At 50.5% G+C, this 42460-nt stretch carries 43 protein-coding genes and 1 tRNA gene; 15 read left to right on the top strand and 29 right to left on the bottom strand.

Annotation, left to right across the window (positions count from 1 at the left end; genetic code table 11):
- Positions 1-149 precede the first annotated feature (149 nt).
- From ACFVYJ_RS13240 to ACFVYJ_RS13230, 3 genes are all read right to left on the bottom strand, one after another.
- Positions 150-815: a cold shock domain-containing protein gene (locus ACFVYJ_RS13240; protein WP_419415924.1), complete on the bottom strand. Its 666-nt coding sequence runs from the start codon at positions 813-815 to the stop codon at positions 150-152.
- A gap of 115 nt (positions 816-930) precedes the next feature.
- Positions 931-1275, bottom strand: a complete 345-nt coding sequence (locus ACFVYJ_RS13235; protein ID WP_419415923.1) for a hypothetical protein — start codon at positions 1273-1275, stop codon at positions 931-933.
- Between the two features lie 97 nt (positions 1276-1372).
- On the bottom strand, positions 1373-1870 hold the full coding sequence (locus ACFVYJ_RS13230; RefSeq protein WP_419415922.1) for a DUF3291 domain-containing protein: 498 nt from the start codon (positions 1868-1870) through the stop codon (positions 1373-1375).
- A gap of 345 nt (positions 1871-2215) precedes the next feature.
- Between ACFVYJ_RS13230 and ACFVYJ_RS13225 the strand changes: the two genes are divergently transcribed.
- Positions 2216-3181 (top strand): integron integrase, encoded by a 966-nt coding sequence (locus tag ACFVYJ_RS13225; protein WP_419415921.1) that lies wholly within the window; start codon positions 2216-2218, stop codon positions 3179-3181.
- Between the two features lie 280 nt (positions 3182-3461).
- On the opposite strand, the gene ACFVYJ_RS13220 is transcribed toward ACFVYJ_RS13225, so the two are convergent.
- Entirely contained in the window at positions 3462-4550 is a 1089-nt protein-coding gene (locus ACFVYJ_RS13220; protein WP_419415920.1) for a DNA alkylation repair protein, read from the bottom strand.
- Between the two features lie 7 nt (positions 4551-4557).
- Positions 4558-5544, bottom strand: a complete 987-nt coding sequence (locus ACFVYJ_RS13215; protein ID WP_419415919.1) for a serine/threonine protein kinase — start codon at positions 5542-5544, stop codon at positions 4558-4560.
- Between the two features lie 120 nt (positions 5545-5664).
- Between ACFVYJ_RS13215 and ACFVYJ_RS13210 the strand changes: the two genes are divergently transcribed.
- From ACFVYJ_RS13210 to ACFVYJ_RS13200, 3 genes are all read left to right on the top strand, one after another.
- On the top strand, positions 5665-6222 hold the full coding sequence (locus tag ACFVYJ_RS13210) for a DUF2058 domain-containing protein (protein WP_419415918.1): 558 nt from the start codon (positions 5665-5667) through the stop codon (positions 6220-6222).
- A 28-nt stretch (positions 6223-6250) separates the two neighbouring features.
- A complete protein-coding gene (locus ACFVYJ_RS13205) occupies positions 6251-8230 on the top strand; it encodes a monovalent cation:proton antiporter family protein (protein ID WP_419415917.1) in 1980 nt (659 codons plus the stop codon).
- Between the two features lie 194 nt (positions 8231-8424).
- Complete coding sequence (locus tag ACFVYJ_RS13200) at positions 8425-9549, top strand: DUF5610 domain-containing protein (protein WP_419415916.1); 1125 nt, start codon at positions 8425-8427, stop codon at positions 9547-9549.
- Positions 9550-9608: 59 nt separating this feature from the next.
- Here the strand turns inward: ACFVYJ_RS13200 and ACFVYJ_RS13195 are convergent, their stop codons facing one another.
- Together ACFVYJ_RS13195 and ACFVYJ_RS13190 are read right to left on the bottom strand one after the other, a co-directional pair.
- Positions 9609-10355, bottom strand: coding sequence for a ferredoxin--NADP reductase (locus ACFVYJ_RS13195; protein ID WP_419415915.1), 747 nt, complete (start codon positions 10353-10355; stop codon positions 9609-9611).
- A gap of 90 nt (positions 10356-10445) precedes the next feature.
- Complete coding sequence (locus ACFVYJ_RS13190) at positions 10446-10748, bottom strand: hypothetical protein (RefSeq protein WP_419415914.1); 303 nt, start codon at positions 10746-10748, stop codon at positions 10446-10448.
- Positions 10749-10860: 112 nt separating this feature from the next.
- Here ACFVYJ_RS13190 and hrpB point away from each other — a divergent pair, with 112 nt between their 5' ends.
- Positions 10861-13377, top strand: coding sequence for an ATP-dependent helicase HrpB (gene hrpB / locus ACFVYJ_RS13185; RefSeq protein WP_419415913.1), 2517 nt, complete (start codon positions 10861-10863; stop codon positions 13375-13377).
- On the opposite strand, the gene ACFVYJ_RS13180 is transcribed toward hrpB, so the two are convergent.
- Entirely contained in the window at positions 13355-14215 is an 861-nt protein-coding gene (locus tag ACFVYJ_RS13180; protein ID WP_419415912.1) for a LysR family transcriptional regulator, read from the bottom strand. The two genes, hrpB and ACFVYJ_RS13180, sit on opposite strands and share 23 nt — an antisense overlap.
- Positions 14216-14410: 195 nt before the next feature.
- Between ACFVYJ_RS13180 and ACFVYJ_RS13175 the strand changes: the two genes are divergently transcribed.
- The gene (locus tag ACFVYJ_RS13175) at positions 14411-14776 is read left to right on the top strand and encodes a MaoP family protein (RefSeq protein WP_419415911.1); all 366 of its coding nucleotides are present in this window, start codon (positions 14411-14413) and stop codon (positions 14774-14776) included.
- Between the two features lie 60 nt (positions 14777-14836).
- On the opposite strand, the gene ACFVYJ_RS13170 is transcribed toward ACFVYJ_RS13175, so the two are convergent.
- Positions 14837-15076 carry a hypothetical protein gene (locus ACFVYJ_RS13170; protein ID WP_419415910.1) on the bottom strand — a complete coding sequence of 80 codons (240 nt, stop codon included), beginning with the start codon at positions 15074-15076 and terminating at the stop codon, positions 14837-14839.
- A 266-nt stretch (positions 15077-15342) separates the two neighbouring features.
- Between ACFVYJ_RS13170 and ACFVYJ_RS13165 the strand changes: the two genes are divergently transcribed.
- Positions 15343-16143, top strand: a complete 801-nt coding sequence (locus ACFVYJ_RS13165) for a response regulator (protein ID WP_419415909.1) — start codon at positions 15343-15345, stop codon at positions 16141-16143.
- Between the two features lie 2 nt (positions 16144-16145).
- Here ACFVYJ_RS13165 and ACFVYJ_RS13160 read toward each other — a convergent pair whose 3' ends face one another.
- Positions 16146-16829, bottom strand: a complete 684-nt coding sequence (locus tag ACFVYJ_RS13160; protein ID WP_419415908.1) for a M48 family metallopeptidase — start codon at positions 16827-16829, stop codon at positions 16146-16148.
- Positions 16830-16894: 65 nt separating this feature from the next.
- Here ACFVYJ_RS13160 and ACFVYJ_RS13155 point away from each other — a divergent pair, with 65 nt between their 5' ends.
- On the top strand, positions 16895-17479 hold the full coding sequence (locus ACFVYJ_RS13155) for a uracil-DNA glycosylase family protein (RefSeq protein ID WP_419415907.1): 585 nt from the start codon (positions 16895-16897) through the stop codon (positions 17477-17479).
- Here ACFVYJ_RS13155 and ACFVYJ_RS13150 read toward each other — a convergent pair.
- The 5 genes from ACFVYJ_RS13150 to ACFVYJ_RS13130 form a co-directional block, all read right to left on the bottom strand.
- Entirely contained in the window at positions 17472-19433 is a 1962-nt protein-coding gene (locus ACFVYJ_RS13150) for a transglutaminase TgpA family protein (RefSeq protein ID WP_419415906.1), read from the bottom strand. The genes ACFVYJ_RS13155 and ACFVYJ_RS13150 overlap by 8 nt on opposite strands.
- Positions 19430-20401 carry a DUF58 domain-containing protein gene (locus ACFVYJ_RS13145; RefSeq protein ID WP_463255385.1) on the bottom strand — a complete coding sequence of 324 codons (972 nt, stop codon included), beginning with the start codon at positions 20399-20401 and terminating at the stop codon, positions 19430-19432. The genes ACFVYJ_RS13150 and ACFVYJ_RS13145 overlap by 4 nt, the downstream gene beginning before the upstream one ends.
- Positions 20394-21314 (bottom strand): AAA family ATPase, encoded by a 921-nt coding sequence (locus tag ACFVYJ_RS13140; protein WP_419415925.1) that lies wholly within the window; start codon positions 21312-21314, stop codon positions 20394-20396. Before ACFVYJ_RS13140 ends, ACFVYJ_RS13145 begins: the two co-directional genes overlap by 8 nt.
- Positions 21315-21404: 90 nt before the next feature.
- A complete protein-coding gene (locus tag ACFVYJ_RS13135) occupies positions 21405-21713 on the bottom strand; it encodes a hypothetical protein (RefSeq protein WP_419415905.1) in 309 nt (102 codons plus the stop codon).
- 238 nt (positions 21714-21951) lie between these two features.
- The gene (locus tag ACFVYJ_RS13130) at positions 21952-22431 is read right to left on the bottom strand and encodes an FKBP-type peptidyl-prolyl cis-trans isomerase (RefSeq protein WP_419415904.1); all 480 of its coding nucleotides are present in this window, start codon (positions 22429-22431) and stop codon (positions 21952-21954) included.
- A 322-nt stretch (positions 22432-22753) separates the two neighbouring features.
- Between ACFVYJ_RS13130 and ACFVYJ_RS13125 the strand changes: the two genes are divergently transcribed.
- Positions 22754-22969 carry a hypothetical protein gene (locus ACFVYJ_RS13125; protein WP_419415903.1) on the top strand — a complete coding sequence of 72 codons (216 nt, stop codon included), beginning with the start codon at positions 22754-22756 and terminating at the stop codon, positions 22967-22969.
- A 45-nt stretch (positions 22970-23014) separates the two neighbouring features.
- Here the strand turns inward: ACFVYJ_RS13125 and ACFVYJ_RS13120 are convergent, their stop codons facing one another.
- Entirely contained in the window at positions 23015-23908 is an 894-nt protein-coding gene (locus tag ACFVYJ_RS13120) for a GGDEF domain-containing protein (RefSeq protein WP_419415902.1), read from the bottom strand.
- A gap of 112 nt (positions 23909-24020) precedes the next feature.
- Complete coding sequence (locus tag ACFVYJ_RS13115; RefSeq protein WP_419415901.1) at positions 24021-25178, bottom strand: type III PLP-dependent enzyme; 1158 nt, start codon at positions 25176-25178, stop codon at positions 24021-24023.
- 417 nt (positions 25179-25595) lie between these two features.
- Here ACFVYJ_RS13115 and ACFVYJ_RS13110 point away from each other — a divergent pair, with 417 nt between their 5' ends.
- From ACFVYJ_RS13110 to alr, 3 genes are all read left to right on the top strand, one after another.
- Entirely contained in the window at positions 25596-25826 is a 231-nt protein-coding gene (locus tag ACFVYJ_RS13110; RefSeq protein ID WP_419415900.1) for a hypothetical protein, read from the top strand.
- A 93-nt stretch (positions 25827-25919) separates the two neighbouring features.
- Complete coding sequence (locus tag ACFVYJ_RS13105) at positions 25920-27023, top strand: phosphoribosylaminoimidazolesuccinocarboxamide synthase (RefSeq protein WP_419415899.1); 1104 nt, start codon at positions 25920-25922, stop codon at positions 27021-27023.
- Positions 27024-27129: 106 nt separating this feature from the next.
- Positions 27130-28209, top strand: coding sequence for an alanine racemase (gene alr / locus ACFVYJ_RS13100; protein ID WP_419415898.1), 1080 nt, complete (start codon positions 27130-27132; stop codon positions 28207-28209).
- On the opposite strand, the gene ACFVYJ_RS13095 is transcribed toward alr, so the two are convergent.
- The 7 genes from ACFVYJ_RS13095 to ACFVYJ_RS13065 all read right to left on the bottom strand — a co-directional run bounded on the left by ACFVYJ_RS13095 (position 28206) and on the right by ACFVYJ_RS13065 (position 35590).
- Positions 28206-28418, bottom strand: a complete 213-nt coding sequence (locus ACFVYJ_RS13095; RefSeq protein ID WP_419415897.1) for a DUF1289 domain-containing protein — start codon at positions 28416-28418, stop codon at positions 28206-28208. The two genes, alr and ACFVYJ_RS13095, sit on opposite strands and share 4 nt — an antisense overlap.
- Positions 28415-29548, bottom strand: a complete 1134-nt coding sequence (locus tag ACFVYJ_RS13090; protein WP_419415896.1) for a hypothetical protein — start codon at positions 29546-29548, stop codon at positions 28415-28417. The genes ACFVYJ_RS13095 and ACFVYJ_RS13090 overlap by 4 nt, the downstream gene beginning before the upstream one ends.
- A 271-nt stretch (positions 29549-29819) precedes the next feature.
- Positions 29820-30758, bottom strand: coding sequence for an oxygen-dependent tRNA uridine(34) hydroxylase TrhO (trhO, locus tag ACFVYJ_RS13085; protein ID WP_419415895.1), 939 nt, complete (start codon positions 30756-30758; stop codon positions 29820-29822).
- Between the two features lie 180 nt (positions 30759-30938).
- The gene (locus ACFVYJ_RS13080) at positions 30939-32372 is read right to left on the bottom strand and encodes an aspartate kinase (protein WP_419415894.1); all 1434 of its coding nucleotides are present in this window, start codon (positions 32370-32372) and stop codon (positions 30939-30941) included.
- A gap of 166 nt (positions 32373-32538) precedes the next feature.
- Positions 32539-33804: an inorganic phosphate transporter gene (locus ACFVYJ_RS13075; RefSeq protein ID WP_419415893.1), complete on the bottom strand. Its 1266-nt coding sequence runs from the start codon at positions 33802-33804 to the stop codon at positions 32539-32541.
- A gap of 18 nt (positions 33805-33822) precedes the next feature.
- Positions 33823-34506: a TIGR00153 family protein gene (locus ACFVYJ_RS13070; RefSeq protein ID WP_419415892.1), complete on the bottom strand. Its 684-nt coding sequence runs from the start codon at positions 34504-34506 to the stop codon at positions 33823-33825.
- Positions 34507-34723: 217 nt separating this feature from the next.
- Complete coding sequence (locus tag ACFVYJ_RS13065) at positions 34724-35590, bottom strand: alpha/beta hydrolase (protein WP_419415891.1); 867 nt, start codon at positions 35588-35590, stop codon at positions 34724-34726.
- A gap of 299 nt (positions 35591-35889) precedes the next feature.
- On the opposite strand from ACFVYJ_RS13065, the gene hisC reads away from it, so the two are divergent.
- Complete coding sequence (gene hisC / locus ACFVYJ_RS13060; RefSeq protein ID WP_419415890.1) at positions 35890-36957, top strand: histidinol-phosphate transaminase; 1068 nt, start codon at positions 35890-35892, stop codon at positions 36955-36957.
- Positions 36958-37008: 51 nt separating this feature from the next.
- Here hisC and ACFVYJ_RS13055 read toward each other — a convergent pair whose 3' ends face one another.
- Together ACFVYJ_RS13055 and ACFVYJ_RS13050 are read right to left on the bottom strand one after the other, a co-directional pair.
- On the bottom strand, positions 37009-37209 hold the full coding sequence (locus ACFVYJ_RS13055) for a hypothetical protein (RefSeq protein WP_419415889.1): 201 nt from the start codon (positions 37207-37209) through the stop codon (positions 37009-37011).
- A 201-nt stretch (positions 37210-37410) separates the two neighbouring features.
- Entirely contained in the window at positions 37411-38559 is a 1149-nt protein-coding gene (locus tag ACFVYJ_RS13050) for a GGDEF domain-containing protein (protein ID WP_419415888.1), read from the bottom strand.
- 300 nt (positions 38560-38859) lie between these two features.
- On the opposite strand from ACFVYJ_RS13050, the gene ACFVYJ_RS13045 reads away from it, so the two are divergent.
- The gene (locus tag ACFVYJ_RS13045; RefSeq protein WP_419415887.1) at positions 38860-39276 is read left to right on the top strand and encodes a S24 family peptidase; all 417 of its coding nucleotides are present in this window, start codon (positions 38860-38862) and stop codon (positions 39274-39276) included.
- Positions 39276-40538, top strand: a complete 1263-nt coding sequence (locus tag ACFVYJ_RS13040; protein WP_419415886.1) for a Y-family DNA polymerase — start codon at positions 39276-39278, stop codon at positions 40536-40538. Before ACFVYJ_RS13045 ends, ACFVYJ_RS13040 begins: the two co-directional genes overlap by 1 nt.
- Positions 40539-40663: 125 nt before the next feature.
- Here the strand turns inward: ACFVYJ_RS13040 and ACFVYJ_RS13035 are convergent.
- From ACFVYJ_RS13035 to ACFVYJ_RS13025, 3 genes are all read right to left on the bottom strand, one after another.
- A tRNA-Ser gene (locus ACFVYJ_RS13035) sits at positions 40664-40751 on the bottom strand.
- Between the two features lie 239 nt (positions 40752-40990).
- Positions 40991-42202: a cell division protein FtsZ gene (gene ftsZ, locus ACFVYJ_RS13030; RefSeq protein WP_419415885.1), complete on the bottom strand. Its 1212-nt coding sequence runs from the start codon at positions 42200-42202 to the stop codon at positions 40991-40993.
- A 69-nt stretch (positions 42203-42271) separates the two neighbouring features.
- On the bottom strand, positions 42272-42460 hold a 189-nt coding region (locus ACFVYJ_RS13025), incomplete at its 5' end, for a hypothetical protein (protein ID WP_463255377.1).

The following is a 42460-nucleotide window of genomic DNA, read 5'->3' as shown; positions in this document are numbered from 1 at the left end:
CCTACGGATAGTGAACTTGCAAGTAATAATGAAAAGATAAGTATTTTTTTCATGTTATGTCCTTATTTACATATAACGCTTGCAGCAGCGGACGCGTAGCGAGCTTGCGAGCGAAGCGTTCCTGCTGACTGCGATTGTTAAGTGGCTGTTCAAACCAACCACTGATATAAGCCTACGCTGCCTAAAATAGGTATTATGACCATTAGCGCTAATACCCCAAGGCAACCATTTCCCTGCCTTTGCATCGGGGTATGCTCTTCCCGTGGATTATCCTTTAACCACTGAAGGTGGCAAGCTCTACAGTAAAGTTTAGTGAACCCATTATTCCAAGCTTGGATAGTCCGTGAGTCATGCTCAGCTACCGTCCTGCAACGTGAGCAATGAAACGATTTTTCTTTTGGCTTTTTCTGCCGGTTTAAAATGAGAAACGCTATTACCGCAGGAACACCAAAAGGCCATGAACTTTCTATTGCGTTCGTTCGATAAAACTCAAACCCTCCGGCAGCAAGCGATACTAAAACCACCAGAACTAAAATGTAGTCAACGGCATTTTTTCTTGGTGGTTCAGTCCGTACGGTGCGTTTTTTTGAGGATGAGTGGAAGCCTTTGGAAACACCTTCGATTACTACACCTTTAGCTTTGAGCCTTTGTTGAGAGTCACGCATTGGCTCGTAAATCACGCTATCGCCGATTTGAGGTCTGCGGGCGTTAGTCTTGACGCTAGACACATGGAAAAACAATTTTTCAGAACCGTCATCGGGCTGTATGAATCCAAAGCCCTTATCATCTTTCCACTGGGTAATTTTGCCTTTCATAACTATCTAGCTACTCCTTGCTAGGGTCTAAGCCATTTAACGCCGAGTTAACGGGCCGGAAAACTGCGCAGCAGTTTGGAGGTCCGAGCCCGCAGGGCTGAAGTTGAACGCTTTGTTAGCCTTTTGCACTTGGCAGTACTACTGGAACCGAAAACTTAATGCGTGAATGGCTTGATGTTTCACCATGTGACGCTCCCTGAGAACCAAGGCCGACCGCACCTAAGTAAACGCCAATGCCACCCTTTGTGTCTGTACCTGCCGTTTCTGCCAGAGCGATATCAAAATCGATCATGGCTACAGGCATGTCATTTTCGTTGGTTACTACTTTATTTTCTTTGACGTGGCCATATAACCGCATTGTGCCAACACTACCGCCAAGCTCTGAAGCAGCTTCGCTCGCTTCTGCCACTCCACTAACTATTTCCGTCAATGCAGTTTTTATAAATTCTTGAAGTTCCATGCGATATTTCCTTTGTAAGGCTAACGCCGAAAATAAGCGGCGGCCCGACAGGGACGTCCGGTGGAGGCCGCAGGCCGGAACGAACTTAATTGATTTGTTAAGTGGCTGGACATTCACCGCCCCATGTATCAGTCGGCACACTGGCTAGTTCGCTGGGAGCCGGGAATGCTTTCTTGAATGAGAAAGCCTCCGCGGTTGGGCCTTGCTCTCGCAGAATGTTCAGCTTTTGCGCTGCTTCTTCGACTGACGGATTGTGACCGGCAGGCACCCACCAAAGAACCATGTATGCCTCACCCATTTTGTGGAACCACTCTTTCTTGCGGCGCATGATCTCGATGTGAGCGGACCGATAAACAAAGTTGTGCAGAGCCTCGACCGATTCCCAGACAGAGAGATTCACGATCTTATCGGAGCCAAAATAATCAATACCGGTAGCATCACCCTCTTCGGTTTGTAGCCGCCAAACAAAACCTGGCGAGTGATCTGCTAAAGCATTGATCCTATCGAGGTTCGCGACGAAATCCGAAAGCTGGGGCGAATCGATTGGAGCCAACAGCGTAGCTATGTTGAGTTGCGCAATCTGATACTTACTCACAGTTTCCTCCCTGAAAACACTTAACATTTTAATAACGAGCCAGCGCGTTTTTCTGCCGCCGAAGAAAACAAAAAAAGCTGTAACAATCTGAATCTAAATAGTTTTTAGACAACACTGCCATTTTCTTCCGCTAAAAACGAGCATGCGCGTTTTGATGAGTGACTGTGCGCATAAGCTCGCACAGCCAAATCCCTAAGTGCCTAATATCTAATCAATTTATATAAAACGCAAGGATAAAAACGCGCCATGAGAGGCATTGAAATGCGCGCATAAATTGGACTTATCCAGATATACTGTATATATATACATGTATTGTTGTCATTTTATACACAGGGAGTGTGGATCATGTCGAGCAGCCCATTCATAAGTTATATCAGACAAGAAATTAGGTTACGTGGTTATAGCATGCGTACCGAGAAGACCTATCTACATTGGATTAAACGGTATATTCGATTTCACAAGCTGAGGCATCCTTCAGAACTTAACGCCTCCCATGTACGACTCTTTCTTAGCTCTCTCGCTAATGAGAATCACGTATCTGTCAATACCCAGAAATCAGCTTTGAATGCACTGGCATTTCTTTACCACAAAGTGCTCAAAGTAGAACTTGGCGACTTAGAGTTTCAACATGCAAGGCAGTTTAGAAGGATTCCAACTGTGTTAACCGCATCCGAAGTATCAGTGTTGCTATCGAAGATGGAAGGTAGAGATTGGCTGATTTTTTCACTGCTGTATGGAAGTGGAGTCAGAGTCTCTGAGTGCCTAAGGCTCAGAATTCAAGATATCGATTTTTCTAATTGCTCATTAACCGTAAGAGATGGCAAAGGAGGCAAGGATAGACGAACACTCTTGAGCAAGTCTTTATATCCTGCGCTTCAAGATCAAATCGCGGAATCTTTAAAACTGCAGGAAAAGGATAATGTAGAAGGCGTTGGCCCCTCTATGCCTCATGCTTTGGGAAGGAAGTACCCTAATGCATTCAGGCAACCTGCATGGATGTTTTTATTTCCCGCTTCGGGGTTATGTCATCATCCCATCAGCAACCAAATATGCAGGCATCACCTGCATGATACAGTCCCACGGAAGTCACTTAAAAAAGCTCTCATGGCTGCTGGCATCCGTAACAAAAGGGTAACCTGCCATACATTCAGGCATAGTTTTGCTACTCATCTACTGGAAGCTGGAAAAGATATTAGAACTGTACAAGAGCTACTAGGGCATAGTGACGTAAAAACGACTCAAATTTATACACATGTCATCGGTGAAAAATTTGCCGGGACTTCTAGCCCACTGGATCAATTAGTGATTTGAGTATCTGCTACTGGCACACAGCGGAAGCACCAGTTATTGTGCCAAAATCAGCAAGGGAAAAGGTCAGAAGTACAATAATTAGAGAGGAAAAGCGGCATTGAAGAAAGAGTGCTTTATGCTTCTGAAACACCGAGGTCAGTTATCCGATCACCGAAAAAATAAGCTGACGGCTGCTTCATTCACTATTCAACTTATGGTGGATTCCAAGCAAATATTTTACTACCCAAAAAAGCAGCCATATTAGCATCCAGCCGCCCAGACTGAGGCATGCCACTGCCCATCAGGGCGCAGCAACTAAGGTGAATTCAGTGCTGGCCAGTTCCAGTCCATTCACCCGGATTCTGACGTTGTGCAAACCTGGATAATGGCGGCGTGTACTCATCTGACGAAAGCTCTGGCGGCAGGTAATCGTGGTCTGGTTATCGGCAAAATGTTTTGAGCGTACCTGAAAGGCCTTGGCACGGCGTCGGCCATTGGCTTTCATGTAGTCAATCAAATATTCCACCCGCAACTGACCCAGTTCCGCCTGTTCAGTGGCCAACTGAAAGCTGAATTCCAGGGTATCGCCAATGCTCAGGCGCTCGCTGCTTAACTGCAGATCCACCACTGCCACATGCGATGCATCCTGTAAATCAAACAAGCGCAGTGCCCTGACATCTGCCTGCTTCAACAACGTACGGCAGGCATGGCGCAGCAGCCAGTCTGTATCTTGATGCTGATCCAGCCTGGCCCTGCACCAGCACAAGACGAGATCCGGATGATCCTTGGTAATATCGTTCAGATTGTTCGCCACACTGCGCCTGACATACAGGCTGGTATCCTGTTTCAGCTGATCCAGAATGGGCAGTAATGGCTCAGGATTTTGCCTCAGGTCTTTCAGTTCAGCCGCCCAGGGTAATCTGGGACGGCAACCTTCAGATGCCAGCCGCCGGACATGTTCATTCTCGTCGTCGCACCAATCCTGCATAATCGCCAGCATGCGGGTTTGGTCCTGTTGCAAGAAGGGGCGTACCGCAAACTCTGCAGTGGAGAATCGTGTCATCCAATGCAGGGCTGCCATGGACGTGTCCCAATCCTGCAGGCCATAACACTGAATAAAATCGGGAAAGATCACCGCCGGATAGCCGGAAAAGTGCGGCGCCACCTGATTAAGAATTGCCACTGCATCGGCATAATCTGGCGGCAGATGGTGCCGCAGGCACTGTGTGATATGGCGCATGCGCGCCTTTAAGGCCAGATCGTCCCAGCCCTCCGACAATACCGCATGACTAAAGGCATCCACTGTGAATGCCGGAAAAACTGCCTGCACCCGGCCCGCCAGTTGGGTAACAAATTCAGGGCTGTAGAGGTCTTTCAGTGGCTCAGCCATGGCGTGTTCACATCAAACGTAAAACAGGTTCATCCAGTGCCGCCAACTGCTCACGCAGCTCAAGGATATGTTCACTCCAGTAGCGCACACTGTTAAACCACGGAAAGGCCATCGGAAATGCCGGGTCGTGCCAGCGCCGCGCCAGCCAGGCAGCGTAATGCAGCATTCTCAGGCTGCGCAGCGCCTCAATCAGATGTAACTCACGCGGCCGAAAATCATAAAATTCATTATAGCCATCGACGATCTCAGACAGTTGCAGGGTTTGTTCTTCCCGACTTCCGGAAAGCAGCATCCAGATATCCTGAATCGCCGGTGCCATGCGACTGTCGTCCAGGTCGACAAAATTCACCTGATCATCGCGCCAGAGAATATTGCCGGTATGACAGTCACCATGGACGCGGATCAGCTCCTGACTGCCGAATTCGGCCAGGCGAGCATCAATTTTCTGTAACAGGTCACGCGCCAGAGAATCATAGGCGGGTTTAAGTTCAGCCGGAATAAACTGCTCGCTGACCAATGCCACGCTGGCATGACCAAACGACTGGCTGTCCAACACCGGACGATGTTCATAGGGGCGACTGGCCCCAATACTGTGAATGCGCCCCAGCATTCTGCCCATTTGCAGTAGATGGTCCGGATTGGACAGTTCAGGTGCATGGCCACCCCGACGCGGGAATAACGCAAAACTTAAACCCTGATAGTGAAACAGGCTATTGCCCTGCTCATCCCGTATGGGTGCCACGACCGACAACTCATGCTCCTGCAGCTGGAAACAGAAATCGTGTTCCTCTTGAATCTGCGCATCACTCCAGCGTTCCGGGCGGTAAAATTTGGCAATCAGCGGAGCACTTTCTTCAATGCCGACCTGATAAACACGGTTTTCATAACTGTTTAAGGCCAGAAAACGCCCATCACACCAGAACCCTTTAGCTTCAATGGCATCAAGTAAAAAAGACGGGGTTAGGATCTCAAAGGGATGCGGATTACCAGACATCAGTCTATTCCTGAAAAATGAGTCGCCAGACTACGTGCTCTGACTACACCCTGCAAGTAGAGACCGGTGCCGCAGCTTGGTATAGTGAGGCCTTCCGCAACCGGCGCACAGAGAGCATCAATGGCAGGTTCACTTAAAGACCAGTTACTCAAAGCTGGCCTGGCTGACAAGAAAAAAGCCAAACAGATCGACAGTGAAAAACGCAAGCAGCAAAAGCAGCAATCCAAAGCGCGTAAATCTGGCCAGCAAGTCGAGGATAATAACCTCAGCCTGCAGGCTAAACTGCAGGAAGAGCGTGAGCAAAAACGCCAACATGACCGTCTGCTAAACCAACAGCGTGAAGCAGAGAAGCGCGAGCGGGAAATTACCGCCCAGTGCCGACAGATGATTCAACAGCAGCAGATTACACTGCCGGGCGATGCCGATGTTGGTTACAACTTCGTGTACGATAAAAAGATTAAAAAGATCTATGTCACTGATGCCCTGCAAAAACAGCTGAGTCGCGGCCAGCTTGCTATCGGGGTGCTGGATGAGTCTTTCTATCTGGTGCCGGATAAATTTGCCGATAAGATTGAGCAGCGTCGTCCCGACATGGTGATCCGGATTCAAGCAGAAGAAACAGTCGATGAGGATGACCCCTATGCCGACTTTAAGATCCCCGATGACCTAATGTGGTAAGCCGCTTCTCATAAGGATTTAAACGCCGATGGACTTCAGTATTTTTGAGCAGTTTCTGGTTGTCCTCTGTGGGGCCATTGCCGCCACCACCATTTTTCGTCGGATTAAACAGCCCCCGCTCCTGGCTTACCTGTTTATTGGCCTGCTGGTCGGCCCCTACAGCTTTGGTTTAATCAAGGATGTGCACAGCATTGAGTTGCTCAGTGAGTTGGGCGTGGTATTTTTGCTGTTTATGCTTGGCTTGGAGTTTTCATTCGCCCGAATGATCACCATGGGCAAAACCGTGTTTGGCCTGGGCAGCGCCCAGGTATTGATCACCTCGCTACTACTGATTGGCTTATCTCTGGCCGCAGGGCTACCACTGACATCTGCACTGGTGCTTGCCGGTGCCTTATCCCTGTCCTCAACAGCGGTGGTCAGCCGCGAGCTGATCAGACGTAACCAATTAGATACTCCCCATGGCGAGCTCTCCATCGGTACGCTGATTTTTCAGGATCTGGCTGCGGTGGTTTTCCTTATATTGATTCCCGCGCTGGGCAGTACCGAGACTCAGATGACCGCGGCAACACTCACGCTGAAGCTCCTGGAAGGTGCACTGCTACTGGTGGTTCTGTTGGTAGTTGGCCGCATTGTCATGCCACTGCTGCTGCAGGAGTCTGCCCGTTCTGCATCCAGTGATGTATTTGTACTCACCTCCCTGGCCGCAGCCCTGCTGGCCGCCTGGATCACCCATGCTGCAGGCCTGTCCATGGCATTGGGAGGCTTCCTGGCAGGCATGATGCTAGGGGAAAGCCACTACCGCTATCAGTTAGAAGCCGATATTCGACCATTCCGTGACCTGCTGCTGGGACTGTTTTTTGTCTCGGTAGGCATGCAGCTCGATCTGTACAGCCTGCAACAGCATTGGTACTGGATACTGCTGCTCACCGCTGGGCTTATCATCTGCAAAACCCTGCTTATCACGCTACTGGGTCGATTGCTTAAAATGGACCCTATCTCCTCACTTAAAGCGGGGCTGTGCCTGAGTCAGGGGGGAGAATTTGGTTTTGCGCTGCTGGCACTGGCATTAGGCAACCAGGTCATCGATCCACAACTCAACGCTCTGGCGACCGGGGTGATTGTATTAAGCATGATGCTCACCCCTATCTTGATGAATCACACTGATCGTATTGCGCATTGGCTGCACCCGAAGGCAGCAGCGGCTACCGAAGAGTTTCAGGTTGATAGCCTGCACCAGGCCGGAGAAAGCCTGAGTAGCCATGTCATTATTTGTGGTTTTGGCCGTGTCGGGCAGGTTATTACCCGGTTTCTGGACCAACTTAACATCCCGTATATCGTTATCGATAACGATCCGTTACGTGTTGCAGAAGCCTCCACTGCGGGTGAGCGGGTCTGTTATGGCGATGCCGAAAGGGCCGACATTATCGCCGCTATCGGCGGTGACCGGGCCCGTATGCTGATTCTGACTTTTCCCGAACACGAGACCTCGCTCGGTGCACTGAAACACCTGCGGCCACGGTTTCCTGAACTGCCTATTCTGGTGCGAACCCGTGACGATAGCGCGCTGGACCTGTTTCAACGCCAGGGCGCAACTGAAGTTATTCCAGAAGCACTGGAAGGCAGCCTGATGCTGGTCAGTCATATTTTATCGATCCTTGGTGTACCAGCCGAAACCGTAGCCCAGCAGATCAATCAGGTAAGATCCGAGCGGTATCAGCTGTTACATGGATTTTATCATGGTGGCCAATCCCAGAAGAGCGACGCGGAAGGCCACATGAAAGAAGTGCTGCATCCGGTGCCTATCTCTCAATCCAGTTATGCCTGCAATAAAACCCTGGGCGAACTGGGTCTGAGCCCTCTGAATGTTACCGCCGCGATGATTCGTCGCCAGGACCACTCGGAACATTCACCTACCGATAGCACGCTGCTTTGTGAAGGCGATATCGTCATTCTGCAAGGGTCCGCAAATGATATTGAAGCCGCAGAAGACCGCTTATTAACCGGTTAATATACCCGGTTAATAAGCTTCCACCGTCTATTAATCTGACTCAACCTGAGAAAACGCCGCAATTGGCGTTTATTTCTGTGCATCAACCACTTGTAAACAACTGTTTAAAATGCAACCTGAAACGATTTCATAGCGTATTCAGCAACCTATATCAGCGCCGATAGCCTGCCTACCACGACACAGAGGATTATCAGGTGCAAATTCCAACGTTGCCCACCGGCTTTAACCCGGTACTGCAGCAACCAGAACAGCAGAATACCCCCCAGTCCAGCGCGGCGACAGCCACGTCACTGGGTAGCCTGTTGGCGCGCCTCGCCGCTCATATTCCCGGCATGGAAGGCACAACATTTAATACCTTGTCCGCCGCTGACTATAGCCCGCGCAAGGTTGCAGAGCGCATCGCCGGCTTTGTTGCTGATGGGCTGCAACAGGCACGCAACAGGGGTGCGGACCAAACCGAGCTCAAAGCCCTCTACCAGTCAGCACAAGCTGGGTTTGAGCAGGGCTATCAGGAAGCGCAGGATATTCTGCAAGGCTTAACCCATCTGACCGAGGCCTTAAAAAACTCGCTGCAGGAAACCTATAACCTGACCCAGGCCGCCCTTGATGAGCTTAATCCGTCCCTGCAGACCGGGAGCCATTTTAACGCGATCAGCAGTGCTGAGCGGTTCGCCAGTGCGCAAGCCTTCTCGATGGAGATCATGACCCGCGATGGCGACCGGGTCACCATCGATTTCAGTAACAACCTGAGTCAAAGCCAGATCCTGGCCTCGGTAAATACCGACAGTTATCAGGTCGAAGCAGCTGGCATCGAAATCACCGCCAACAGCCAATACCATTTCTCAGTTGTCGGTAACCTGAGCAGTGCTGAATTAGCGTCAATTCAGGCGCTGGTTAGCGAGATTGGTTTGATCGCAGATGACTTCTTTAATGGCAACCTTCAACAGGCATTTGATCAGGCAGTGAATCTGCAGATGGACAAATCCCAATTGATGGACTTGAATGTAAACATGAGTCAGTCACTGACTTACAGTGTGACCAGTGTTTACAGCAGTATTCAACAGATGGAGCAGCCGACAGATCATCCTGGCAGACACCTGGGGCAAATTAAGAACAATCTGGATAGGTTTATTAACAGCCCCAAATTGGATTTCTTACAGGATATCAGGGCCTTCAGTGCTGAATTGCTCGACAACCTGATACAGCAGGACAACCGGTACAGGCTAAGTGACACGGCTCAGCAACAACTGCTGGCACGTAATGCAGCATTAATGGAATTACTCATAGCACCCTCAAATCAGGAGAGCGCGAACGTTTAGTCCCCCCTTCATAAGCGTTCGTCTGTCTTTCAAACCGGCCCAAGTGGCCGGTTTTTTTATTACAAACGCGAAAAGAGGTATTTTTCCCGCTTCAGGTTGGCAGGGGTGAAACCCAATGGCGTTAACTGTTTGACAGCATCATCCACCATCGCCGGATTACCGCACAGGTAAACACGGTCGTGTTCGGTATTGGGTTGCAGGTCAGCGAATTGCGTCTGCACATAGCCGCGGACTTCGTCCTCAGCAGCCGCTTCTGCCTGACTGTAGCAAGCCCGAAAACAGAAATTATCATGCTCATCCGCCATCTGCCGAAACTCGTCGGCGTACAGCAGCTCTGCCGGATTCTGTACCCCCAATAGGAGTACAACCTGCAGTTCTGGTTTCGCCTTCAGGCGCTCAGATAACTGTGGCAGCATGGCGCGGTAAGGTGCCACACCGGCACCTGTAGCGATCAGTAAATAACGGGCTGGGTCCTGAGGTGGCAAGATCAAGTTACCAAACGGGCCACTGGCAGAAACCTCAACTCCGATCTCCGCCTGACGAAAAAATTCGCTGGCATGACCACCTTCAATCAGCGTGGCAGTGATCCTCAGCTCGCGATTTTCACGGATGTTGTGACAACGATTGGCAACACTGTAACTGCGGGTCTTATTTGCCGCGGCTTCAGGTAAGTGGAATGAAAAAAACTGCCCCGGCACATAGGTGATGATGCCGTTATCCGGCCGCCGGAAACACAGTTCAAGGCTGCTGGCGGATACACTATGCTTTTCTACCAGTTGCAGGGAAAATTGATTTTTCTGCAGCACCTGACTGCCTCCTTTTGTCAGACATATGCAGTTTGGTCAATTCCTATGCCATCGAGTTCCAGTTATCTGGCATAACTGAATAACCCGATGTCAGTAGCCCAGTTCACTCGGATCGATGACAACGCCTAAGGAACGTTTTTCGATCATTTTGCCTTTACTGGTTTCTTTGTAACGAAACGCCACTTTCTTACCCAGCGGAATTTCCAATTCTTTCTCTGCCGTCAGATAAGAGTACTCTTCGCCTTCAATCAAGAGGTGATGAATATAGTACGGTGGCATTCCCACCCATTCAGTGAAAGGTCCATCAGTACGAACACTCTCCATAACGCCACGACCGGCGTTAGCAACAGCTTTTTTAAAACCACGACGGGAACCACGAAACTGACCGGCCATTACATTTCCTGTGCATCTTAAAATCTGCGCTCATTGTAGCGACCAGACGGGCAATTGCCAGTAGCAAACTTTCTCTTTAAGCTCAGCTCACGCAATGAATAAGCACCCCGCCATGTCGAAACTGCCTGTCCACACAATTCTGCCTGAACTGTTCAATACGCTGAAACACCAGGGTGACGCTATTTTACAGGCACCTCCAGGCTCCGGTAAAACCACCGCTGTGCCTCTATCGCTGCTGGCACAGCCCGGCCTGATCAAAGGCAAAATTCTATTACTTGAGCCCCGCAGGCTAGCTGCACGCAATGTCGCTAACTATATGGCACAGCAATTAGGGGAAGCTGCCGGTGAAACCGTGGGGTATCGTATCCGATTAGAGAGCCGGATCAGTCCCCGTACTCGCATTGAGGTTGTCACAGAAGGCGTACTGCTAAGGTTGATGCAGGATGACCCCAGTCTCGAAGCCTATGATCTGATTATTTTCGATGAGTTTCATGAACGCAGCCTGCAGTCAGATCTGGGGCTGGCCATGGTGCTGTATGCCCGTGAGCTGTTTCGGGAACACCAGGCATTGCGTCTGTTGGTAATGTCAGCAACGCTGGATAATCAGGCACTGCAAGCAGTATTACCAAACGCTTCGCTAATCACGGCAAATGGTCGCCTTTATCCGGTGGAGATCAAGTACCGTGACACCGCATTACATCCCGGCAGAATGGCGCTGTCCGTTGCCAACAGTCTGGTAGAGATCCTGACTGCAACCAGCGGCAGTGTGTTGGTATTTCTGCCTGGGCAAGCCGAAATCCGCGCGGTGGCAACGGCAGTCAGCGCGCAGCTCCGAGCCACAGAAAACTGTTTATTGATGCCGCTGTTTGGTGACCTTGATCTGGAAACCCAGCAGCAGGCTATCGCCCCTGCTCCGCCGGGCCAACGCAAACTGGTGCTGGCGACCAATATTGCCGAAACCAGTCTGACCATTGAAGGTATCCGGGTGGTGGTAGATAGCGGCTATTGCCGCGAAGCCCGCTTTGACCCCAATACTGCCATGACCCGGTTGCATACCCGGCGTATATCCCTTGCTTCCGCGACACAGCGCAGCGGACGGGCAGGACGACTGGAACCCGGGGTGTGTTATCGCCTCTGGTCAGCATCTCAACAGGCAGAGATGCCCGCACACCTGCCACCGGACATTCAGCAAGCAGACCTGGCATCGATGGCACTGTTACTCGCCAGCTGGGGTATACAACAAGTTGATGAGCTCACCTGGCTTGACCCACCGCCCAAAGGTGCCTGGACACAGGCACAAGCCCTATTGATTGAACTGGAGGCGATAACTCCAGACGGGCAGATCACGGCATTGGGCGAAGCCATGGCGCAATTACCCTGTCACCCTCGGTTAGCGCATCTGTTATTACGCGTCGGCGGGGATAACAATCTCAAAGTCGCCAGTGAATTGGCCGCGTTGCTGGCAGAGCGCGATCCCTTGCGCTCACAACAAACCGACATCGAAACCCGGCTTGACTGGCTGCAACAGACGCCTCGGGACAATAAAGGCATCTGGCACCGCCTGCAGCAACAAGCGAAACAGTTTCGTCAGCTAAGGCGCAAACTTGACGCTGCCGTCAGGCAGAGTGCTATTACCGAACCACTGCACCCGGGATTACTGCTCAGCCTTGCCTATCCCGATCGTATCGCGCAGCAACGCCAGCCCGGCGGGACTGAATATCTTATGAGTAACGGTCGGGCCATCAGACTGCAACCCGATGACCCCTTATGCCGTCAACGCTGGCTGGCAGTGGCATCAACCCGGGGACAGGCAGGCCAGCGTCAGGACCAGATATCACTGGCAGCACCACTGGATATCAAAGCCCTGGCAACCTGGTTTCCACAGCGGATTGAGATGCAGGAGCAGATCCACTGGGACAACTCTGGTAAGCGCATCATAGCCGACCGGGTGCGGCAGCTGGGGGCATTAACCCTGGATCGTCAGCGCATAGACAACCCCGATCCGGAACAGGTAAATCAGGCACTATTGGCACAACTGCGGAACGACGGGCTGGAGCAGCTGCCATGGACGCCTGAACTGCGCAACTGGCAACAACGGGTGCAATTTCTGCACACCCACGCACCAACGCAACATCAGCCACTGTGGCCTGACATGAGTGATGCCGCATTGATGGCAACACTAGAGGACTGGCTACTGCCATTTTTACAGGGACAACGCAGTTTTACTCAGCTGCCAGCCAAAGACTTTAAATCGGCCCTACAATCTTTACTGCCCTGGGCGCAGCAATCGCAACTCGAGAGCCTGGCACCGGAACGCATAGTCCTGCCCTCAGGCAGCCGAGCCAGTATCGACTACAACGAATCACCTCCCGTACTGGCCGCCAAACTGCAAGAGATGTTTGGCTGGCACACCAGCCCAACCGTTGGCTATGGCACACCATTAAAACTGCATCTGCTATCACCGGCACGTCGGCCAGTGCAGATCACCACAGACCTAGCCGGTTTTTGGCGGCAAACATATGCTGAGGTTAAAAAAGACTTGAAGGGGCGCTACCCAAAACATGATTGGCCCGACGACCCCTTAACCGCCACCGCAAGCCGAGGCGTCAAACGCCGTCCAAAACCCTGAAGCCTTTGCATAGTAACGCGCTGGCGTCTTCACAGGCGGAAGCATCTGGATTGGTTGCCAACCAACTGGCGAAGATTTCCCGCTCAATAGGTGGCAGATCAGCTACCGTAAACAAGCGCCCCTCGCGTAAAGCGGCTTCTACCTGCACCAGTGGCAATAACGCAACCCCGCCATTCAGCATGAGATAGTCCAAAGCAATATCGATCTGCGCTGTATGTAACACCGGCGCAACTGGCGGCAACCACCACTGCTGACTTGGCAGATTCAGTGACGTATCCCACTCCAGATGAACATAATCCTGATCAGTCATTGCCGTCAGACTTTGATCTGGTTGATCAGACACCAACTGCAACACAAATGTGCCCACTTTTTGGCTTTGAATATCTGGCAATTTGGGCGGATTAAATGACAGCACCATATCCAGTCGAGACTCAAGTAAACCTCGATGTAACCCCTGCCGTTGATCTTCCTCTGTGCGAAGGCACAAGTCAGGCCGCTGACAGATAAGGTGCAGTACCGGATTGCGCAGGCAGCTTTGCCAGAGAATGGCCGTGGCACCCAGTGTCAGTTGCTGACGTTGGTGGGCTACGCCACTGGCCTGCAAAGCCGTCTGCCAAGTGGATAAAATCGACTCGGCATAAGGCAATAGCCGTTCGCCCGCTGCCGTAAGCATGATATTGCCCCGCTTGCGCAAGAACAGCTCATGCCCGACCAACGACTCAAGTTGACGAATACGGAAACTTACCGCCGACTGAGTTAGGCAAAGATGAGTAGACGCCCGGCCAAAATGCCGGGTATTGGCCACCTCAAGAAAGGTGCGTAGCAACTCAGTATCCAAGCATTAATCCATCAAAAAAACTTATCTTCACGACAAAAAAGCTTCGTTTTACTCGACCGCTCACACTGACCATAATCCGCAAAAAACCGATCCTCGGTGTCGCAGGCCACAATCAGGCATTGGCGGAACAATAACCCGCAATGGCATAGACACCTAGCTGATTTTTATCTCTCTTTTGCCGCAAGAGGTGACAATATGCAACTGGATAAAGCACAAATCGTCAGCTTCTACGCCGAAACCGAATTTAAAGATGCCAAAAATTTTCCTTATGGGTTTAAGCGAAGCGGAGAATTCACGCAGCAACAGGCTGAGTTACTGTTGCATCATGGTCTGGCCTATCATGCCTTACATACGGGAGAGCGCAGCCCGGTGACAGCCGAAGAAAGTAGATTTCTTGAGTTTTGTCATGGCCTGCGTGATACCGAAACCAGTCATGAAAGAACCTGGCAACGCTACCTGGCTTTGTGTAACAAGCGGGCTCACCGCCCCGCCGTTAGCCTGAGTTCTGCCGCGCGGGAAAGTGCGCAGCACAGCCAAGATGCAGATTGGGATAACCTGTAACAAAAAGACCAGCCTAGGCTGGTCTTTTTTTTTCACTACAGAGCACTGCGGTTTACACCATTAAGATGCCAAGGTTGGGAGCCTGCTATATGACAGGTTCTTCACCTCATCGATCAAACGGCGCACTTCAGCCTCTGCCTCCTCGAGCAAGCGCAAATATTCTGCGTCTGCTTGTTGCAGATAGTTTTTACTACGAGATTGAACAATTGGTGTTGGAATATAGTTATTAGTTGAAGAGTCGAAATTTAGATGTTGAACAAAGGATTGAGTTGGAGACAAAGGAACTGTAATCACACTCATCAATGGCCACTCTATTTAGTTATTATGTATTTCATTACCCCTGACAGCCAAGTTACTGGCCGTTAGCGACAAGTACTTTAGTACAGTTTTACTCATCAGCAAAGATGAATTTACAAAATAAAACCTTTGTCTAATGCGCAGGGTCAGAATATTAAATCCAGACCATTAACGCTGACGAAAACCAGAGCTGAATCAACAAGATTGTTATGAACGCGAGGTAGGGTTAGGATAGGACTTAATCATAAGTCTGGTTCGAGAATTGATCGATGCAGTTGAGTAACCTTTACGTTATTGTTATTGAACCTTCCAACGTACAGCGACATATCATTCTTGCTCAGCTGCAGCAGATAGGTGTTACCCAAATAGAGGAATTTTCCTCAGCTGAGCCAGCACTTGAACGGATGCTAAGCATCACCCCTGATCTAGTGCTCTCCGCCATGCACCTGCCGGGGATATCAGGCACCGAACTGGTCAACCAGATGCGGGTACTGCCAGCATTGGAAATGGTCACTTTTATCCTGATCTCCAGTGAAACTCACTACCGCTACTTGGAACCAATCCGACAGGCGGGGGCCATTGCCATTCTGCCAAAACCCTTCACCGCCGATGATCTGGCCACTGCCATGCGCAGTACGCTGGAATATATCAGTGATGTTGAAACGGAAACCGACAATGAAGAGTACGATCATCTGAGAGTGTTATTGGTTGATGACAGCGCCATGGCATGTCGCTACGTGCAACAGATGCTGGATGGTCTGGGCATTGGCACCATTTCTACCGCCAACGACGGGGCCGAAGCACTGTCGCTGCTGCAGTCAGGCAATGGTTTCGACCTGATCATCACCGATTACAATATGCCAAATATCGATGGCAAAGAGCTGACAGAACATATACGGCAACATGGTGATCAACCGACAATTCCTATTTTGATGCTGACAAGTGAACAGAATCAAAGTCGACTCGCCGCTATCCAGAGTGCAGGGGTATCAGCCATCTGCAACAAGCCATTTTCCTATGGCACCGTAAAGTTATTGATTGAGCAGCTGATTAACGAACGGGATATTTAAGGCTACCACAACATCCAGGCGCTACGCTGACGCAAGCTTTTACGATGCGCCTGCCAGTCCGGGCAATAAGCAGCCACGGCCCGCCAAAACGCCGGGGAGTGATCAAAGTGTTCCAGATGGCAAAGCTCATGGATAATCACATAATCCTGTAACACGGGTTCGGCCAGCATTAAACGCCAGTTTAAAGCGACCTCACCCACAGCAGAACAACTACCCCAGCGCCGCTTATAGTCACGGACCTTCCACCCAGAGATGTTGGTTTGCATCTGCTGTTGCCAAAACTCCAGCCGTGAGGACAAATGCGCCGTCGCCTGACGTTTATACCAACGCTTAATCGCGGCGGTCACCTGCTCGACGTCTGTCAGCCTGGACGATGGTCCACACGCAACCTGCAATCGTGAACCAGAACGGCTGACATCTGTCCGATTACCGGCACGCCAAGTCAGCTCTAACCATTCGCCATTAAATGGCAGCCGGCCGCCCTGAACGATATCAATGCGATGGCTTTGCAGCTGTGACTGCTGCCGTTGTATCCAGGTCTGGCGCGCAACCAGCCACTGATCTATCCACGCCTGGCTCACCCCGTGTGGCACCCGCACGTTTACCCCTTCCGGGGTCACCTGCATGGACGCGGTTCGCCGTCGACTGTGAATCACAGTACACTTTATGGGACTGTCAGTGGTCATGCTGTTTCCTGTCTGAATCCAGACCGGCAGTATGACAAAATCGGCTAGGTAACAGAATGCCCAACATGGAAGATCTCTTGCAGCAAGTCCGTGCCTGCCAGCACTGTGCAATGTACTTGCCTTTAGGGGCCAACCCCGTGGTGTATGCCAGCCCATCTGCCCGGCTGCTGATTATCGGTCAGGCACCGGGCACCCGGGTACATGCCAGCGGTATCCCCTGGGATGATGCCAGTGGAGACCGATTGCGCAACTGGCTGCGGCTGGACAAGTCGACATTTTACGACACAACCAACATTGCCATTATGCCCATGGGCTTCTGCTACCCGGGCCGAGGCAAGTCTGGCGACCTGCCCCCACGCCCCGAGTGTGCTCCGTTATGGCACCGCGCCCTGCTGGAGCAAATGCCTGAGATTGGCTTAACACTCCTGGTGGGTAACTACGCACAGCGCTACTATCTTGCGGATACGGCTCTACTGAAACGCCACAACACCCTGACCGAGCGGGTGCGACACTTTACGCAAGCACCGCCGGGATTATTTCCCCTACCCCACCCGTCACCGAGAAACCAACTGTGGCTGAAGAAAAACCCCTGGTTTGAATCGGAGGTACTGCCCGAATTACGCCGCCAGGTTCACACTGCACTCAATTAAATTTTTGCCGACAATCTTTGACCAATTGTACAAACTGCTGTTTGAACTCTGGTTGTGACTGGTCGGCAAAGCGGATGTTTTCATACAGCTCAGACAACGCCGTCAACTCAGCTACAAGGTCATGCCGAATGCCTGACAAGCGCTTAAAGTACTGGCCCACTGTTTCGCCGGGCGCCCGCTGTAACCCCTGATGCGCTAATTGCTCTGACAACAGCCTTACCTGTCGATCCGTCATATCTTCCCGCTGCCGATTACGTGGCCACAGCTGGCGTAACATCACCAGACTGATAACCACAACAAACGGCAACAGCAGCAACATCGCCATTTTCCATACAGAGACATTGCCTAACAGGCTTTGCAGCAGGCCTTCCTGCTGATGGTGATAGTTCAACACCCAGCGTTGCCAGCCATAGTTGATTGCTTCCCAGCGTAACCGAATACTTGCCAACAGCCCGTCACGCCCCAAGGCTGGCCGCCCATTGAGAAAGCCATCCTGCCCAGCAAATAGCTGATCGGCTGACTGTTCAACCCGCTGCGGTGCCACGGCGGCAGTAGGATCAATTCTGACCCAGCCCTGCCCCTCAATCCAAGCCTCTATCCAGGCATGTGCATCATATTGCCGCAACGTGTAATACTGCTCAAAGGGATTAAACTCGCCACCCTGATAGCCGGTAACAACCCGCGCCGGCACCCCTGCCAGACGGAGCAGATACGCGGTTGCCGAAGCAAAGTGGCCACAGAAGCCCCGCTGGGTTGAAAACAGAAAATCATCGACACTGTTTTGGCCCAAAGGCGGGGGCCTCAGGGTGTACACAAAGCTCTCGGTATAACGCTGCAGAATTTTTGTTATCAGGTGCTCAGCTGTCAGCGCCTGCCCCTGCCAGGATTCCACCAATGCCCGCGACTGAGGATTGCCGGGCGGCACCCGCAGATAACGAGCGGCATCCTGCAATATATTGGCTTCACGTCTTAGGCCGGGTGTCGATTGCAACTGATACTGCTGCCGCAGCAGCTGTTTCTGAGGTGCCACCAGCGTGGCATCCTTGCGCAATTTAAGCTCTGCAGGAAATCCGGTTACCGATTCCAGCACAGGCACCCAGGTTTTCTGATTCGGCTCCAGAATCAGTTCATAATTCAACTTAGAAAGTTCGGGCGCCTGACGCGGCGCGGATGTCTCCAGTGCGCTTGATATTCTGGCGTTAAACCATTTTTTGCCATCGAAATCCGGCAGCACCAACGCTCGCCAATACAGAGACGACTGGGGCGGTTGCTCTGCAGCAAAACTCACCCGAAATGCCACCTGTGGCGAGCGCAGTAATTGGCTAATCGACCCCGGCCCCATGCTGTCAGACAACCCCGTGCGTGCCGTTGCCGGATCAAGCCTGACCTCCCAGAGCGCCCCCAACCTTGGCATGACCAGAAACAGCACCACCATTAACGGTAAGGCAGGCAACACAAAACCTACTGAACGCTTAAGGGAGTGCCAAAATGGTCGGTTAGTGCTGGTATAGAGGGTAGTGATCGCTGTTAAAATCACCACCAGCGTCAGCATTACATACAACGCGGTCCAGATACTTTGATCAAACAAGAACGCTGTCGCGGTGACCATCACTGCCACATAGAGCATCACCAGTGCATCGCGTCGCTTATACAGCTCGATCAATTTCAAACTAAAGCCGGCAATGAGCAACCCAACCGTGGTACTGATACCCGCACCCGCCCGGTAGCCGGTCAGCACAATCCCCAAAGCGATCATGACCAGCAATGCCCTGACCAGCCAGTGTGGAAAACCAAATCGCCCACGCCAGACAAGCAATCGCCAGCCAACACAAAACACCACGAACCCCGTCAACAGGAAAGACAGATGTATCAGATGCGGTAGTACCGCCAGCAGCACACTGAGCAACTGCCACAACAAGGCATTACGGCCAATATCCGGGCCACTGCGGCTCATACGGAGGCTCCTGCGCCGGGAAAACGCGCCAAAGCGTCTAATACCTGCTGGATGTGTGCAGCGCCACTGCCCGGCTCCAACTGATAATGCGGCAGTACCAGACCAAACTCCTGTCCGGAGCGGTGCCACTGCAAGGCCCAATAGCAGATCACACTCAGGCGCTGCTCCACCCCCAGCTCAGGCCAATCCTGCCAACTCAGCCACAACCGTCGATCCTGATGCTCCGGAAACTGTTTCAGCAACAGTTCGCCACGACGAGCATACTGCTTCCAGGCGATCTGACTGGGTGAAGCCCCTGGCTGATAAAGCGCGTAGCCCAAAAAATCATCGCCCCCCTGTTGCGCGGTTTCCGGCCCCTCCTGACCTGCACCCATTGCAGCAGGTGGACGCCCCTGTATCGGTTGCGGGTAAACCAACGCCTCCACTTCGGGGTCCAGCCAGCTCCAGGCTCGCAACAAACCAAAGGGATAAACCGTAGCCACACACAACAGACCCGGGCGGAACACGCCGCGCTGATAAGTCTGGCTATACAGTGATACCGAATGCTCGCCCTGCTCGACACTGACCAGTGTTTCAGTCTGGTCTCGCCAGTGCATAGCGATACTCTCTGCAGGGCGGCCATGGCGACTCAGCTGAAATTCACACTCAGCCAACTCCCCGGCATAGCAGGGGTATGCTTTGAGGAACCGTATCGATAACCCAGACAGGTTAAGGTAGGTGTAATGGATTGTCAGGACACCAATGGCGAGGAGGAAATACACCACACCGTGAATCAGGTTGTTCTGATAGTTGGTGGCAATCAAAAATAGCAGAATGCATACCAACAGATAACCCCAGCCAGCCACTGTGGGGAAGATAAAGATGTTTCTCTGACTCAGGTTAACCTGATGCCCTCTGGGCCGCCGGCGGGCCATCCAGCGATGAATCAGGGTGTCGTTGGTCCGTGCAGCGTGCAGCATCTCAGCCAACCACATCAACCTCGGTCAGTAGCCGCCGTGTCAGGGCCTGACCGCCGTGTTCCGCGTAGTCTTCAGCACTGCGCAGACGGTGACCGCATACGGGTCCAAGCAATTGTTGCAGGTCCTCTGGCACCACATATTGCCGCCCATGCATCAGTGCCCAGGTTTTAGCGCAGCTTAACAACGCTAAACTGCCTCGGGGTGAAATACCAAAATCAAACCCCGGCGCTTCCCGGCTATAACGCACTAGGCGTTGCAGGTAGTCAAGCAGACTATCAGACGCTTTGACTTCCTCGCAGGCCTGCTGGATACGCGCCAATTTCTCTGCATCAAGACACACGGGCAAGTCATCTATTTTACGCCGGGCATCCCCGCCCTGCAGCAGGGCCCGCTCGGCTTTAGCGTCGGGATAGCCGAGTTGGATTCGCATTAGAAATCGATCCAGCTGAGACTCTGGCAACGGGTAGGTACCGTACTGTGTTACGGGGTTTTGGGTCGCAATAACAAAGAAGGGGTTAGGTAAACTCAGCGTCTGCCGATCCACCGTTACCTGAGCTTCTTCCATCGCTTCGAGCAATGCGCTTTGGGTTTTAGGTGTGGTGCGGTTGATCTCATCTGCCAGCAGTAGCTGAGTGAAAACAGGACCTTGGTGAAATTCAAACTGGTTACTGCCGCTATCGAATACCGAAACGCCGATAATATCGGCTGGCAACATATCACTGGTGAATTGTACTCGCTGATACTCCAACCCCAGTACCCGGGACAGCGCATGGGCCAGGGTGGTTTTGCCCATACCGGGCAGGTCTTCAATCAATAAATGTCCACCACTGATAAGGCAAGTCACGGCGAGTCGAATCTGGGGCTCTTTACCATAAAGCACGGTACTGACCGCGCGAACTACTGCGTCTATTTCCTGCTGCATCACCGACTACGTTCCTTGCTGACTTCATTTTTAATAAGAGCACAGCTATTTTACGAAGTACAGGTAGCCGGTGGATCAGCCGCCGCCGTATTAACGGAAGCTCAAAGGAAGCGATGAACGATGATAATCGGCAAATTCTGAATAACAGGCCTCATCATGGGGGATGATTTGCACCAGATTGGCATGGTGAATACCGGCCCGGTGGCAGATATCATAACCTTGAGTAATGTTACTGCAGGTAACCACTTTGCCTGCATCATCCTTGATCAGCTCACGAAGATAACTTTTATCGCGCTGGAACTCGATCTCTATGACCATAGGCCCACATCCGGACTCAATGAAATTCACAGATTTCAGTTGCTGGGACTTCTGTAGGTCACTCAACTGATTGATATTCATAGATCACTCCTTTGCGCACAGTTTCGGACACGACTTGTCCTCTCAAACGAGCCGTACAACTTTAGTGTAGGCAAAGAAATATACTCCGGTCACAAAGCAGGCCGGATTTATAAAAACATTTTCAGCTAAAATCATGAAAATATTGATAATTTGGTTATAAGAACCACAAATAAAGTGACGGTCTATAGACAATAAAAAGCCGGCAAATGCCGGCTATTTGAAATCCGAATCACTAAAATCAGTGATCGCAGCCTTCACCATGAACATGTCCATGTTCCAGCTCATCTTCTGTAGCCGTACGCACTTCAGTCACTTCAACTGCAAAATGCAGTACCTGGCCTGCCAGTGGGTGATTGCCATCCAGAGTAACGCCATCTTCTTCTACTGCGACGACAGTCACCGGTTGCTGACCCCATGGTGCTTCGGCCATGAACTGCATACCCACCGCAATCTCTTCAACGCCCTGAAAGTTCGCACGATCAACTTTCTGAATTAAGTCTTCACGAATCTGGCCATATCCTTCTTCAGGCGTCACGCGCACATCCAGCTTGTCACCGGTAGTTTTACCTACCAGAGCATTTTCCAGCCCAGGAATAATATTTTGAGCGCCGCAAATAAATGGCAGTGGCTCCTGGCCCTGTGAAGAGTCGAGAACCTCACCGGCATCATTTTTTAATGTGTAATGGATCAGCGCGACGTGATTCTGTGCAATCTGCATATGATTTTCTCGCTTTTATTGGAGACGCGCCGCCGGGTCTGAGACCGGTTGAGTACTGCCAGCCTAATACGCTGTGCCGCTACGCCAGGTTAATTTAGGCGGCTATTTTAGCGCATCGGGAAAAGGAACCAAACCCACCCTATTTACGTAGCGCGAAAAACATACGCAACCACACTGAAAATGAGTTTTTTTCCTAGATCAATCGCTGAGGGCTTATGCTTAAATAATTGTGTAAAGCGAAGTACCCAAGCCTTATAGGAATCGATCCTGTTAATGCGCTTTTTAGCGCCGCTCGGAGAGTGCTTTAATTTCAGGAGGACACATGGAAGACGCTTGCACACTTTGTTATAACCTAGTGTTACAAAATCAGCCTCACCCAGCGTTGAAGAAAATCAGTCAGCTACATGACAGCTCACTGTACAAATGCTGTTGCTGCTACGCCTACCTGCACCATTATTCCAATCAGTGGGAAATCATGAGTGCCGGCAGTTATCACGGCAATCCATCTGGCGCTGAGTCAATCATGAAAACAGGCTAAGGCCGGGCGAAATAACGCCCAGCCACGCCCACTATTTAATCTGTCTTACTGATCAAACTCATCAGCTTCGACTCGGTTCCCGCCGCTTTCCTGAGCAACAAAAAGGTTTTGCCCTGCTCGGCCCAGCAGTGTATCTGCGGTTTCTTCTGCCCCAGCCATAGTTGCAACACCAACACTGACGGTGAAGTTCAAGTTTTGATCTTCATGTTGTACTGACACCTGTTGCAGCAGCTTGCGAACCCGCTCACCCGCTGCGATGGCATTGTCGAGCGGGGTTTCCGGCATCAGCATAATGAATTCATCTTCACTATAACGCGCGAGAAAATCGGAAGTTCGTTTGGTCGTCTCTAAGGCAGTTGCCAGTTGCTGCAGCAACTGATCTCCAGTATCCATGGAGTAGTTATCGTTTACCTGCCCCATATGATCTACGTCAATCAGCATAAGACTAAAGGGCGCATCATACCGCAACCCAAGGGCAACAGACTGTTCAATAACAGGCCTGAAAGCACGGCGGTTAAAACAACCGGTGAGGGTGTCGCGCTGGGTTTGTCCCGAAGACATACGCCGTAACGACTTCAGCTCAGTGATATCTTGCAGCGCGAGGATAATCTCATCTTCCGCCGCCAGGCAACGCACACGAAAAGCTACGGTTTGCGTAAGTCCCAACTGCTGCAGTTGAGGTGCGTGTTTAGGATTGAGTTCTAGCTCTTTAACGATGACTTCGCCACGGCTGGCAGCCTGCACCGCCATGCTAACCACGGCAGTCACAAAGGCTTTCGGAAACACCGCATCTAACTGTCGACCAATTAATGCATCCGGCTTAAGCCATTCACACTCTCCCGAGGAGCAGCCCAATATAACGCCGGGCATCTCCAGGATCAGAATGCTTTCACCGCAGGCCCCCAATAAGCCCTCATAACGACATTGAAGTTGCGACATACAACACTCCCCATAACAAGTCGTTTATTCAACAGCTTAACAGGAAGAAAAGCAATGCACAGCAGTGAGAAAATCAGAGCACAGCAGGACGCCGTGCTCTGCCTGAAATCAATCAGATAATGTAGTACTTCAACGGCGGAAAGCCGTTAAATTCAATCGAACTGTAGCTAGTGGTATACGCGCCAGTAGAGTACCAATAAACATGATCACCAATCTCCAGCGACAGCGGTAACGGATACATATGATTTTCGTACATGATATCCATACTGTCACAGGTAGGGCCTGCCAGTATCACTTCCTCTTCCGGGCCACCCCGGGAAGAACCAATCGGGTATTTGATCGACTCGCCCACCGTTTCAATCAAGCCATTAAACATACCAATATCGGTATACACCCAACGTTCCAGAGCGGTTGAAGACTTCCGGGAGATCAATACCACTTCAGATACGATTACTCCTGCATCACCCACCAGTGACCGACCCGGCTCAAGAATAATGCGTGGCACTTCTTCACTAAAATCTTCCTGCAAAAAACGTGTGATTTCCTGGGCATAAATACAAAATTCGTTGGTTTTCTGCAGATAGTTAGCCGGGAAACCGCCCCCCATGTTGATCATCTTCAGGCGGATATCATGCTCACTGTTCAAACGATCAAAGATAACCTTAACCTTGGCAATCGCCCCATCCCACACATCGATATCACGTTGTTGCGAGCCAACATGGAATGAGACACCGTAAGGGTCCAGTCCCAGATCACGGGCCAGCACATGCAACTCCACCGCCATTTCAGGGTTACAGCCAAATTTACGCGAGAGCGGCCAGTCTGCACCCTCAGAGCCATCGGTGAGCACCCGCACATACACAGACGAACCCGGAGCGTACTTCGCAATATTGCACAGATCCGCTTCAGAATCGGTAGCAAACAAACGCACACCACGTTCGTAAAAATAGCGAATTGCTGAGCGTTTTTTGATGGTATTACCATAACTGATGCGCTCTGGCGCCACGCCAAACTTCAATACTTTGTCCAGCTCTTGAGGTGAGGCAATATCGAAATTGGAGCCCAGGCTAGCCAACCGTTCAATCACTTCATTCGCGGGGTTTGCCTTAACCGCATAAAAGATTTCAGCATTAGGAAATCCAGCGTTCAGCTCGGTGTATTTAGTTTCAACCACACTCAGATCCAACGCCAGAAAAGGCGTTTCATGGACCTCAGAGAGTTCTGCAATACGTTGCACAGCATCAGGACTGAAATATTCCGGTAATTTCATCAGCGCGCTACCACAAGAAAAAGAGGTGGAAAAAGTGCTTTAGGTCGAACCTGCAGCGGGAGGGGTTAATTTTGTGGCGAAGTATATTGTAAACGTATTCCAGCGCAATCATTTTTTGCTGCAAAATATTCCTCTTTAAAGCAAACATCTTTAGCCAGATTCAACTTAAAACAGCGCACACCATACCAGCCACCGCCATACTGTTCTAACTCTTTGGTTGATGCACACACAAACAGTAAATATCCCTATAAAAAACAAGGATAGTACACCAGGCGCAGACGACAAAAACTCTGTATTAATCGGCGCGCAAATACTAGCGATCATTGTTTGATCACGCTAAAATGGCCTACCTTTCAGGCCGTGTCACGGCCATTGTTCTTTTGTCTAACCTTAGGCTTTCCAGTTCCGGAGAAATACTTGCAGTTTATGACTGAAGATCAACTTCATTGTCGTCTATTCGAATTATCTATTGAGCAATTAGAACAGCTGGAACAGCGCCTGCTTGAAAGAATCGAAGAGAAAAAAATAACACAGCAAACCCGCAAGTTGGTACCACCACAACCCGGGAATAATCTGGAGCTGATGGCCTCTGATCTGGGACTCGATATCAGCCGCCTGATGAAAGAAGTAAAAAAACGCAGTCGCTGAGATTCAGCGTTGCCATACACTCATGACACCAACCGGAAGACTCGTGGAACACCGGTTAATTAATTCAAAAGTGAAGGAAACAGGATTCCCCGTATGAGCCTTGCAGATAAAGTACTTGCCGTAAATAACGACCTACCTATCCGAACTGACAGTCCGGTACATAGTGGTAAGGTTCGGTCTGTTTACTGGCTAACAGAAGCTGACAGCCGTCGCCTGATTAAAGAAAAAGGCTACGATGTAGCTGAAGACGCGCCGCTGGCTATTATGGTCATCAGCGACCGTATCTCTGCCTTTGACTGCATTTGGCATGGTGAGGGCGGAATGAATGGCGTACCCGGTAAAGGTGCTGCCCTGAATGCAATCTCCAACCATTGGTTTAAGCTGTTCCGCGAAAACGGCCTGGCTGACAGCCATATTCTGGATATTCCCCACCCGTTTGTCTGGATCGTACAAAAAGCCCGTCCGGTAATGATCGAGGCAATCTGCCGCCAGTACATTACCGGTTCTATGTGGCGCAGCTACGCCAAAGGCGAACGCGATTTCTGCGGCATCGAAATTCCAGACGGTTTGCAGAAAGACCAAAAACTGCCAGAACTGCTGATCACACCATCGACTAAAGGCATTTTGACAGGCATTCCCGGCGTGCCGGAAGTCGATGATGTCAACATCACCCGTCAGGATATTGAAAACAATTATACGGCATTCAACTTCCGCGCCCCTGATGACATCAATCTCTACGAGAAGTTGCTACGTGAAGGTTTCGACCTGATCAGTGATGCGCTGAGCCAGCTGGATCAGATCTTTGTCGACACCAAATTCGAGTTTGGCTATGTCACCGATGCCGCCGGCCAGGAAAAGCTGATTTATATGGATGAAGTCGGTACCCCTGACTCTTCCCGTATCTGGGACGGCGCTGCTTACCGTGATGGCAAGATTATCGAAAACTCCAAGGAAGGTTTCCGTCAGTTGCTGCTGAACCACTTCCCGGACCCGGATATCCTGCTAAATAAAGACCGTATGTCCGAACGTCAGGCTCTGGCGCGCGATAATGCCCTGCCAGAATCAGTCCTGATGGCAGTGTCGGCAACCTATCTTGGCATTGCCGAGAAAATCACCGGCCAGGCTATCCCGCTGTCAGACAACCCGAAAGCAGAAATTCTCGAAATTCTGCGTAAAGATTACGGTTTGATTGACTAATAAAGATGACACCCGGCCCGTGCCGGGTGTATTTTTTCAGCTGTAGAACTATTCAACCCTAGTTTATCTCCAGCCAAGGATATATCCGCAAGGCTGCGGAGCAGATATGAGCAGAGCCGCTACAGCAATCATTCACCTTGATGCCATCTGCCAGAATTACCGGCTGGCGAAACAGATCGGCCAAGGGCGTGGCACACTTGCTGTTGTAAAAGCTAATGCCTACGGTCATGGCGCAGCTCAGGTCGCTCACAAGCTTCATAATGAGGCGGACGCCTATGCTGTCGCCTGTATCGAAGAAGCCTTGGAGTTACGCCAGTCAGGGATAACCAAGCCAATATTACTGCTGGAAGGTTTCTTCACCCCCGACGAAATTCCGCTGATCAGTGAGCATCAGTTCTGGTGTGCCCTGCACTGCCAAGAACAACTCGACATGCTGGCCCGCACGCCACTGCCGACGCCACTATCGGTCTGGCTGAAGCTTGATACCGGCATGCATCGGCTGGGATTCCGTAGCGACCAGATACTGAATCGCTATCCGGAGATCACTCGCCTTTCTCAGGTTAAAGACGTGACGCTAATGACTCACCTGGCCTGTGCCGATGAGTTATCCAGCCCTATGACTGGGAAGCAGATCACTGAACTACGCCGCCTTGAACAACAACTGAAATTACCCAGCAGCATAGCCAATTCAGCCGGCGTTCTGGCTCACCCTGACAGCCTAAGTGACTGGCAGCGGCCGGGGATTATGCTTTACGGTGCCAGCCCATTTGCGATGGCAGAAACCTTGCCCTATACACTGCACACCACCATGACATTGCAATCGGAAATTATTGCAATTCATGACCTGCAACCCGGTGACAGTGTCGGGTATGGCGCTACCTGGGTCTGCGATCGACCGATGCGGGTTGGTACTGTAGCCATGGGTTACGCTGATGGTTACCCAAGGCATGCCGGTAATGGCACACCCGTTTGGGTGGCTGGACAACAGTCGCAGCTGGTCGGACGGGTATCCATGGATATGCTGACGGTAGATATTACCGGACGTGACGACGTCGGCCTGGGTGCCCCCGTTGAGTTATGGGGCAAACATGTCAATGCTGGCACAGTAGCCGAACACGCCGGCACCATTCCCTACACGCTGTTTACCGGCGTGACCGCCCGAGTGAAGAAACGCTACCAGGATTAAGCACCGACTATTTTTTTACTCCGGTCACTCTTGCGCTGCTGACATTTCGCTAAAATCTCTCTTCGGCTCAGTGAGTCAGCCTGACACCAGCCTGTAATTTCTGCCAATGAACGAAAGCACCCCAAGCAGATATCTTGCTCGTCGAGGCAACAGTGACGACAGCAGGGTGAAGGTACAACATTTTCTTCTTGATCTGGCGAGTTAATCATCTTAATTGCTGCAAAGAGTCCTGAGCATCCGAATATCCATATTGTACCGCATCCTGATAGGCAAGCAGCGCCAGTACTCGATTATCCGGTGGGGATGGCTCCAGCATACCTTCGGCGTAACACAGTCCCAGATAATAGGATGCACGACTCACGTTGGCGACTTTCAAACTGGCCTGAAAATTACGGCAGGCCGCAGCAGACTGCTCTTCCTGCAACAAGATTAACGCCAACGGAAAACTGGCATAGTCTTCACCCTGATCATACCGGGTTTTATAAGCCACGGCGGCTTTATCAGTCGATGAATAAGTATCCACGTTCGTATCCAACTGGCGACAAAATGCCACGGTATCGATATGTTCTGCATCTTCACACTGGGCATAGGCATTATCCACCACCCACTCCAGCAATCTTGGGTGGTAGCCATCACCAACCAACCGTGACCAGCGATCTCGTTCAAAAATAAAGCCAATACTCAACAAGCGGCCTAACTCCAATTCGGTATGCAGGTAATTAGCACGGAATCGCTGCGCCCAGCGGTCGGCTTCTTCCTCTTTTTCCTGCTTCATATATTGCGATGCACGGTAGTGGTAAAAAGCATCCTCAGCGTGATGGCCAAGCTCATGCAGTAATACATCCAGCACGGCATCGGCCAGCAACTGCGCTTTCTGCTGTTTAAACACGGCCGGCTTGGCTGGCTGGAAATCAAGCCAGGCGACCGGTGATTTAGGAAGTGGACCTTCAAACACCGGATGGGTATGCCAGAAATAGTAGTTCATATACTGCTCTGGCAGGTGCGGACGCTCTAGCACCTGCCCCATCAAATACACCTCGATGTAGTTTTCTAACCCCTGAAAATATTCTGCATTGATCAGAATTTGGGGCTGATCCTCAGCCAGAGAAAGTGCAAGGCCAGACAAACGCAATTTGTGGGATACGATAATTTCAACTTCGGACAGGCGTGATTGCTGAATATCCGGCAACTTAGCGACATGCGGCTGAATGACTTCCTGCAGCATTTGCGCAACCTGATGCTCTCCGGGCACGCCCTGGGGAACAAACGTCAGCGCCTGCGCATTTTGTAAAAAAAATACAGCGGAAAACACCAAACTGGTTTTAAGTAGCTGCCACATAGTCAACCTCCTTCCCCCTGACCATCAATACCGATGGCCTGGTGATGTTTTTTTGACCAGAAAAACTGCTTAAATCTCAATATAGGTTGTTTTTTATTCTAAAGCACTAATTTTATACTACGAAGGTCGCATAAGATTGTATCTTCGCCACGCAAAAATTATTTTGCAGCTGCAAAATCAGGTAGTTGAATTACAGAAAGAGGGTTATGAAAAATATTAATAAACGCCACCAGGCTCCTTTATCAGAGCCTGGCAAGTTAGAAATAAGGCGTTATTCAGATACTGAAGACGGGTTAGACTGCGCTAAACCGATATGGACTTCATTACGTTCGGCAGCAAGTTTGACCTGCTTCTGGCGTTCCCGAAAGCGCTTACGCTGCTCATCACTCAGTTCATCATGACATTGATGACAAGCGACGCCTTCTTCATATAAAGGCGATCGTTTATCCTGCTCCGTGATGGGTCGGCGGCAGCCATGACACAGGTCATACTGACCCGCCTCCAGACTATGATCGACCGCAACCCGGTTATCAAATACAAAGCATTCGCCCTGCCAGAGACTATTTTCCTGCGGTACCTGCTCCAGATATTTCAGGATGCCACCTTCCAGGTGGTATACCTCTTCGAAACCTTCCTGGATCATAAAGGCAGATGCTTTTTCACAGCGGATACCACCCGTGCAGAACATCGCCACCTTTTTATGGGTCGATGGATCATAGTGCTGACGCACGAATTCAGGAAATTCACGAAAGGTTTTTGTATCCGGGTCGACGGCATTACTGAAGGTGCCAATCGCCACTTCATAATCGTTCCGGGTATCCAGTAACAGCACTTCTGGATCACTGATCAGCGCGTTCCAGTCCGTCGGCTTTACGTAGGTACCCACCACTTTGTTGGGGTCGATATTGTCGACGCCCATGGTGACGATCTCTTTTTTCAGTTTTACCTTCATCCGGTAAAACGGCTGTTCTTCGTGACAGGATTCCTTGTGCTCCAATCCAGCCAGGCGCGGATCTGCCTGCAGATACGCCAAGAGTGCATCAATGGCCACGCGACTGCCGGCCACTGTGCCATTAATGCCTTCCTGGGCTAATAGCAGACTGCCACGAACCTCGTGTTCAAGACAGAAATCCAGCAACGGCTGGCGCTTAGCTTGATAATCTTCCAGCGTGACAAATTTATATAATGCGGCAACGACAATTTCAGACATGAGCTTAACTGATCAAAAATGGAACAGGGCGCGAAGTCTACCTGCTGTGTCCGGTACAAACAAGCGTCTGAGCTAGCGCACGCACAATGCAGAAGCCAATATCATGAGTGAACTCTCGACTCTACCAAAACGTGCAGCTGCAGCCATACTCAAACGATTTTTTTCAGGTAATAAACGGAATCAGGCGACGGAAGTAAATTCGCGGTTACCGTTCTCAATCAATGCCGCATGCAAAGCTATTACCGCTTTTTCATAGTCCTCTTCACTGACCACACACTGCATCTCGACCTGGCGAATGGACTGGTGCAGCGCCATCACATTGATATCTGCTTCAGCCAGAGCGGTTACGGTGCGTGCCAAAATACCCTTCACCTTCATATGCGAGCCAATTGCAGACACGATGGCCAGGTTATGCAGACGAATCTGCCCTTCAGGGTACATCTCTTCCATCAGCCGAGCCGCCCGGTTGACCATCTTGCGAGAACCAGCCACATAGTAGGTGATGCTGTTAGCGTCGGCGTCTTTGTTCACCACATAAAGTTTGAGGCGCGCCAGTAGCTTGGATATTTCAATGTCATACTTGGCATCGCCCAGCATCTCCTGGTCAAAAATCTCGATACCAAACACATCTTTACGACCCGCAATGATCTCCACGCGTGGCGTTATGCTGTGGTAGTCCGGTGTAATTGTGGTGCCTGCATGATCAGGCTCAAAGGCATTTTTAATACGCAATACAACCCCTTGACGCCGCAAACCTTTTGCCGCTTTCGGGTGTATCGCTTCCATACCCAGATTCGATAACTGGTCAGCCACATCATAGTTAGTGGCCCCGATGGTCACCACGTTATCAGCGCCCACCAACATTGGATCAGCCGAGCTAAGGTGATATTCCTTATGGATAATTGCTTCACTGGCACCGGTTACTGTAGCAATCATGCTGAAAGTCATTTCACTGTAACCGCGATCGAAGGATTTCATTAATCCTTCAGCACAATGGGTGTAGCCGGTGGCAATCACCATTTCACGGCTGACATCAACGTCCTCGAAGCTCTTAGTAATCATCTCTTCAAAGGGAATTGGTTGCTCCATATGCCAGCCCGTCAGGTCAACAAAGCGGGCATTAATGCCTGCCTTACGCAAAGCCAGCACCGAATTATAGCCACTGTGAGCTTCACCAATAGATGCCAGCATCTCCCGCACCTTCATAAGGTGCTCTTCCAATTGGAAGTGCCCATAGGTACACAGATGCTGCAGGCTTTTCATACATTCGCGCACATCATTCAGGCGTTGAATGATGAAGCTATCCGCCGCGTTGCGTTCAAACTCTGCATCGACAAACAGCTCAGCGTTGATCTCTTCCATCCGCACCTGAACGTTGTTCAGTTCTTCAATCCAGGCTTCTTCGCTTTCAGCATTCGCAAAACGTGCATATACCCCCGGCTCACCGGTTTTTTTATGCTCAAGAAGATAGTTGGTAATACCACCGTAAGCAGACACCACAAAAATGCGGTTATACAACGCCTCAGGGGTTGTCCGTTCGCCCACCAAAATGGTGTTCATCAACTCTTCGAAGCGGCTCATGGAGGTGCCGCCGATCTTCTCAACTGTATGCATCGCTATTCCGCAATAAAGCTTTTCAGCAAGGTGAAATTTTGGCTGGCAATTCTAGCGCAATGTGACGAATTTGTGAGCAAAAAATTACATCTTTGACCCACAAAATTGCAAAAAAAAGCCCCCGAATACAATGACTCCGGAGGCTTTTTATCTGTTCAAGCGGTTATCAAGTAAACATGCCTTTGAACATAAAGAAGAAGATAATCGCCAAACCAGCACCCGCTGGCAGGGTGACAATCCAGGAGATAAAGATAGTGCCGACAATACGCAGATTCAGGGCTGCCATACCACGCGCCATGCCAACACCCAATACCGCACCCACCAGTGTATGCGTAGTGGAGATCGGCAAGCCGGTACCTGAAGCAAACACTACGGTAGCAGCAGCGGCCAGAGTTGCCGCAAAACCTCGGCTTGGCGTTAACTCGGTAATATTGCTGCCGACTGTCGCGATGACCTTATGACCATACATAATCAGGCCCGCGACAATACCGGCACCCCCCAGTAACAGAATCCAAGGAGGCATCGCACTTTTCTGCAACACTTCACCACCGGCACTGACCACACCCACCACAGCGGCAATAGGTCCAACCGCATTGGCCACGTCATTGGAACCGTGGGCAAACGCCATGGCGCAAGCGGTAAACATCATCAAAATACCGAACAGTTTCTCCACGCTGGCATAGTGATAATCACGATCGGCTTCCGGGTCCGGGGTAATACGGCGTTGCATCTGGATACCAATCAGCATCACTACCACACCGATGGCAATCGATGCTAAAGCACTTTCTCCCCACGTCAGGTGCAGGCCGATATGTTTCAGGCCCTTAGTGAAAGTCACCATGGCAACGATGAAACCCACTAAGAACATATACATCGGAATATATTTCTTGGCGTTAGCAAAGGGGTTATCGGTATCCATTATCAGCCGCTGCACGCTTCTGAACAGGAAAAACCCCATCACCCCGGCCGTCACGGGAGAAACCACCCAACTGGCGACGATTTTACCAACCTTATCCCAGTGAACCGCATCGGCAGAGATCCCAACGGCGGCAAAACCGACAATCGCTCCGACAATCGAATGGGTGGTCGATACAGGCCAGCCAAAGTGCGTCGCTATCAGCAACCACAGGCCCGCTGCCAGCAGAGAGGCCATCATGCCGAAGACCAGCAGTTCAGGCGTACCTGCCAGTAGCTCCGGATCAATGATGCCTTTACGAATCGTTGCGGTAACCGCACCACCCGCCAGATAGGCACCGGCAAATTCAAATATAATGGCAATAATAATTGCTTGTTTCAGGGTCAGCGCTTTAGAGCCAACCGAAGTCCCCATCGCATTTGCAACATCATTGGCACCCACACCCCAGGCCATGAAGAAACCAAAAAGGCATGCCATAACAATAATGATGGAACCGTACTGAGCGATAATTTCCATTGTTTCTACCCCTTAATCTTATCGAGCCAGTAGCAGCTGCAAACGACTGCCTACCTGTTGTGCACGGTCGGCAAGGTCGCCGATTTGGCTGATGATCTGATAAAGGAACATCACATCGACCGGATGCAGGGTTTTCTCAATAGCAAACAAGCCGGAACGCACTTCACGTTCATACTGATCGGTTTCATGCTCCAACTTGTCCAATTCATCTAACAAACGCTCTACTGTGGTAATTTCATGGCCACTAAAACCACTGTTGATCAGTTCATCCAGCTCGTTCAGTGCAACCAGCGCTTGTTCAGATGTGCTCAGCGCCGCTCTGACAAACTGAGTCATACCCACTTGCAGAGATTCAGGCACCAGCATTTTTCGACCCAGCATTAACCCAGCAATATCTTTAGCACGGTTAGCAATTTTGTCCTGCATCCGTACGATATCCAGCAGGTCAGTACGCGGTACCGGCAGAAAAATACTCTTGGGCAGGTGCTGACGAATTTTTTTCTTCATCGCATCCGCCTGGCCTTCTAACTCGGCAATCTTTTGCTGAATCTGCTCTGCCTGAGCCCAGTCTTCTGCCATTACCGCTTCAAAGAAGGGCACCAGTTCTGCAGCACACTCCTGTGCTTTGTGAATATGATCCTGCATCGGCTTAAAGGGCGACTTAGCAAACATCTGCAGAAAGGGGTTATTGGTAGGAACCATAACGCTCACCTTGTAATAAAAAAACATAGCGGGTTTGAGTTGGGCGAATTATGACGGAATTGTTAAAGAAATTAACCCCGCAATTGGCAAAAACTACCAAGTAAGCTGTTTTTTGTACTCTATAAAGCTGACCTGAAAGGGTGATACCGCCCAATTGATCAACCCGGGAGATACTAAAAGATGAGATAAAGACGCTGTGTAAAATCCGGTCAACCGGCTAATGCTGGTTGTCTACAGTACGCCTCAAGAACCGGGTGATATCCTGATAGCTATGGTTGATAAAGCGCAAGGGGGCCGCCAGTCCGGCGAGAATGGACACATGGGATTCACCTTCATATATGCGCATATCCACTTGCCCCCCTGCCTTAGATAAGGCAGCGGCAAAATGCTCAGTATGAAATCGTTTAACCCGCTTATCGCCTGCACCGTGCAGTAACAACACCGGAGGTAAAGCCTGCTCAACTTGCAGTACTGGGTTTACCAGCTGCTCATTCATCCCCGCAAACACCGGTTTCACTTCAGGATCCTGCATCGGCAGATCATAGGGGCCAGCCAAACCAATCAAACCAACAACCTCGACCTCAGGCAAGCGGCGTCCAAGGTAGCGTGTATCGGTCATCAGCAAAGCCGCTGTATGAGCTCCAGAAGAGTGCCCCATCAGTATGATCTTTTGACCTGAAGTTGATAACAAATCAGGTTGGACCACGTTGACCCGCGCCAAAGCACTGACCACATCATCAATGAACGCGGGGAATTTTACTTCAGGAAATACCCGATATTCTGGAATCACAACAACGTAACCTAAATCGGTTAGCGCATGCGCAAGAAACTTATATTCAGCCTTACCACTGGTGCGCCAGGCGCCGCCGTGCACAAAGACAATCACCGGTTTTCCCGATACATCAGCTTGCGCTGGGCGATATATATCCACCTTCTGTCGTGAGTGTGGGCCATAGTTGAGAGTCGACAAGCGGTAACCGCTTTCCGGTAATACACTGTTCAAAATCGCGCTGGGTGAAGCACAGGCATAGAGTCCTGCCACCAGCACCACAGCAAGACCGGTGATGATCAATCCTTTGCTCAATTTCTTGCTCTCAACATTGTTCTGTGAATCGTTACGTCATAATCACAACAACAGATCAGCTCACCAACCTGTCAACCCGCAGGCTTGTGCCATGCAGGATAAACCATGAAGCTGATCACACCTTCCTTATGCAACCCGCCTGTCATCGCTGCATTGATCTCAAATTGCTCTGAAAGCCAGAGACGTTTTGGACTTATTCGCAGGTTCCTTAGTACTCCAGCCGTCTGTTATGATTAGCGGCTTGATATAGAACAGTCTGCCAGAGCCTTTTTCTGTTACAGCCCACCGGATAGAGATCAATGAGTAAATACTGGAGTGATGCCATTCGCAACCTGGTGCCCTATGTGCCCGGTGAGCAACCAAAACTTGGCGGAATCACCAAACTCAATACCAATGAGAACCCATTCCCGCCCTCTCCAGCGGTAAACCAGGTACTGCAGCAGTTTGATACCGACCGGTTACGTCTCTACCCTGACCCCGATTGCAGCAAACTAAAGCAAGCGCTGGCGGATTATTACAACCTGAATACCGCACAGGTATTTGTCGGCAATGGTTCTGATGAAGTACTGGCACATACCTTTATGGCGTTTTTCCGCCAGCCAAAACCACTGTTGATGCCAGAGTTCACTTATAGTTTTTATCAGGTGTACTGCAACCTGTATGACATTGACGCGCACTTAATACCTCTACAAGAAAAATTCGCTATCGATCTTGATGATTACTCCATTGAGAACGGCGGGATTATTTTTGCCAACCCCAACGCACCGACCAGCCGTGCGCTAAGCCTGGACAAGATCGAACAGCTACTACAAAGGAATACCGAGACGGTCGTTGTGGTGGACGAAGCCTATGTGGATTTTGGCGCTGAATCCGCGGTCAGCCTGATTAACCGTTACCCTAACCTGCTGGTCGTTCAGACCTTTTCAAAATCACGCTCTCTGGCCGGAATGCGCGTCGGTTATGCCATGGGTGATGCTGAACTGATCAACGGTCTGGAACGGGTTAAAAACAGCTTCAACTCCTACCCACTGGATATGCTGGCACTGGATACAGCCATTGCCGCTTTGCAGGACGAGAGCTATTTCACTGCGACCACCGCCGAAATCATTGCAACCCGAGAGTGGACCACCGCTGAACTGGCCAAGCTGGGCTTTGATTCATTGCCATCGAAAACCAACTTCCTGTTCACCTCACATGCAACCACTCCCGCCGCAGTGCTGATGAGCTACCTGCGCGAGGCAAATATTCTGGTGCGGTATTTTAATAAACCAGGCATTGATAATTACCTGCGTATCACTGTGGGAACCCGCCAGGAGATGGAACTGCTGATAGCAACCCTCCAGCAATGCCCCCGCTTACAAACATAAAAAAACGCTTCTGCAGAGCAGAAGCGCTTGTTACAGCATGCGTGTGCGGCATTACTTGCTGTGCAGCTGAATATTACCTTTAGTCATCGGGCCAATGTCAAATGAGCTGTGGTAACCCGGCCAGCGCACCACAAAACGGTCGATGCCATCTTTGCCTGGCTCACCGTTGTCACAGGCTTCAACACTAACGTCCACCGGACTGCCATTTAAATTACCTGTCGCAACCGGGTCGCCGTCATCCGTTACATCCACACCAACAGGCTCTAGGTCTGATCAAAACTTGCCAAGAAAGCGATCATATAACCACCGACAATACTGCCCGACAAGCTACCCAAAAACGTACTGTTATCCCGCAACCGCTTTACACAAATCAGATTAATCCTGCACACACCTACGCCCAAAAACCGTAACATAACAGGGTTTATCTCTCAGGGTGATTATGAGAACGCTGGCTTAGATGCAACTGGATACAATCCTGTTACGGCCCTGATCTTTAGCGGTGTAGAGGGTTTTATCCGCTGCCATCAACACGGTTTTGAGGTCTTTGTGCAGGTCTTTCATATACACCAGGCCGATGCTGATGGTGAGTTCACGCTGTTCTGGCATAAAACCAACAGAGACCTGACGTACTTCCTGCAGTAACCGGTCCCCAATCAGCCTGGCTTGCGATGGCGTGGTATCCGGCAACAAGATGACAAACTCCTCCCCGCCGATACGGCCTACGACATCACTGGCTCGCAATTGCTGGCGAAAGACACCCGCAATATTTTTCAGCGCCAGATCGCCTATTGCATGGCCATAGCTATCATTGACTGACTTAAAATGATCCACATCAATCATCATCAGCGCAACAGGCTCGCCCATAATACGGCGGCCCCAGTAGGCTTCAGCCAAAGCAAAGAAGTGACGCCGATTTGGCAGTTCCGTCAGCGTATCGCGCTCTGCACTACGCTTCAGTATTGTTTCATAGCGCACAAAAGAGAGCATCGGCAGCAACATGGCTGTCAGGGTGGTAAGAAAGATGTGACTCAGCATAATGTAAACCAGATTGCCCGGCATATCGGTAACCTTGCCTACCTGCCAATACTGCAGTAGCACCCAGACCTCCAGAGCCATAACGCAGGCATGAAGAAAAAATACCTGCTGCATAATAAAGCCAATAGCCGGCAGCATTTTCAGATGCTGTCTAATCAACACACCACAACTGATAAATATGCCAGAAATCGCCACAGCACTCAGAATGCCAGCACTATGCGATTGCTGATAGGTCATTGCCAACAACAACAGAAACACGCTTATACAAGCAACTGCCAGGTGTACTTGTTGTCGGGAAGGGGAGTAATCAATAAAGCGTAATAAGCCCAGCAATAAAACAACAGGGGCCAGGACCAGTAAAACATCTGCCAGAAAAATACTGAAAATAATAGGAACTTGATACGCGCGGCTGGCCGCCATCGCCCCACCCAGAACAAAAATCAGGCACGACGTTGCCCAGTACCCGAAGTAGGTATGATGTGGCTTGAGCTTGAACAGAAATAGCATGTAAACACATACCATAAAGTTCAGACCCAGTGTGATGGTGATCATTGTCGGCAGGTGCATCGGATTGCCTATGCCATTTCGCCCTTCAGAAAAAGACTTGCTTGATCCTACAAATCAACATGATAACCAAACTAGCAGAAGCTGAGAGAATAAACTATTCACCCGGGGTAGTATTAAGTCACCAAAAGCAAGATTTTTTAAACGCTCAATTTAAATCACACAGCTGTAATATCACGGATTCTCTTACTCTTGTTATCTCATTCAAACGCACATAGGCAAAAATAGAGCGCTGATTCCATATTATCGATTGAATCCAGGGCAAGCCCTCATATAATAAACTGTATATTTATACAGTAAATCATGGATATTATGTTGAAGTTCATTCCTATCAGCGCACAAGCGGGTATTACCGGATTTGAGTCCCCCGCTGCGGAATATAAACAACTCAGCCTGACACTCGATCAAATCCTGATTGATCACCCCGCCGCCACCTATTTAGGATTTGTCGAAGGTGATTCTATGACTGGAGTAGGCATCTTCCCGCATGACATATTAGTGGTTTCCCGCGCTGAGACAGTCAAGACCGGAGATATTATTGTCGCCACACTGAATGGGAATTTCGTCTGCAAAATCGCTGACATCAAAGCGAAAATACTGGCGTCATCAGCTCCGGGAGTAAGAGACTACCGCCTCAGTGAAGGTGATGAGTTTATTGTCGAAGGCGTGGTCACCCGCTCCATCCGCTTACACAGGCCATTACACCGGGCGCTTATCTAATGTATGCCCTGTGTGATGTGAATTCGATGTATGCCAGTTGCGAGAAAGTGTTTGATCCAACTATCCGCAACCGCCCCGTCATCGTGCTAACCAACAATGACGGCTGTATTTGTGCCGCCTGTCACATTGCCAAACAGATGGGAGTCGGCAAGAAATTTGTACCCTATTTCCAGGTAAAAGATGAGCTTGAAAAAGCCGGAGCCGTAATCCGTAGTTCTAACTACGAGCTATACGCCGATATGTCTCAGCGTTTCATGGATACCTGTACACCATTTGCCCCACACTCCCATATTTACAGTATTGATGAGTGTTTCCTATATTACGGAGTCAAGTATGTACCCGCCACAGGCTGGCATGAACACGCAAAGCGCATACGCAGAACAGTCTGGAAACACGTCCGCCTGCCCATTAGCGTAGGAATTGGCCCTACCCCCACGCTGGCGAAAGCTGCCAGTCATGCGGCCAAGCGTCTTGATGGCTTCCGCGGTGTCGCAGTGATTGATTCGCCACAGATCAGACAACAGATTCTTAGCCAAATGGCCGTCACGGATATCTGGGGCATCGGTCGCAAGCTAGGTCAACGCCTTAATGAACTTGGTATATACAGCGCATGGGATTTGTCATGCACGCCTACCGGACTCATCAAAAAACAGTTCAATACTCTTACGCAAAGCACCGTTGAAGAATTAAATGGCACCGTAAAACTGTCCTGGGATGATGTCAGAGCACCGAAAAAAGAGTTTTTTTCTACCCGCTCATTTGGCCAACGGGTCACAGACAAAAACCAACTCAGGCAGGCAGTCATCACCCATGTTGAAATCGCGGCCCGGAAACTCAGACAACAAAAAAGCCTCGCCAAACACCTGTTGGTATTTGCCAGCAACTCACCACATGACACAGACCTTTACTACCGCAGATCCCTGGTACATTCATTTCCGACCTACACCTCAGACTCAACTATTATCGCAACAGTGGCCAACCAGCTACTCAACCACATCTACAGTAGCGGCATAAACTTTTATAAATGTGGCGTAGGTTTATTAAATTTATGCCCAAAAGAACAACACCAGCTAGACCTGCTGATACCAAACCAAGACAAAGAGCAGCTAATGAGCTGTATAGACGCAATCAACAGCAAATACAGTAGAGATACCATTTTCCTTGCCGGACGCGGCATCCAGCAAACGTTTGCCATGCGAAGAGAGTTTCTCTCCCCAAGTTTCACCACCCGACTCAGTCAACTGCCGGTTATCCAGTGCTAACTATGGAGTCTGATAACAAAAAGCCGCGCCCTGCCATCAAACAAAGCACTTTCTGGACAGATAACTACTGACAAAAAGTCACAAAAAAGCCCCATCAATAGACGAGGCTTGAATGCTTAAATAAATGGCGGTCAGGGAGGGATTCGAACCCTCGATACCTTGCGGTATACACACTTTCCAGGCGTGCTCCTTCGGCCACTCGGACACCTGACCATACCATGTGCGCGGTGTTATAAGGCTTGGGAAAGCCAACTCACCAATGCGGCGCGAATTGTAACATACCACTTTGTAAGGGCAAGATTTTTCAATAAAAAAAGCCAAATTCAAACCGCCCCGAAACATCGGCAATGGGCACTAACACAAAAATCGTTCGATGCAGATTTTCAGACAAAAAAAAGCCCGGAAAAACCGGGCAAGATAATACCTGGAAGGTATTTAAAGTGTTGCTGTCATCAATCGGCCTGACGACGCAGAAATGCCGGAATATCCAGAAATTCCATGTCATCAGTTCCCGTGCGCTGAAGTAATGGTGGTTCAGCGTCCTGGGTTTTTTTCTCAATCAGCGGGTTATTTTTCTGCTCTTCAGTACGGCGCATGACCGCTGGCAGCTCCATCTGACTGAAGTCAGTAGCACGCGCAGGTTTCGCAGAGGCTGTCGCACGCGTAGTAGTGGTACCACCATTGACGGTTTTGAGTGCCTGCATTTCAGCACGCTCAAGACCTGTGGCCACCACGGTGACTGTAATGGCATCAGTGAGCTCCGGATCTATAACCGTACCCACCACGATAGTGGCGTTCTCGGAAGCGTACTCCTCAACAATACTACCCACTTCCGAGAACTCGCCCAGGCTGAGGTCGAGACCAGCGGTGATATTCACCAGAATACCACTCGCCCCCTTCAGGTCTACGTCCTCAAGCAAAGGGCTATTGATCGCAGCGCGAGTGGCTTCTTCAGCCCTATCTTCGCCGCGGCCACTACCGCTACCCATCATCGCCATGCCCATTTCAGACATAACGGTTCTTACATCGGCAAAGTCAACGTTGATCATACCCGGGCGGATAATCAGGTCAGCAATACCCTGTACCGCACCTTTAAGTACATCGTTTGCAGTGTTAAATGCATTCAGCAAGCTGGTGTTCTTGCCCAGAACCGGCAGCAATTTTTCGTTTGGAATGATGATCAGCGAATCAACATTTTCCTTCAGTTCTTTAATACCTTGCTCGGCGATAGATAACCGCTTGCGGCCTTCAAAACTGAAGGGTTTGGTCACCACTGCCACCGTCAGAATCCCCAATTCTTTCGCAACTTCTGCGACGATTGGGGCAGCGCCGGTACCCGTACCACCACCCATGCCAGCGGTGATAAATACCATATCAGCACCGTCCAGCATTTCAGCAATGCGTTCCCGGTCTTCCTGAGCTGCCTGGCGGCCAACATCAGGATTGGCACCCGCACCCAGCCCTTTGGTCAGCTCTCCGCCCAGCTGAATCACTGTGCGGGAGGACATATTATTCAGTGCCTGTGCATCTGTATTGGCGCAGATAAAATCCACACCTTCCAGTTCACAGCTCACCATGTGCTGGACAGCGTTACCGCCACCACCACCCACGCCGATCACTTTAATGACGGCGCTTTGAGGGATACTATCTACCAACTCAAACATACCGGTCTCCTTCCAGATAAACTGCGCTTTTATTGTTGATGCCAGCGCTTATTGGTTTTTCTTTCATATTTAAAAATTACTTTGAATCCAGTGTTTAACCCGATGCAGCATGTTGATGCGCAGCGGAATCTCTATTTCGTCTGTGCCGGATACTGGTTGCTGCTGTGCACCACGATCATGCTTGGCGTACTGTAACAATCCCAGGCCGGTGGCATAGATCGGGTTGCGTAGAATATCTTCCATGCCCCGTACACCATG

It is taken from the genome of Pontibacter sp. JAM-7 (assembly GCF_048548695.2).
Taxonomy (GTDB): domain Bacteria; phylum Pseudomonadota; class Gammaproteobacteria; order Pseudomonadales; family Balneatricaceae; genus Neptuniibacter.
This window is presented reverse-complemented; position numbering and strand designations above follow the sequence as displayed.

What these genes read in the sequence shown, in the direction of transcription:
- ACFVYJ_RS13240 (WP_419415924.1), bottom strand. Translation starts at nt 815, where the DNA reads ATGAAAGGCAAAATTACCCAGTGGAAAGATGATAAGGGCTTTGGATTC.
- ACFVYJ_RS13235 (WP_419415923.1), bottom strand. Translation starts at nt 1,275, where the DNA reads ATGGAACTTCAAGAATTTATAAAAACTGCATTGACGGAAATAGTTAGT.
- ACFVYJ_RS13225 (WP_419415921.1), top strand. Translation starts at nt 2,216, where the DNA reads ATGTCGAGCAGCCCATTCATAAGTTATATCAGACAAGAAATTAGGTTA.
- ACFVYJ_RS13220 (WP_419415920.1), bottom strand. Translation starts at nt 4,550, where the DNA reads ATGGCTGAGCCACTGAAAGACCTCTACAGCCCTGAATTTGTTACCCAA.
- ACFVYJ_RS13215 (WP_419415919.1), bottom strand. Translation starts at nt 5,544, where the DNA reads ATGTCTGGTAATCCGCATCCCTTTGAGATCCTAACCCCGTCTTTTTTA.
- ACFVYJ_RS13210 (WP_419415918.1), top strand. Translation starts at nt 5,665, where the DNA reads ATGGCAGGTTCACTTAAAGACCAGTTACTCAAAGCTGGCCTGGCTGAC.
- ACFVYJ_RS13205 (WP_419415917.1), top strand. Translation starts at nt 6,251, where the DNA reads ATGGACTTCAGTATTTTTGAGCAGTTTCTGGTTGTCCTCTGTGGGGCC.
- ACFVYJ_RS13190 (WP_419415914.1), bottom strand. Translation starts at nt 10,748, where the DNA reads ATGGCCGGTCAGTTTCGTGGTTCCCGTCGTGGTTTTAAAAAAGCTGTT.
- hrpB (WP_419415913.1), top strand. Translation starts at nt 10,861, where the DNA reads ATGTCGAAACTGCCTGTCCACACAATTCTGCCTGAACTGTTCAATACG.
- ACFVYJ_RS13175 (WP_419415911.1), top strand. Translation starts at nt 14,411, where the DNA reads ATGCAACTGGATAAAGCACAAATCGTCAGCTTCTACGCCGAAACCGAA.
- ACFVYJ_RS13170 (WP_419415910.1), bottom strand. Translation starts at nt 15,076, where the DNA reads ATGAGTGTGATTACAGTTCCTTTGTCTCCAACTCAATCCTTTGTTCAA.
- ACFVYJ_RS13165 (WP_419415909.1), top strand. Translation starts at nt 15,343, where the DNA reads ATGCAGTTGAGTAACCTTTACGTTATTGTTATTGAACCTTCCAACGTA.
- ACFVYJ_RS13160 (WP_419415908.1), bottom strand. Translation starts at nt 16,829, where the DNA reads ATGACCACTGACAGTCCCATAAAGTGTACTGTGATTCACAGTCGACGG.
- ACFVYJ_RS13155 (WP_419415907.1), top strand. Translation starts at nt 16,895, where the DNA reads ATGGAAGATCTCTTGCAGCAAGTCCGTGCCTGCCAGCACTGTGCAATG.
- ACFVYJ_RS13150 (WP_419415906.1), bottom strand. Translation starts at nt 19,433, where the DNA reads ATGAGCCGCAGTGGCCCGGATATTGGCCGTAATGCCTTGTTGTGGCAG.
- ACFVYJ_RS13140 (WP_419415925.1), bottom strand. Translation starts at nt 21,314, where the DNA reads ATGCAGCAGGAAATAGACGCAGTAGTTCGCGCGGTCAGTACCGTGCTT.
- ACFVYJ_RS13135 (WP_419415905.1), bottom strand. Translation starts at nt 21,713, where the DNA reads ATGAATATCAATCAGTTGAGTGACCTACAGAAGTCCCAGCAACTGAAA.
- ACFVYJ_RS13130 (WP_419415904.1), bottom strand. Translation starts at nt 22,431, where the DNA reads ATGCAGATTGCACAGAATCACGTCGCGCTGATCCATTACACATTAAAA.
- ACFVYJ_RS13125 (WP_419415903.1), top strand. Translation starts at nt 22,754, where the DNA reads ATGGAAGACGCTTGCACACTTTGTTATAACCTAGTGTTACAAAATCAG.
- ACFVYJ_RS13120 (WP_419415902.1), bottom strand. Translation starts at nt 23,908, where the DNA reads ATGTCGCAACTTCAATGTCGTTATGAGGGCTTATTGGGGGCCTGCGGT.
- ACFVYJ_RS13115 (WP_419415901.1), bottom strand. Translation starts at nt 25,178, where the DNA reads ATGAAATTACCGGAATATTTCAGTCCTGATGCTGTGCAACGTATTGCA.
- ACFVYJ_RS13105 (WP_419415899.1), top strand. Translation starts at nt 25,920, where the DNA reads ATGAGCCTTGCAGATAAAGTACTTGCCGTAAATAACGACCTACCTATC.
- alr (WP_419415898.1), top strand. Translation starts at nt 27,130, where the DNA reads ATGAGCAGAGCCGCTACAGCAATCATTCACCTTGATGCCATCTGCCAG.
- ACFVYJ_RS13095 (WP_419415897.1), bottom strand. Translation starts at nt 28,418, where the DNA reads ATGATTAACTCGCCAGATCAAGAAGAAAATGTTGTACCTTCACCCTGC.
- ACFVYJ_RS13090 (WP_419415896.1), bottom strand. Translation starts at nt 29,548, where the DNA reads ATGTGGCAGCTACTTAAAACCAGTTTGGTGTTTTCCGCTGTATTTTTT.
- trhO (WP_419415895.1), bottom strand. Translation starts at nt 30,758, where the DNA reads ATGTCTGAAATTGTCGTTGCCGCATTATATAAATTTGTCACGCTGGAA.
- ACFVYJ_RS13080 (WP_419415894.1), bottom strand. Translation starts at nt 32,372, where the DNA reads ATGCATACAGTTGAGAAGATCGGCGGCACCTCCATGAGCCGCTTCGAA.
- ACFVYJ_RS13075 (WP_419415893.1), bottom strand. Translation starts at nt 33,804, where the DNA reads ATGGAAATTATCGCTCAGTACGGTTCCATCATTATTGTTATGGCATGC.
- ACFVYJ_RS13070 (WP_419415892.1), bottom strand. Translation starts at nt 34,506, where the DNA reads ATGGTTCCTACCAATAACCCCTTTCTGCAGATGTTTGCTAAGTCGCCC.
- hisC (WP_419415890.1), top strand. Translation starts at nt 35,890, where the DNA reads ATGAGTAAATACTGGAGTGATGCCATTCGCAACCTGGTGCCCTATGTG.
- ACFVYJ_RS13050 (WP_419415888.1), bottom strand. Translation starts at nt 38,559, where the DNA reads ATGCACCTGCCGACAATGATCACCATCACACTGGGTCTGAACTTTATG.
- ACFVYJ_RS13045 (WP_419415887.1), top strand. Translation starts at nt 38,860, where the DNA reads ATGGATATTATGTTGAAGTTCATTCCTATCAGCGCACAAGCGGGTATT.
- ACFVYJ_RS13040 (WP_419415886.1), top strand. Translation starts at nt 39,276, where the DNA reads ATGTATGCCCTGTGTGATGTGAATTCGATGTATGCCAGTTGCGAGAAA.
- ftsZ (WP_419415885.1), bottom strand. Translation starts at nt 42,202, where the DNA reads ATGTTTGAGTTGGTAGATAGTATCCCTCAAAGCGCCGTCATTAAAGTG.